The organism is Rhizobium sp. WSM409, assembly GCF_057653825.1.
On record NZ_JBYGKP010000002.1, the window covers coordinates 736,090 to 793,760 of the forward strand.

Genomic DNA, 57,671 nt, shown 5'->3' on the forward strand with positions numbered 1-57,671 from the left:
AGGAGCGCCTCAACGACGGCGAATTGTGGGACGATACGCTGTTCATGGCCTGCCTGTTTCTTGCCCGCGCCGGCGTTCTCTGCGAGCGCAGCGAGTGGATCGACGAGGCCGTCTATCAGTTCGTGATCCACACCCGCTATCTCTCCGATCCGGTCAGCGGGCTCTGGTATCACGGCTGGACCTTCAACGGACGGCACAATTTTGCCAATGCCTTCTGGGCGCGCGGCAATGCCTGGATCACCGTCGCCATCCCCGAGCTCTTCGACCTCGTTCCGACGCTCGGCGAGAAGGACCGGCGTTTTCTGTCGAACGTCCTCGTCAGCCAGGTGCGCTCCTTGAAAGCATACCAGCGGCCGGACGGCATGTTCACGACGCTTCTCGACGATCCGTCGTCGCCGCTGGAAACCTCGGCCACGGCGGGCATTGCCTACGGCATATTGCGCGCTATCGATGCCGGCATTCTCGACAAGGACGACAGGGCCTATGCGGAGCGCGCGCTTGCGGCGGTGCTGGCGCAGATCGATGAAGAAGGCGTCGTCCACGGCGTCTCGGACGGCACGCCGATGGGTCATGACCTCGATTTCTACAGGCGCATCCCCAACGTGCCGACGCCTTATGGCCAGGCGCTGACCATGCTGCTGCTGACGGAAGTCTTTCTCGAGAACGGCCAGCGCCAATGAGCCCCGTGTCTCTTGTCGCGATCGAGCCGGCGCAGAGCGACGATACGGTCCGTCTGCAGGCGGCCATCGACGGCCTGTCGGCTTCAGGTGGCGGACGCGTTGAGCTCATGGCCGGCATCCATGTCTGCCGCGGGCTCCAGCTCAGATCCGGCGTCGACCTTCATCTGGCCGCCGGTGCGATCCTGCGTCCCGTTCCGGATTACGCGGCCTATGCGCAGACGACCGTTTCGGTGATCGCCGAAAAATCCGACCGCGGCATGATCGTCGCCAAGGATGCGCGGCGAATCAGCCTGACGGGGGCGGGGCGCATCGAAGCCGGTTGTGACAGCTTCATCGTGGGAGACGACGAGACGGTGGGGACCTTCATCCCGGCCGAATTTCGTCCCCGCGTCGTCGTCTTCGAGGGCTGCGACGAGGTCGAGATCAGCTCCGTCCATATTTGCCGCTCGCCGATGTGGACGCTGCACTTCGTCAACTGCACCGATGTTGCGGTCAGGAACGTGATCATCGACAACGACCGCCGCCTTCCCAACACGGACGGGATCGTGCTGGATGCCTGCCGCGGCGCCGTTATCGAGGATTGCCGGATATCGACGGCCGACGACGGCATATGCCTGAAGACGAGCATCGGTCCTGACCGTGTCGCCATCGGGCGTTGCGAAAACATTCTCGTCCGCAGATGCTCGGTTCAGAGCCTTAGCTGCGCGCTGAAGATCGGCACGGAAACGCATGGCGATGTCACCAATGTCGTGTTCGAGGATTGCAGCGTCTCATCTTCCAACAGGGCCCTCGGCGTATTCTCCCGCGACGGCGGCCGGATATCGAACGTGAGGTTCTCACGAATTGCGGTGGAGTGCCGCGAGACGCCCGATGGTTTCTGGGGTTCGGGGGAGGCGCTGACCGTCAATGTCGTCGACCGTGTTACGGAACGCGCGGCAGGCGCCATCGAAAATCTCATCGTCGAGGACATCACCGGCCGGATGGAGGGGGCGATCACCGTCATTTCGACCTCGCCGGCCGGCATCCGCAACGCATCGCTGGCACGCATCGCCATCGATCAGCAGCCGGGGCAGCTCGGCACTGCGCGATCCTACGACCTGCGTCCAACGAACGCCGACCTCTCCCCGAAAGCCGATGCCGGCGGCCGCGCCAATGCCTGGACCCGCGGGTCGGACGGGCGAGTGATCGGTCTTGAGCACTATCCGGGAGGAATGCCGGCCGTCTACGTGGCTGATGTCACCGGGATCTTGATGAACGAGGTGCGGATCACAAGGCCGACACCGCTGCCGCAAGGCTGGAACAAAAACGACGCCGTCTTCGAAACGGCGGCACCTGATGGGAGTGGGGCATGGCAGAACTGAAACTTTCCAACGTCAACAAATCGTATGGCTCGGTCAAAGTCCTGCATGACGTCGAACTCGATATCACGGACGGCGAGTTCGTCGTCTTCGTCGGGCCGTCGGGATGTGGCAAGTCAACTCTGCTGCGTGTCATTGCCGGCCTCGAAGAGGTGACGGAGGGCGCAATCGCGATCGGGGGCCGCGATGTCAGCGCGCTCTCGCCGGCCGAGCGCAAGATCGCAATGGTCTTCCAGTCCTACGCGCTCTATCCGCATATGAGCGTTCGCAAAAACCTCGCTTTCGGCCTGGAGAACCTGAAGTTCAAGCGTGCCGAGATCGAGGCGCGGATTGCCGAGGCCGCCAGGATGCTGGCGATCGAGCCCTACCTGGACCGACGCCCGAAGCAGCTTTCGGGCGGCCAGCGCCAGCGCGTGGCGATCGGCCGGGCTATCGTGCGCGAACCGGACATTTTTCTCTTCGACGAGCCGCTGTCGAATCTCGACGCGGCGCTGCGCGTTCAGACCCGCGCCGAGATCACCAAGCTCCACCGCGAGATCAAGACGACGATGATTTATGTCACGCATGACCAGGTCGAGGCGATGACGATGGCCGACAAGATCGTCGTGCTGCGCGCCGGGCGGGTCGAGCAGGTCGGCGCGCCGCTGGACCTGTTCGATAGCCCACGCAATCTCTTCGTCGCCGGCTTCCTCGGCTCGCCGCGCATGAACATCATCAAGGGCAAGGTCGCTGGCATCGAGGAAGGCGGCGTCGTCATCGATGTCGGCAATGGTGGCAAGGTCGTCAGCGATGTCGATCCCGCCGGAATTGCGGTCGGACAGGCTGTTCTCGCCGGCATCCGGCCCGCGCATTTTTCACGCTCCAGCGAGCAGGGCCTGCCGTTCATCGTCCAGTATCACGAGGGCCTCGGTACGGAGACCTATGTCTATGGCAATCTTGCAGGCCATGACGAGCAGATCATCATTCACGAGGCCGGCCATTTCGCGCCGGCGCCTGGTGATCGCATCCTGATCGATGCCGCCCCGGGGCGGGTTCATCTGTTCGATCCCGAAAGCGGCCTGGCTTTTGCCCGGCGGCCCGGACAGGGGAGGCGCTGAACATGGCGGCGCTCAAGGCAGGTGCATTGCTGTCCCAGGCAGGGGAAACGGCGATGAGAGTGGTCGAAGCCCCGATAAATGTGATCGAGCGCATCTTCGGCCGCAAGCGTATGCCATGGCTGTTCCTGGCGCCGAACCTCGTTCTGTTCGCCATCTTCACGTTCCTTCCGATCGCGATCGCGGTCGGTTACGCCTTCACCGGCGGCACCAATCTATTCGTGTCGGAGCGGCCTTTCGTCGGCCTGGACAATTTCCGCACGCTGCTTTCCTGCGGCAATTATCTGCAGCCGGGAACCTGCCAGGAATCGCTGTTCTGGACGGCTGTGTGGAATACGCTCTGGTTCGTGGCCTTCAATGTCGTCGCCACATTGCTCGTGGCGCTGATCACGGCGCTGATCCTCAATCGGGCGATCGTGGCGCGCGGCTTCTTCAGGGCGATGTTCTTCTATCCTGTCTTGCTGTCGCCCGTCGTCATCGGCCTGATCTGGAAATGGTTCCTCGATCGCAACGGGCTGCTGAACGCCTTCTTCCAGATGATCGGCGTTCCCCCTGAGATCTTCCTGCTCGACGTCGGCTGGTCGCGCTTCTTCGTCGTCGTGGTGTCGGTCTGGTTCCACATGGGCTTTTACACGCTCATCCTCTTGGCCGGCCTCCAGGCCATCCCGAAGGAGCTCTACGAGGCTGCCTCCATCGATGCCGCCTCGCCGCGCCGCACGCTGTTCAGGATCACACTGCCCCTGCTGGCCCCGAACCTCTTAGTCGTGTTCATTCTTCTGATGATCAAATCCGTCCAGATCTTCGACGAGGCCTGGGTTCTGACCAATGGCGGCGGTCCGGGCACGGCCAACAGCTTCATCGTCCAATATATCTACCAGATGGCATTCGGCAGCGATCTTCGCCTCTTCGGACTGGCTTCCGCCGCATCGGTTCTCATGGGGCTGGTGCTTCTGGTTCTCACCCTCATACAGCTGCGTATCGGCAAGCGAATGGAGTCCTGAGATGAACCCGATCAGCTTTTTCAAGCGCACACGCCGGGCCGGACGCATCGATATCACCGACATATTGTCGTGGGTCTGGCTGATCGGCGGAACCTTCGTCGTGCTCGTTCCCGTCATCTGGGCCGGCCTCTCCTCGCTGAAGCCGGCCGCCGAGATCACCCGATTTCCGCCAACGCTGCTTCCTCGGGCCGCCGTCGAGCAGACCGTACCCGGCTTCGACAAACCGCTCAGCCTCTGGAAGGTCACCATCGACGGTCAGATGCGCGAAATGGCCATGGTCCGCCGCATCGGCCTCAAGGCCCAGATGGTTGATCCCGCAAATCCGGGACAGCCCGTCAGCGTCGACGTCAAGGGGCTGACGCCGGTGCAGAAGCTGACGATCGCCACGCAGAATTACACCGATCCGCTGACGCGCTTCAACTTCCTGACCTTCCTCAAGAATTCGGTGTTCGTCACCTTCGTCGCAACGCTGCTGACGCTGATCGTCAACGCCATGGCGGCATTTGCCCTGTCGAAATACAAATTTGCAGGGGATACGACGGTCTTCGTCATCATCATTTCAACGCTGATGATTCCGCTCGCCGTCGTCATGGTGCCGGCCTATCTCGTCATCGTCGGGGTCGGGCTTGCCGATAACCTCTGGGGCGTCATCCTGCCGACGGTCGCCTCTCCGACCGCCGTCTTCCTGCTGCGGCAATATATGCTGACCATACCCGACGAGCTGATAGAGGCGGCGCGCGTCGATGCGGCGAGCGAATTCTGCATCTTCTGGCGCATCATCCTGCCGCTGACGGCGCCGGCTCTCGCGGTGCTGGCGATATTTTCCGTGCTCTGGCGATGGAACGACTTCCTCTGGCCGCTCATCGTCCTCAACAGCCGCGAGAATTTCACCCTGCAGGTCGGTCTGAATGCGTTCCAGGGCGAGTTCTCGGTGCAGTGGCACTATATCCTGGCGATGACGTTCCTCAGCCTGCTGCCTGTCACCATCGTTTTCCTGTTCCTGCAGAAGTACATCACCACGGGCATCGCCGGAACAGGCATGAAGTGAACGGCAAGGCGTGGAGATAGAGATCTCCTCGCAATCGCCGAACGACCCATACCACGCCTACCTCCCGGCTGAAGCGCGTCGCAATGAACCTGGTTCATGCGGCGCGTTTCGGTCGTTGTCTTTGTGCGTGACTCCCAAGGCCGTTGCTCATACTGAGGGAGGTTCGCCGCGGCAAGCGTAGCGCTTGCCACCGAGGCCAGCCGCCCCGGCGACCTGGTAGGCCGCCGTTTTTGGGCTATGCTGACATCGATTTCAAAGTGCGACGGCGTCCTGCACACGTCACAAAACGGTTTCGAAGAGCGGGATCAAGGCCGCGCCGATTGCGCCGGGGGCATCGATTATCTGCGCCACGGCAAGCCTGGGGACGTCGCGTAAAACGCCATGCCGAGGCAGATTGTTGAATTCGGTCCGTTCGATCAGCATTCTCGCGAGTGAGTGCGGAAGCTCGCCGCCGAGGACGATCAATGCCGGGTCGAATATTGCGCAGATCGCATTGATGGCTCGATTGTGGGCCGGCGTGACGCGGTCGACCCACTCGCCAACGCCATCCCAGTCCATCAGGTCCTCGTTCTTCAGGTCCCTCAGGGTCAAGTTCATGCGCCCTTTGGCACGAAGATGTTCAAGCAGGACGCCGAGTGCAGGGCGTTCCTCGTAGTCCTGACGCCCGAAGAGAACGGAAAATTCGCCGGCGTTGCCGAAATTGCCGCGAAACGGCATGCCTCCGGAAACCAGGCCGCCGCCATAGCCATGAAGATGGGCGATGTAGGCGAAATCTGCGACATCGCGGCCAACGCCGAAAATGGCTTCCGCCAAGGCTGCGGTCCTGGCGACATTGTCTGCCCAGACCGGCAGGCCAAGTTGCTTTCCAAGCAAAGGTGCCAGGTCGATCAACGACCAATGAGCGAGCGGCAAGGGGCAATTGAAGGCCGTCTCCAGCATGCGGTGGCCGGCGACGGCCAGACCGACGCCGAGGACATCACGCCGTTTGGCGCCCCGGCGGGCAAGAATGTCTTCGACCGCCGCTTCGATCCGCTCCATTTCATCGGATAGCGAGGAGCCCGCCTGTGGAATTTCCATGTTTTCCATTGGTTCGCCGAAACCCATGAGGCAAAGGCCGATCGAACCGACATTCACGGAGATGCCCAGGGTTAAACACCAGTCTTTGCGAAGGGTCAGCTCCGGGCTGGGCGGTCCCGGCCGCCGGGTTTCCGAATGGGAAAAGACGAGCATTCCTCGCTCATGAAGCCGCGCGACGATCCTGTGCAACGATTGCTGGGTGAGATCGAGCGGCTCTGTCAGGTCGGAGCGTTCGATCCCCGGAGACTTCCAGATCAGCCGCAACAGGTCGCGCTCGTTGCGGGAAGCCACGCGCATCGGTTGTGTGTCTCGCAAAAAATGCGCGGCAACATGGTCTAGCGGATCATACTTCATTTTCGGTTCATTTTGATTTACACTGTGAGTGTGAACCATATTGGGAGGGCATTCTGCTTCTGTCAAACAAGGAATTCGATCCCCGCTTTGCCGGCCCTGCTTACCTCATCGAGATTGGCCAAGCCAGTCAGGCCGACGGCCTTTCAAAGGGGATCGTGTCCGAGCGTTTGGAAGGCCACGATATCGGCGTTGCGGCGGTCTCGAACGAAATGGAGCGCCTGATCAGCGGTTAGCGGGGCGGGGTGTGGAGAGGGAAAGAACCAAGTTGCATGATATCGTGGAGATCCGAAAATACGGCGCGTGCGCCCGAGCCTGAGGCATCCGAGTTTGCGCCAACGCATGAAGGCACTGACTTCGAGTCGATGGTTCGAGCCTATTCGGCGGGCTACGGGGTGTTTGGCGCCAAGCCGCTGAGCAACGATCGGGCCTTTGCCTGGGCCGCGGACTTGCGAACAAGTGAGGCATTTACGGTGCTTCATTCGGTTTATCAGAGTTCCTGGACAAGTCGGACGCTCGATGAGACGCCGCAACACCTTGCGTTTTACATTCCGCACTCGGGATCCTTCCGGCTGTCCATTGGAAAGACCGTGGTTGAAAGTGGGCCTGGTCGTCTCCTCATGGCCAACAACCACGAGGCTGGCGATCGTCTCATCCTAGGCGGCCCGCACTGCTCGGACGCCCTCTTTCTGGACTGGAAAGTTGTGAGGCGAATGCTCGTTTCACTGGTGGAAATGCCGATCCTCGACTCGCTTGACCTTGAGCCGGTTGTGGATCTCGCAACGCCGTCGGGCCAGCTTATCGGCAGCCTGGTGCAGACGATCGTGCAGGGCATGCGCAATGGCGGTCCACTTCTGTCTTCACCTCTGGCCTTGGCGGCGATGAGCGAAACGCTTGCTAACCTCGTGATCCGTTTTGGCCGCCACCGTCTTTCCGACCATTTGGAAAAACAGAAAGTTTGTTTGATCGCGCCGTGGCATGTCCGGCGTGCTATTGACTATATGCACGCCAACATCGCAGAGCCCCTCACCATGACGATGGTTGCCGATGGTGTCGGTGTTTCACTTCGCGCGCTGCAAACGGGTTTCAGGGCCTTCCGGGGAACTTCACCGGGCGGTTACTTGCGCACGATCAGGCTGCAAGCAGCCCGCGACCAATTGCGGGATCCAATGAATCAGCGATCCGTCCGCGAAATCTGCGCGACGTGGGGTTTTTCTCATGCCGGCAGGTTCTCGATCGTCTACCGCAGCGCCTTTGGAGAAAGCCCGCGCGATACGCGCCTGCAGGCTGAGCGCTTGCGATGAGCAAGGACGCCGAAAAGTGCGAACGGTTTTCGGACAACATCATGCTCTAGGAGCGCGGTGCCGCGATACTGCCGCGCAGGACGAGATGGCATCCGAGTTCCAGGCGATGGGCCGGCCGCTGCGGATCGTTGGCGATCAGCCTTTGTTCAATGAGCGCGAGCGCGGCGGCGCCGAGCTTGTCTGTGGGAACGCTGACCGTCGAAAGCGGCGGGCGGCTGAATTCGCCGGGGACGATGTCGTCGAACCCCAGCACTGATATCGCTTCCGGCACGCGTATGTCGCGATCGGCCAATGCCTTCAGGCAGCCGAGCGCCAGATTGTCGGCCGCGCAGAAGACGGCGGTCGCGCCTTTCATCGTGGGATCGCGGTCGAGCAGCGCGTTGATGGCTGCCTCGCCGTGCCTCGGCTCATATCCCTCGGCCTCGACGATCATGCCATCCGGCACCGGAAGCTGCGCGGCGAAATAAGCATCGGAGAAGCCGTCATATCGGCGCTGGATCGTCGTGCGGCCCTTCCATGTCAGGTGCAGGATACGGCGATGCCCAAGCGCCAGCAGGTGCTCGATGCCGAGCCGCGCCCCGAAGCGGTTTTCCGGGGTGACCGTATCGACCAGCATGGCAGGGTCTTCGCCGTTGACGATGACAACAGGCATATCAGGCGAGGCGAGGCTTCGAATCAGTTCCGGCTGATCGTCGTTCAGAACCACGATGCCGTCGGCACGTTCCAAGAGCGCGATCTGCCTGACCTGAGCGCCGTCAATGCGCCGGCCGGTGCTGACGAAGGGTACGATCCTGATGCCGCGGCGTTCGCACTCCCTGCGAAGACCGTTGAGGATCGTCCAGCTCACCAGATTGAGGTCGCTCTCGGGCGCGGCATCGTCGGGAATGGCGAGAAGCAGGACGCGCAAGGTCGCGATCGTCGCCTTCTTCCTTCGGCGGTCGAGGTAGCCCAGGCGTTTGGCCGAATCCAGAACCCTTTCGCGCACCTCGATCGTCAGCGGCGCGGTTCCGTTGAGCGCGTGCGAGGCCGTGCTCAGCGACACGTCCGCGTCCCGCGCGACATCCTTGAGATTGACTTTGCGTTCCACTGTTTCCGTCGCGAATTGAGGGCGTGCCTTCGAAGGCATAGCTAACTCAATGTTTTTACATAAAAACTTGAGAAAAGCTACGTGCCTGGCGCGGTATTTTTCGCCATTCCGCGATCAGTGAGGTTTGGCCAGCAGGCCATTGAGCAGCAGGTCGAAATAAGCCTGCAGGAAGGCCTCCTTGTTGGGAGTGGGCACGCGGCGGTCGTCGAATATCAGCCGCAGAACTGTCGTCGTCAGGATGGGCGCGACCACGATTTCGGAGAATTCCACCGGAATTTCGCGAAACTCCCCCGACGCCACACCCTCCAGAATGAGAGCGTCGACCTTGGCGATGATCGGCTCAATGAATTGATCGTGGTGGCGGTCGATCAGGTCGGGGAACCGGTGTCCTTCGGCAATGACCAGCCGCGTTAACTCGCGGGTCGTGCGATCCTCGGCGATTTGTTCGTAGAGCAGGCCGAGAATGGAAATCAGCCGGTCGGTGACGCTGCCGCTGAGGCCCTCCGTGATCCCCAGCAGTTCCTGAAACGGCACGGAGAAGTGGTTGATCATGGCTTCGAAAAGCTTCTCCTTCGTCTCGAAGTAGACATACACCGTACCCTTGGTGACGCCGACCCTGTCGGCGATGTCTTCGACTCTCGTGCCTGTGAAACCGCATCTGACGAATTCCTCGAAGGCGGCATCGAGAATCTGGATGGGCCGCAGCGCCTTTTGTTCAGAGCGTGTGAGCTTCTTCTGGGCTGTCATTTTCTGATCCTCCAACCTGTTGCGTGCGCTCTCTCCCTGCGACGCAAAGTTTCATTGACTAATCGGTCAGTCAATTATATAGCAGCTGCCGTTGAGAGCAAGAGGTCAACTATGAGAACCATTCTGGTCGCCGCAGCGATCATATGCGCCATCGGTCTCGGATCATGCAGCGATGCGGGCGGGCCGACTGAGCCAACCCCACGGGAGGTCGGCACCGTCGTCGCCAAGTCTGAGCCGTTGGTTCAGGGCGGCGCAATCACCGGAGAAGTGCGGGCGCGCGTTCAGACCGATCTGTCCTTCCGCGTCAGCGGCAAGATCATCGAGCGGCTGGTGGAAGTCGGACAATCCGTGAAGGCGGGGCAGCTCCTCGCGCGGATCGATCCGGAAGAGCAGAAGGCCGACCTGGGTGTGGCGGCCGCCAATCTTCAGTCGGCTGAGGCACAGCAGACCCAGGCGCAGCTCGCTTACGATCGCCAGCAGAGCCTGTTTCGAACCCAGGTAACGACGCGTGCGGCACTCGACCAGGCGCAGGAGGCGCTTCTGACCGCGCAGGCATCGACGAAGTCGGCGCAGGCGCTGTTGGAAACCGCTCAGGACACCTTGTCTTACACGGAGCTGAAGGCGGACGCCGACGGTGTGATCACTGCCCGCAATGCCGAGGTCGGGCAGGTGGCGCAGGCCGCCCAGGTCGTCTTCACGCTTGCCCATGACGGCGACAGGGATGCCGTCTTTGAGGTGGTCGAAAGCGCGTTCCTGCGCCCGATCGACGGTGACGGGACCGTGACCCTTCTGTCGGACCCGACGCAGAAGATCGCGGCGAAGGTTCGCGAAATTTCGCCGACGATCGATTCCTCCACCGGAACCATCAAGGTCAAGGTCGCGATATCGAGCGACGCTCCGATCCCTCTCGGCGCACCCGTCGTCGGAAGATTCAATTACGTCTCGCAGGACGTCATCCAGCTTCCCTGGTCGGCCATGACGTCCAAGGGCGGCAATCCGGCCGTCTGGATCGTCGATCCCGCATCGTCTGCGGTTTCGGCAAGGGCGGTGGATGTCGCCGGCTATGAGACCGGCAGCTTCATCGTGAAGTCAGGCGTGTCTGAACGAGACATCGTGGTGACGGACGGGACCAAGTTCCTCAGGCCGGGTGAAATCGTGTCTTATGTCAAGGAAGCTTCCAAGTGAGTATTCGTCTCAAAATAGTCGCTCTGATGATGGGTACGGCCCTGATCTCCTCCTGCGCGCCGCAGGAGGAAAACAAGGAGGAAGCGCCCCGTCCCGTGCTGTCGATGACAGTCAAGCCGACGTCGGCCTCGAGCTTGAGCCTGACCGGTACGATCGAGCCGACGATCGAGACCGAACTCGGCTTCCGGATTCTCGGGCGGATGATCGCCCGCAACGTCAATGTCGGCGATCTCGTCAAGAAGAATGACGTCGTTGCCGCCATCGATCCGCTGGCGTTGGAGCTTGCCGTGCGCAACGCGCAGTCTGATGTCGAGAACAGCGACGCCCAGCTCAGGAACGCGGTGACCACGGAGCAGCGCCAGCGCGCGCTGCTGGAGTCGCGCTCCGGCACCGAAGCCTCGCTCGAAGAGGCCGAGCAGGCAAGGCGGACGGCGGCGGCCGCCGTCGCCAAGGCGCAAGCCAATCTCGACAAGGCCAAAGAGCAACTCGGTTACGCGCAGCTTCGGGCGGAGTTCGACGGGGTGGTGACGGCGACCTCGGCTGAGGTCGGACAGGTGGTGTCGGCCGGCCAGACGGTCGTGACCATCGCACGGCCGGACAAGCGCGACGCCGTGGTTGACGTGCCCCAGGCCGCCGCCCAGAAACTGAAGATCGGCGCACCCTTCGAAGTGACGCTGCAGCTTGACCCGACCATCCGCACGTCGGGGACCGTGCGCGAGATCGCCCCGGAGGCAGAGACCGCCACCCGCACCAGCCGGACCAAGATCGAGCTGAGCGATCCGCCCGAAGCCTTCAGGCTCGGCTCGGTCATCACGGCCTCGGCAACCATTGCCGCCGATCCGCAGATCGTTCTGCCGTCCTCGGCAATCCTTATCGGCAGCGACGGCCCGAGTGTCTGGATCGTCGATGCGCCGGCCGCCAAGGTATCGCTTCGCCGCGTGCAGATCGACGGCGACGTCGAAGACGGCGGCAGCGTTCGCGTCACCGAGGGGCTCGCCCCCGGAGAAAGGGTGATCGTGGCAGGCGTGCATAAACTTGAAGATGGCCAGGCCATCCGGATCGACCAGGAGATCAGCCAGTGAAGTCCTTCAACCTTTCCGACTGGGCGCTCGAACACCGTTCGCTCGTCTGGTACTTCATGATCGTCTTCATTCTCGCAGGCGCCTTCTCCTACGTGAAGCTCGGCCGTGAGGAAGACCCGAACTTCACGATCAAGACGATGGTGATCACCGCCCAGTGGCCCGGCGCGTCCGCCGAAGAGGTGACGCGGCAGGTCACCGACAGGATCGAGAAGAAGCTCCAGGAACTGGAATCGCTTGATTACACCAAGAGCGAGACCGTTGCCGGCCAGACAACCGTCTTCGTCGAGCTGCTGCCGACGACCAAGGCAAAGGATGTCGCTCCCACCTGGCTGCGCATCCGCAACATGATCGCCGACATCAAGGGCGATTTCCCGACCGGCGTCGTCGGTCCCTTCTTCAACGATCGCTTCGGCGACGTCTTCGGAAACATCTACGCCTTCACCAGCGACGGCCTTACCCAGCGGCAGCTTCGCGATCTCGTGGAAAACGCCCGCTCCGAGGTCCTGACCGTGCCCAACGTCGGCAAGGTCGATGTGGTCGGTGCCCAGGATGAGGCGATCTATCTCGAATTCTCCACACGCCAGATCGCAGCTCTCGGGATCGACCAGCAGGCGGTCATCCAGACCCTGCAGGCGCAGAATGCCGTCACGCAGTCCGGCTTCGTCGACGCCGGGCCGGAGCGCATCGCATTGAGGGTGAGTGGACAGTTCACCTCCGAGGCCAGTCTGAGATCGATCAATCTTCGGATAAACGACCGCTTCTTTCCGCTGACCGACGTCGCCACGATCAAACGCGGCTACGTGGATCCGCCGTCGGCGCTGTTCCGGTTCAACGGCGAGCCTGCGATCGGGCTTGCGATCGGCATGAAGCAGGGCGCCAATCTTCTGGAGTTCGGCGAGGGGCTCGACGCGCAGATGAAACGCGTCGTCGCCGATCTCCCGATCGGCGTGGACGTCCACCGTGTCTCCGATCAGCCGGCCGTCGTCGACGAAGCGGTGTCCGGATTTACCCGCGCGCTCTTCGAAGCGATTGCCATCGTCCTCATCATCAGCTTCATCAGTCTCGGTCTTCGCGCCGGCATGGTGGTGGCGATCTCAATTCCTCTCGTCCTGGCGATCACCTTCGTGGTGATGGAATATTCCGGCATTTCGCTTCAGCGCATCTCGCTCGGCGCGCTGATCATCGCGCTCGGCCTGCTTGTCGACGATGCCATGATCGCCGTCGAGATGATGGTGGCCCGCCTGGAGGCGGGCGACGATATCAGGAGGGCGGCCACCCATGTTTACACGTCGACCGCCTTTCCGATGCTGACGGGGACGCTCGTCACCGTGGCGGGCTTCATTCCGATCGGTCTTAACGACAGCGCGGCGGGCGAATTCACCTTCACGCTTTTCGTCGTCATCGCGGTTTCGCTGATCGTTTCCTGGGTAGTGGCGGTGCTGTTTACGCCGCTTCTCGGCGTCACGATCCTGCCGAAGACCATGAAATCGCATTATGAGAAGAAGGGCCGCTTTGCCTCCATCTTCTCCTGGCTTCTGGGGCTTGCGATGCGCTGGCGCTGGGTCACCATCATTCTGACGGTCGGCGTTTTCGGGCTTTCGATTGGCGGCATGGGGCTGGTGCAGCAGCAGTTCTTTCCCAATTCGGACAGGCCGGAGCTCATCATCGACTGGAACCTCCCCCACAACAGTTCGATCGCCGAAACCAACAGGCAGATGGCGAGATTCGAAAAAGAGATGCTGGCCGACAACAAGGATATCGATCATTGGACGACCTATGTCGGCCAAGGGGCGCCGCGCTTCATCCTGTCCTTCGACGTGCAGACGCCCAACGTGTCGTTCGGGCAGACGATCATCGTCACCAAGGGGCTCGACGTGCGTGACAAGGTGCGGGCGGAACTGCAGGGCTATCTGACGAAAACCTTCGCCGGCACCGACGCCTTCGTGAAGCTTCTCGACATCGGTCCGCCGGTCGGCAAGCCGGTCCAGTACCGGATCAGCGGCCCCGATATTCAAAAGGTCCGCGATCTCTCCCAGCAATTTGCCGGCGTCATGGGATCACACCCGCTTCTGACGAACATGGTGCTGGACTGGAACGAGCCCTCTCGCGTGGTGAAGATCGATGTGCTCCAGGACAAGGCGCGCCAGCTCGGCGTATCCTCAGAAGACATTGCTACCGCCCTCAACGGCATCGTCGAAGGCTCGACGGCCACCCAGGTTCGAGACGGCATCTACCTGGTCAACGTTATCGGTCGCGCCAGGGCATCCGAGCGCGATTCCATCCAGACGCTGCAGAACCTGCAGCTCTCCACCTCCAACGGCAAGGTCGTGCCGCTCTCCGCCGTAGCCAATTTCCGCTACGAGCTCGAGCAGCCGACAATCTGGCGTCGCGACCGGCAACCTACAATAACGGTCAAGGCTGCCGTCGTCGGTCCGACGCAACCGGCCACGATCGTCGACCAGCTCACACCGAAGGTCGAAGACTTCCAGAAAGGCCTTCCGGTGGGATACAAGGTGGAAGTGGGCGGCGCGGTCGAATCCAGTGCCGATGCCCAGGGGCCGATCGCGGCTGTGGCTCCGCTGATGCTGTTTGCGATGGCGACGATCCTGATGATCCAGCTGCAAAGCTTCAGCCGGCTTTTCCTCGTGTTCGCGGTTGCGCCGACCGCCCTGATCGGCGTCGTCGCGGCGCTGCTTCTCAGCAACGCCCCCATGGGCTTCGTCGCGATCCTGGGCGTGCTCGCGCTCATCGGCATCCTGATCCGCAACTCCGTCATCCTGGTCGTCCAGATCGAGCATTTGCGCAGCGAAGGAATGGCGCCTTGGCAGGCGGTTGTCGAAGCCACCGAACACCGCATGCGGCCGATCATGCTGACGGCCGCTGCAGCCACGCTGGCGCTGATCCCGATCTCGCGCGAGATCTTCTGGGGACCGATGGCCTACGCCATGATGGGCGGCATCGTCGTCGGAACCGCGCTCACCCTGTTGTTCCTGCCTGCGCTCTACGTCGCGTGGTTCCGGATCCCGAGGGATGAGCGTGTTCAGGCCGAAGCCGCGGCAAAGGCATGAGCATGGGCTTTGATGTCCATCGCATGCGGCCGCGTCGGCGGCCGCTGCACGTACTGGCTTCCAAGGGGAGAACTCGATGACGGAACAGCGTTTGAAAGAGTCTCCGATGGGAGCCAAGGCGATGCTGGTCGCGATCGGCCTGGCGATGCTCGCTGGTTGCGCCACGAGACCATCGCCTGATGTGTTGAACCCGGTCCGTCTGCCGGTTCATCTCCCAGGTCATCTGAATGCATCGCTTCATTCCGATGAAGCCGCTGCGAACCACGTAAACGTGCTCGCTGCGACAAACAGGAGCCCCGACACTGCGCGCGGTGGGTTCGGGAGCGCGTGGGCTGACAATCTCACCTACGAGCAATATGCGTTTTCGGTCCCTCCCAACCGGAAGGACACCGCGATCACATATCCGACCGCGAGACCGGATCCCGAACGGCAATTTGCCGTCATCGGGCGCAAGCAGCTTGCAAAGGCGGCCTTCGTGCAGGCAGCGCTGGGCTCCGTTCAGTCCGACGGCACTGTCGGCATCTTCGTCCATGGCTATAACTATAGCTATCAGGAGGCGCTGTTTCGCACCGCGCAGATCGCTGCGGACGCCAATATTCCGGGCTCTCCGATTCTGTTTTCGTGGCCTTCGGCCGCTGCCGTCGCCGGCTATGTCGCCGACCGCGATGCGGCGCTGTCCTCGCGTAGCGACCTCGATTCGCTTATCACCTCGCTCTCGGCTTCAGGAAAGGTGAAACGCATCATCCTTTTCGGACACAGCATGGGCGGATTCCTGGTCATGGAGACAGTGCGTGAGCTCAAACTGCAGCATCGCGATGACGTCATCGGTAAACTGGCGGTGATCCTCGCCGCCCCTGACATCGACGTCGATGTTTTCCGGTCGCAGTTGAAGGATATCGGGCGGATGCCGATCCCAATATCCCTTCTCGTTTCGAAGGACGACAGGGCGCTGGTGGCCTCGAGCTTCATAGCCGGAGAGCGGGCGCGGGTCGGACGCCTTAATATCGACGATCGCGTCATCAGGGAGGCTGCCTTGAAGGAAAGGCTTCGGGTCATCGACATCACGTCGATCCAGGCGTCCGACGGGATGGGGCACGACCGCTACGCATCGCTCGCCAAGTTCGGCGCGCAGCTTGCCTCCTTCGAAAGTGGGAAGCGTTCGACCGCCGGCGAGGTTGGCGCCTATGTCTTCGATGCCGCCGGCGCCGCGGTCGCAAGTCCATTTCGTCTGGCCGGACGTGTCGTCGGCTCGCAATGAACAGACCGAGGTAAGAGCCGCGCCTCTGGCTAATCCTGAGGCATCGTCAAGAGATGTGCATAATGTGACTATTAAATTGTCAGCTGCACAAATGAAGAGCAGACTTCCGCCTGTGGTCGATTTGGCCTCAAGGATATGGGAGGGCATTCATGAGCGTACGAAATCCGTCTCCCTCGTTATACAACGAGGATCTTGCACCCGCCGAGGAGCGTAAATGGGGTGCATTCAGCATCTTTAACGTCTGGACATCAGACGTCCATAGCCTATGGGGCTACTATCTGGCGGCGAGCCTGTTCCTGCTGTGCGGCAGCTTCGTCAATTTCGTCATCGCCATCGGTCTCGGATCTCTGGTCATCTTCTGCCTGATGAGCCTGGTCGGCAATGCCGGCGTGCGCACCGGCGTCCCCTTTCCGGTTCTGGCGCGCGCCTCCTTCGGCACATTCGGGGCGAATGTTCCGGCATTGGTCCGGGCGGTGGTCGCCTGCTTCTGGTATGGGGCGCAGACTGCCGCCGCATCCGGCGCCATCGTTGCCTTGCTGATCCGTAACGAGAGCCTGCTCGCCTTTCACCAGAACAGCCACCTGCTCGGCCACTCGACGCTTGAGGTCATTTGCTACGTCATCGTCTGGAGTCTTCAGTTGCTGATCATTCAGCGTGGGATGGAAACGGTTCGCAAGTTCCAGGATTGGGCCGGTCCGGCCGTCTGGATCATGATGTTGATGCTCGCGGTCTATCTGGTCGTCAAGTCAGGCACTTTCTCCTTCGGGTCCGAAATCCCGCGCGATGTGCTGATCGAAAAGACCAAGGATGCGGGCGTGCCAGGCGAGCCTGGTTCGATTGCAGCCCTTGCTGCCGTAGCCGCCACCTGGATCACTTATTTCGCAGCGCTCTACCTGAATTTCTGCGATTTTTCGCGCTACGCAACGAGCGAAAAGGCGCTCAAAAAGGGCAATCTTTGGGGGCTTCCGATCAACCTCCTGGCGTTCTGCCTCGTCGCAGGCGTGACGACCACCGCCGCCTTCACCGTCTACGGAGAGGTGCTGCTGCATCCGGAACAGATATCGGCGAAATTCGACAGCTGGTTCCTGGCGCTGCTGGCCGCGCTGACATTCGCGATCGCAACGCTCGGCATCAACGTCGTGGCGAATTTCGTGTCGCCGGCCTTCGACTTTTCCAATGTCTTCCCACGCCAGATCAACTTCAAACGCGGGGGATATATCGCCGCCCTGATCGCCCTCGTGTTGTACCCGTTTGCTCCATGGGAGACGGGTGCTGCGCATTTCGTCAATTTCATCGGATCGACGATGGGGCCGATCTTCGGCATCATGATGGTGGATTACTATCTCATCCGGAGAAGCCAGCTGAACGTCGAGGCGCTCTATCACGAGAATGGCGAGTTCCGGTTCCAGAGCGGATGGCACGGCAATGCCTTCATCGCATTTGCGGTGGGCGTGCTGTTCTCCTCGATCCTGCCGACCTTCACCACCATCCTTCCGGACTGGTGGGGAACCTACGGTTGGTTCTTCGGCGTCGCCATCGGCGGAGCGATCTACTTCGTGTTGAGAATGGGCGCGCGGCGTAATCCGGCCTTCGCGTCCTGACAGAATGAAAGGCGCCCGGCAATTGCCGGGCGCCTTTCATGTCGGATTTCCTGCTGCGGCCTGTTTCAGCGCCGAGCGGCAACCGCATGCATGGCCGGACGGGCCGCGGGCTGCGCCATCGTTCTCGCCGTCGAACGAAGGGCCGAGGACTGACTGACCGCATCGTCGAGCCTGAACTGGGCGATGAGTTCGCGAAGCTTCTGGGCTTCCTGCGCGAGCGAATCGGATGCCGCAGTCGACTGTTGCACCATGGTGGCGTTCTGCTGCGTGGTCTGGTCCATCCGGTTGACCGCGACGTTGACTTCGCTGAGTCCGATGGACTGCTCTTTCGCAGAGGTGGCGATCGAATCCATATGGTGATTGATCTGGGTGATGAAGCCGCCGATGGTCTTCAAGGCCTGGCCGGTATCGCGCACCAGCTTGACCCCGCCTTCCACCTCCTTCGAGGAGTTCTGGATCAGGCCCTTGATTTCCTTGGCAGCACTTGCCGAACGCTGGGCAAGTTCGCGCACTTCCTGTGCGACGACGGCGAAGCCCTTGCCGGCCTCGCCGGCTCTTGCCGCTTCCACGCCGGCATTCAACGCAAGAAGGTTGGTCTGGAACGCGATTTCGTCGATGACGCTGATGATGTTGGAAATCTGCTGTGACGAGGTTTCGATGCGTTCCATCGCCTCTTCGGCGTGGGAAACGACCTCCGCGGAGACCCCGGCGCTGCGATTTGCCTCCGTGGCCACCGTGCGCGTCTCTTCGGTTCGCTTGCTGGAGTTTGACACGTTCGCCGTGATCTCCTCCAGTGCGGCGGCCGTTTCTTCGAGCGAAGCCGCCTGTTGCTCCGTGCGATTTGCAAGATCGCTTGCCCCGGAGGAAATTTCCCGCGTGCCTGCGTCGATCGTGCCGATGCTGTCGGAAATTGCTCTCAGAGTCGCGCCGAGCTGGGTGACGGACTGGTTGAAATCATGGCGAAGCGCCTCGAAGTCGGGCGCGAAGGTCTCGTTGAGCTGGAAGGCGAGATCGCCTCCTGCAAGCCGTTTCAAACCGGCGGCAAGACCCGAGGTAGCGATGCGTAGCCGCTCCGAGGCGTTAGCTTCCGCCTGCTGCTGGGCGGCAAGACGATCGGCCTCCGCCCTGTTGCGGTTTTCGTCGGCTTCGATTGCCATCCGCTTGTTGGTGATCGCGGCCTGGCGGAAGATTTCCACTGCTCCCGCCATCGATCCGATTTCGTCGGCGCGGTCGGCATACGGAATCACCGATCCGGTATCTCCCTCGGCCAGCCGCCGCATCGCGGCGGTGATGCCGGTAACCGGATTGGCAATGCCGGCCAGCACGAAGACGACGGCGCCGAGAACGAGCAATCCGGCAAAGCCGATCGCGGCAAACAGTTCGAATTCTATCGAGGCGAAGGCCTCCTTGCTGAGTTCGGCGGCCTTGTTGCTGCCGCTGACGTTCAGTTCGACCAGGGCTGCCGTGGCTTCCTTGAGCTTATCCGAATAGGAGCGCATCTCGCCCCCCAGATATTGCCCGGCTTCTTCGGTCTTGTTGGCCCGGGAAAGGACGAGCAGTTGCGAGCTGCTGGTGATATAGCCACCAACGCTCTCCTTTATCGTCTTGATCAATTCGCGCTCGTGGTCGGATGACGCCAGCGAAAGATAGGCGTCTACCGATTTGCCAACCGAATCTTCGGCGACTTTGATGGCGTCTTCGCGCGTTTTCTTTTCTGCATCCGACTGCGCGATGATGTGATCGCGGTAGGCGAGGCGCAAATTCGTCATGGCGAGATTGATCGCCTGCGACGCCTGCACGCTCGGTAGCCAGTTGGTCGCAATTTCTTCGGTGGAGCCGTTCGTCTTTTGAAGACCGTCGACTGCGAGATAGGCGACAAGCCCGAAAAGAAGAGCTATGCCGGTGAAAATCAACAGCAAACTCGATTTTATGTTTGGACGACGCATTGAAAGTCCCCATCGAACGTCCGGCTTCGTACCGGATTGGCCCAAGGACTTTTGTATCGAAAAAAATTTAACGATTTGTTCCGTATGTAAAAACGTCGTTTACCAGTTTTCCGGAAAGCCGCTGTCGCCTTCGATTGCGAACACGCTGCGTGAACTGGGGACGGACGGACTGATGCGCCGTGCCAAGCTGCGCCCGCACAAAGAGCTGCTCGACGCTGCCGACCTCATTTACCGCTACGATAGGGCAGCAACGCCACTACGCCCTCAACTGGCTGATTGGTTACATGGACCAGGATTGGGACGATATTTCCACAGACACGTGATGCCGCCTCGCGGCATGTTAACCCGATTAGACCCCCGCGCCGACGCGGTGATGCATGTTTTACGAAATAGCATTATGATCGGTCGAGCGCCTGACCGGCGGAGGGGCTGGCTGCGGATATGTGATCCGCGCGGAATGGAGGACGGCAGGATTTGGAACGGCTGAAGGATCTGGATAGTGCTCTCGCGCGAGAAGGTGGCGGTTCCACATCGCCTCCGTATGAACGGCCCGGCGTCGTGGCTGCCGCCGTTTACCAGCATGGGCAACGCATTCGCGACATCAGGATAGAAGAGGCCGGCGAGTGGCGAAGCCGGGAGAATGCCATCGTCTGGATCGGCCTGCACGAGCCGGATGAAGTGCTGCTGCATCAGGTCCAGGCCGAGTTTAATCTCCATGCCTTGGCGATCGAGGACGCGGCACAGCCGCACCAGCGCCCGAAGCTGGAGATTTACGGGGACGCGATGTTCATCGTCGCCCGGACCGCCCATATGAAGGATGACGAAATCATCTTCGGCGAAACGCATTTGTTTGTCGGTCGCGGTTATGTCGTCTCCGTTCGCCACGGGGATTCGTCTTCCTATCTGGCGGTGCGGCAGCGGTGCGAGGCCACGCCGGCAGCACTGGCCCACGGCGAGAATTATATTCTCTATTCCATCCTCGATTTCATCGTCGACAACTACATGCCTGTCATCGAGGTTGTGCAGGAGGAGGTCGAGAAGCTCGAGGATCTGGTGCTGCGCGAACAGCTGGAAAAGTCCGACATCGAGCGGCTTTACCTGCTGCGGCGCAAGCTGCTGCGGCTGCGCAATGCCGTGGTGCCGCTCGTGGACGTCTGCCGGCGGTACGAGCACATCGATCTACCCGGCATGGACCCGACGCTGCAGTCGCTGTTTCGCGATGTGACCGATCACGTGCGCCGGGTTCAGGAAGATATCGATGCGTTGCGCGAGGTCCTTGCCTTCGCCTTCGAGGCCAGCGTGATGATCGGCCAGACGGAGCAGACGGCGATCGCCCGCAAGCTCGCCGCCTGGGCGGCAATCCTCGCCGTTCCCACCGCGATCGCCGGTATCTACGGGATGAACTTCAGCGATATGCCGGAACTGAAAACCCAGTACGGCTATTTCGTCGTACTCGGCGTCATCGTCACCTTGTGCCTGGGCCTCTTCGGTTTCTTCCGTCGGAAGAAGTGGCTCTAAAGCGCGTCGCGACCTTTCATATTCGCTCTTCGCGCTTTAGGTCTTTGTTATTGCGCATGTCGTTATCGCAAAACCGCCGCACATTGCGCGACATCCTCTAGATATGTGACGCAGGGGGCGGGTATGCGGCAGACGTGACATCCTGCTTGGCAAAGGCGCGTCAGCACAGGGCGTTTAGCAGTCGATCCCGATGCCTTCTGATATAGTCGATATCGCTCAAATACAGCCGGGCGTCTCCTGCAGCCGCGTCCTCCACGAATGTCTCATCTCCGGCCACGGGATTTACCAGCATGAAATCGACGAGCGCCTGAAGCCGCCGGCAGATCATCTCGGGGAGCTGGAGCCGGTCTTCCCCTGTCGCCCCATATACCGTGCAGAAGATTTCCGCCCGGCGCAACTGATCGTCGAGGCCGAAGGTCACGTGCGGATTGGCGGGATCGGAAAGCGGCGCCCAGCGGTAAACCGAATAGGCCAGATCCCATAAGCGCGGCGCCGGATGGGCTGTATCGAAATCGATGATCCCGACAGCCTCATCGTCTGCCGTAGCAATGTTGTAGGGCGCATAATCTCCATGGCATACGATCTCGCACGGTTCCCGCGGCGGCAGCATCCATGTCTGGATCTCGCGGTCCGATTCGAGAAACCCTTGAGATGCCGAATGAAAATCGCGCAGGAGCTTGGCTGCGGAAAGCAGCATGCGCTCCGATCCGACAAACCGGTCGCCCAAATCTTCGCAGACGCGCCCGCTGACAAAACTGACGACTTCCCGGTTCCCGGCTATCTCCACAGGATCCGGCGCTCCCAGAAAGCCTCTGCTCCTGAGATGGCGCAAAAACCGGTGCACCGTCGGCGTCCATGCGCCGGAAGGCCTGATCACGGTGTTGTCGTCACGCCAGATCTGCCCGGCTCGTCCGCCCTCCAATGGTTCCATTTTTGGTCTCCTGAAGTCTCTCTAGGCGAATTTCAGTTTTTCGAGATGGGCCTGAACCGTCGCGCCAAGGTTTGTCTCATGGCACTGCCGATAGAATGCCGCCGTGTCGGAAGCCATTCCGTCGGGGATGAGGACGAAGTCTTCCAACCGCAGGCCGCTTGAACTGCCGAGTTGCGGGTCCGCCAGCTGGCTCTCGCTCATACTGCCGACCCGATCGGCCAAGGCTTGGAAATAGGCGAGGTTGTCATCCACCGCCGAAGGGGAGTGCGTCCGGCCGTGCGCAGGGATGACCAGTCTTGCATTGAGGTCACGGATCCGCTCGAGCGAGGAACGGATCAAGCGAAGGTCGCCTGCATTTTTGCTCCAGACTTCGGGGATCGGGTATTCCACTGCGTCGACGGCCAGGCAGACGCGAAGTTCCGGAATCCATACGGCGATATGGTCGGGCGTGTGTCCCGCTGTATGAATGAGCTCCAGCGTCAGATCGCCGCCGTTGAGGGTCATAGAGGCGGAGAAGGTGATATCGGGACCGATAAGGTCGAGGTTCCGAAACCTCGACTCCTGGCTCGCCTTGTCCCTCAGGACCTCGCGTGCGGAAGGGGCGCGCAAACGGTCGAGCGCGGCGGCATGCGCGATAATGGGCGCGCGCCCGGCAATGGCGGCATTTCCCCAGAAATGATCCCAATCCATGTGCGAATTGACGACGATCAGCGGACGAGCGTTCGTCTGTGCCTCGAGCAGGTTCAGTGCCGCCATGCAGAGTTCGGGCGTTCCGAGCGTATCGATCAGCACATTGAACCTCTCGGTCCGGACGAACACGGCATCAACTTCGTCCCCCGCCCTGACGATCACGATACGATCATCGAGTTCGGGATATGAACACAACTCCACCGATGGATTCATGTCTGGTCGCCTCTATTGCAATCGCAGTGATTTCATTCGGATACATCAAGTCCCGTTCGGGCGCCTGCTCTTTCAGAGGGTGCCGAGCTTCCCGCCTGAATTGGCTTCCGCTCTACCGGAACATGGACATTCCAACGTCTCATCACGGTGTTCGGCACCGCGGCAGTGCATGTGACCATCACGCTCAATTTCGAGCGGCCATTACTCTTCGGCGTCCACCGTGTTTCGAGCGGGACTGCACGTCGGGGAACCAGCGTCTTCAGGTTCGGCTCCAGCACGTCCCATTGCGGATGCCCCTTGGCGTTCTCGTGCGCAATGAAGCGCTTGGCCTCCTCGCGGATTTCGAACAGGCCATGGGTGTGCTCAGTGGAGCGATCGGTCTCGATGCTCCAGGAAGCGAGGCACAGCGCGCAAGCCGACAGGGCGGCGCTAAGGAGTGTCGATCGAAGCAATGGTGTGCCGTGAGCCGCCATGGCTCACCCTTCCGGGAAGCGGAAGACTATCCAAAGACGGCACGAAACTTCAAGGCCCATCTGCGGAAGCGGCGCCTTTGTTGCGCGAATGGAGCGCGTCCCATCGATCCTGCGCGAGTGCAGCCGGCGATGTCTGGTGCATCGTCACTGGAACTTTCGGTGGAACAACCTCCGGCAACAGAAGTTTGCCTTCAAAGCAAACTCGAGCGGCGGCCGATGTCATTCTCTCCAAACCAGGGTGTGTTGAGCACCCCACCCCGGATCTATTATGTCAATCCACTCCTTCTTCAGGGTATCGATGCATGGCGCGAGGTTTTCGACCATGCGGCGGATACCGGTTTTGACCGCGTACTGACGGCACCTCTCTTCGACCGGGGCGGGGAGCGCAGCATCTTTGCCTCCCAGGATCTGAAGCGCCTTGATCCGCAACTGTCGCTCGGAAGCGCGGTCGAAAATGGGGTGGGACGCCTAGCGGAGGCCGCCCGTAAGAGCGGCGTCGCCTTGATGATGGACCTGATGCTCGACGGCAAGGCCCGGGATCTCAAGGTGGGCTTTCACCCTGTCGATCCGAGACGCTCGCCATTGGATCCGGCAGAGCCGATGACTGCGATGGAGGCGGAGTCTCAATCCCGGCTGTTGGAAGAATGGACAGAACGGCTGCGGGGGCTGGCCGGTCTTGGCCTCTCCGGCTATCGGGCCCTGGGGATCGATCGCATTGGGCCGGCGGTTTTCAAATCGCTGATTTCGGCGGTGCGCGAGAAGACGGACGCGCAATTCCTTGCCTGGACGCCCGGCACTGATTTCGGCGTGAGGGACGCGGTCAAGAATACAGGCTTCGATGGATGTTTTTCATCGATGGCCTGGTGGGATTTTGACGAGAGATGGTTCATCGAAGAACACCGGGTCCAGAAGCCGCTCGGCTGGCAGATCGCTTTTCCGGAACCGCCCTTCGGCAGGCGTATCGCCCACGGAACCGAGAGCCGCGAAATCCTCGAACGGCGCGCCGTTAGGGCGCTACGCCTTGCCGCCTCGCTCGGCGGCGGCCTGATGGTTCCGATGGGCTTCGAATATGGCGCAGCCACGCCGCTCGATCCGACCCATGGGAATGGAACGGGTTTGCGGGGACTGCGCCATGATCTGGCTTTCGATATCTCCTCCGAAATTCGCCTTGCGAACACCGAGATCAGCAAGGAACCCCATGCACTTGCCTCATCGCTTCGGCTCATCCGCAACGCCAACGGACCGGTCTCGGCGCTGCTGCAATCGGCGGCGGAAGACCCTCGCAGCGCCGAAAATGTGCGGTTCATCCTGCTCAACAGGGACCTTCGCAAAAGTGCGCCCGCTCCGGTAACAGCACTGCGCGAAGCGGGCTCCGGTTTCCTTCCCGTCGCAGCCGACGGCACGGTTCTGCGGCTGCGGGCAGGGGAGACCCTTGTCGTCGAAGGCAAGGCGCCGGCGCCGATCACATCGCGGCCAATCCTCGACGTCGCGCAGGCGATAGCTTCACCCCGGCTCGCCATCGAAAATATCCTGCCGCGGGTCGACGACGGGCGCTTTCCTGTCAAACGGGTGGTCGGCGACATCCTCACCGTCGAGGCCGACATATTCGCCGACGGCCACGACCCGATCGCCGTGGTCCTGCTCTGGCGGCCGCTCGATGCGGCGGACTGGAACGAGACGGAGATGCAGCTGGTCGAAAACGACCGCTGGCGCGCCGAATTCCTGCTGGAGCGCATCGGACGCTATGAGTTTGCCGTCGAGGCATGGAAGAACCCGTTTGCGATCTTTCGCTACGAGTTGACAAAGAAGAACGATGCCAGGCTGGACCTGAAGCTCGAACTCCAGGAGGGATTGAACCTCATCCGCTCGGCTGAGGTGCATGCCGGCGCAACGCTCAATGCCGAGTTGAAGGCCCTTGGTGATAGTCTCGAAGGGGCGTCCGATACCGAGCGCACGGCGATACTGCTCGATGCCGGAACATCCGAATTGATGAACAAGGCGGACAACAGGCCGTTTCGGCTTCGCTCGACGGCAAGCGCCGTCGATGCCGAACGCAAGGAGGCCGCCTTTGCCAGCTGGTACCAGATCTTCCCGCGCTCGCAAAGCGGCGATCCGGACCGGCACGGCACCTTCGACGACGTCATCCCGCGACTGCCCGCCATCCGCGACATGGGCTTCGACGTGCTTTATTTCCCACCGATTCATCCGATCGGCTCGACCAACCGGAAAGGTCGCAACAACACCCTGAAAGCTGCGCCGGGCGACCCCGGAAGTCCCTATGCCATCGGCTCCGAGGACGGCGGCCATGACGCCATCCATCCCGAGCTCGGCGAGTTCGAGGATTTCCGCCGGCTGGTCGAGGAAGCCGGCCGGCATGGCCTGGAGATTGCTCTCGACCTCGCGATCCAGGCGTCGCCGGATCACCCCTGGCTGAAGGAGCATCCCGGCTGGTTCGACTGGCGCCCCGACGGCACGATCAAATATGCTGAAAACCCGCCCAAGAAATACGAGGACATCGTCAACGTCGATTTCTACACGAAAGACGCGCTGCCTTCATTATGGGTGGAGCTCAGGGATGTCGTCCAGCTTTGGGTGGACCAGGGCGTCAAGCTGTTTCGCGTCGACAATCCGCACACAAAGCCATTTCCGTTCTGGGAATGGCTGATCGGCGATATCAGGGGCCGTCATCCCGACGTCGTCTTCCTGTCGGAAGCCTTCACCAAGCCGAAGGTGATGTACCGCCTGGCAAAGATCGGCTTCTCCCAATCCTATACCTACTTCACCTGGCGCAATGCCAAGTGGGAGCTCGAGCAATATATGCGGGAGCTGACCGAGACGGCGCCGAAGGAATTCTTCCGCCCGCATTTCTTCGTCAACACGCATGATATCAATCCGGATTTCCTGCAGAACGCGCCGCGCCCGGCCTTTCTGATCCGCGCAGCACTTGCCGCTACCCTGTCGGGATTGTGGGGCGTTTATAACGGTTTCGAACTTTGCGAGGGGCGTCCCGATGCCAAGCGCAAGGAGTATGCCGACAGCGAGAAATACGAAATCCGCGCCTGGGACTACGATCGGCCGGGCAATATCATCGCCGAAATCAGGACGCTCAATCGCATCCGCAACGAAAACACCGCGCTGCATTCGCATCTCGGGCTGACGCTGCTGAATGCGCGAAATGACAATATCCTGTTTTTCGAGAAGGCGAGCCGTGCCCGCGACAATGTCCTGCTGATCGCCATCAGCCTCGATCCCCACAATTTCCAGCAGAGCGACGTCGAGCTGCCGCTCTGGCAGTGGTCGCTGGGCGACGGCGGCACGCTGGATGTCGAAGATCTGATCGGCGGGCATCGTTTCAAGTGGACCGGCAAATGGCAGAGCATCAGTCTCAATCCTGAGGTCCTGCCCTATGCGATCTGGCGTATTCGCTCAACGGAGGCATGAATGGACACGATGAATGCAGATAGCGCGTCGCAGCCGCTCTGGTACAAGGATGCAATCATCTACCAGCTGCACATCAAGTCGTTCTACGACGCCAATGGTGACGGGGTCGGCGACTTTGCCGGCTTGCACCAGAAGCTCGATCACATCGCAGCCCTCGGCGTCAATGCCATCTGGCTTTTGCCTTTCTTTCCCTCTCCGCGTCGAGACGACGGCTACGACATCGCCGACTATGGCAGCGTCAGCCCCGATTACGGGACGGTGGAGGATTTCCGGGCTTTCGTCGACGCCGCCCACCAGCGCAATATCCGCGTCATCATCGAGCTCGTCATCAACCACACTTCCGATCAGCATCCCTGGTTCCAGCGCGCCCGCCAGGCGCCGGCAGGCTCGCCCGAGCGCGACTTCTATGTCTGGTCCGATACCGATCAGAAATTTCCGGAAACGCGCATTATTTTCATCGATACGGAAAAATCCAACTGGACATGGGACGCGGTCGCCGGCGCCTACTACTGGCACCGCTTCTATTCCCATCAACCCGACCTCAATTTCGACAGCCCTCTCGTCATGGAGGAATTGCTGAGGGTGATGCGTTTCTGGCTGGAAACCGGCATCGACGGGTTTCGTCTCGACGCTATACCTTACCTCGTCGAGCGCGAGGGGACGATCAACGAAAATCTGCCGGAAACCCACGCGATCCTCAAACGCATACGCGCCGCGCTCGATGCCACCCATCCCGGCGTGATGCTGCTTGCCGAGGCCAATCAATGGCCGGAGGACACGCGCGAATATTTCGGAGACGGCGACGAATGCCACATGGCCTTCCACTTTCCGCTGATGCCGCGCATGTATATGGCGATCGCCAAGGAGGACCGGTTTCCGATCACCGATATCCTGCGCCAGACGCCGGAGATTCCCGACAACTGCCAATGGGCGATCTTCCTTCGCAACCACGACGAGCTGACGCTTGAAATGGTGACCGACGCCGAGCGGGATTATCTCTGGGAGACCTATGCATCCGACAAACGTGCCCGCATCAATCTCGGCATAAGGCGGCGCCTAGCGCCGTTGATGGAGCGCGACCGCCGGCGGATCGAGCTGATGAACGCGCTTCTTCTGTCGATGCCGGGAACGCCAGTGATCTATTATGGCGACGAGATCGGCATGGGCGACAATATCTATCTCGGCGACCGGGATGGGGTGAGGACGCCGATGCAATGGTCTCCGGACCGCAATGGAGGTTTCTCCAGGGCAGATCCGGCGCGTCTCGTCCTCCCGCCCGTCGCTGACCCGCTCTACGGTTTCGAGGCCGTCAACGTCGAGGCGCAGAGCACGGACGCGCATTCGCTGCTCAATTGGACGCGCAGAATGTTGGCGTTGCGCGGCAGGCATCCGGCCTTCGGACGTGGCACGCTGCGGTTTCTTTCACCGGAAAATCGCAAGATCCTTGCCTATCTCAGGGAGTATGAAGGCGAGGTATTGCTTTGTGTTGCAAGTCTCTCGCGCCTGCCCCAGGCCGTCGAACTCGACTTGTCGAGCTTCGAGGGGCGCGTGCCCATTGAACTGACCGGCATGTCGCCGTTTCCGCCGATCGGCCAGTTGACCTATCTTTTGACCCTGCCGCCCTACGGTTTCTTCTGGTTCCAGCTGACGGCTGATGCCGACCCGCCGGCGTGGCGCACCGCCCCGCCCGAACAGCTTCCTGATCTGTTGACGATGGTCATCCGGCGTAGCCTGCTCGACCTCGTGGACGAACCGGGCCATGCACGCATCCTGAGCGGCGAAATCTTGCCCGCCTATCTCTCCAGGCGGCGATGGTTCGGGGCAAAGGACCAGCCGCTTCAGGCCGCCCGACTGGTCTCCGCGACACCAATCCCATTCGCCGACGGCGTCGTCCTCGGCGAGCTGGAGGTCGTGCTGCCGAACCACAGCGAATCCTACCAACTGCCGCTCACGGTCGCCTGGGACGATGCCCACCCTTCCGCGCTTGCCCAGCAGCTTGCGCTTGGGAGGATTCGCCAAGGTAGACGCGTCGGTTTCCTCACAGATGGATTTGCCGTGGAGGCAATGGCGCGCGGCATTCTGCACGGACTTCGCGACCGCTCGCGCACCACCGGCCGGACCGGCACGCTCGAATTCCTTGGGACAGAACAGCTCGACAGTCTCGATATTTCGGACGAGCTGCCGGTGCATTGGCTATCGGCTGAACAATCCAACAGCTCGCTGCTCGTCGGCGACGTAGCGATGATCAAACTGATCAGGCACATCTTCCCGGGCATCCATCCGGAAGTGGAGATGACGCGCTATCTCACCCGCGCCGGCTATGACCACACAGCGCCCCTGCTCGGCGAGGTCGCGCATACCGATTCCAGCGGACGCCGTTCGACCTTGATCATCGTCCAGGGCGCGATCCGCAATCAGGGCGACGCCTGGAACTGGATGCTGAACAATCTGCGCCGCGGGGCCGACGAACTGGTGCTGAACGATCCGGCGGTCCAACCAGACGACGACGTTTTCCAGTCGCTGATCAGCTTCGTCGCGATGGTCGGCCTCAGGCTCGGTGAGCTGCATGTCGTGCTCGCTGCGAAGACCGGGGACGAGGCCTTCAGCCCGGTGGTATCAGGCGACAAAGAGGTCGAGGCGATGAAGAAGGCCGTTTCCGGCGAGGTAGCCTATGCCATGTCGAAGCTTGACGAACGCGAGCAGAATGCCGACCCTGCAATCGACCTGCTGGCGGCCCCGCTTCTCGAGCGCCGCTCCGAACTCGCAGAGCTCGCCGGGACGCTGGCGGAAAGCTGCCGCCATACGCTGATGACACGCACGCATGGCGACTTCCATCTTGGCCAGATCCTTGTCAGCGAGGGTGATGCCGTCATCATCGACTTCGAGGGCGAGCCTGCGAAAAATCTGACCGAGCGCCGCGCCAAGACAAACCCGCTGCGCGATGTCGCCGGGCTTTTGAGGTCGCTGAGCTACCTCGTGGCCACCGCGCAGCTCGATAATGACGCGGTCATCGAACACGACAACGAGGTCCGCCGCGAGGCGATCGCCCGCTTCGGGCGCAATGCCGAGGGGGCCTTTCTGGATGCCTACTGGCAGGCGGTCTCCGTATCGAAGGAGCTTGACATGCCACCCGATCAAAGACGCAGGGTTCTCGATGCCTTTCTTCTCGAAAAGGCCGCCTACGAGATCGCCTATGAGGCTCGCAACAGGCCGAAATGGCTGCCGATCCCGCTATCTGGCCTTACCGAAATCGTATCGCGTCTGGCGGGGGTCACGGCATGAATGTTGAGCGCTCGGAACTTCTGGCGGGCATCGGCCAGGATGCGCTATGGGCCTTGATCGACGGGCGCCATGGCGATCCTTTTTCGATCCTCGGTCCCCACCAAACCGGCGGCATGACGATCGTGCGGGCCTATCTGCCCGGAGCGGAAGCTGTCGATCTCATCGAGGCAGCGACCGGTCGGGTGGTGACGCCGTTCAGCATCGCCCATCCGTCCGGCCTGTTCGCGGCAGCAGCCGCGTCGAGGACGGGATACCGGCTGCGGATCACATGGCCGGATGCCGTGCAGATCACCGAGGATCCCTACAGTTTCGGCCTGCTGCTCGGAGAGCTCGACCTTCATCTGATATCGGAGGGCACCCATTATAGTCTGAGCCGGACGCTTGGCGCGGTTGATATGTCGATCGACGGGATATCGGGTGTTCGTTTCGCCGTCTGGGCACCGAATGCGCGCCGCGTCTCGGTGGTCGGCGACTTCAATGCCTGGGATGGGCGGCGAAATCCGATGCGGCTGAGACCGTCGGCGGGCGTCTGGGAGCTGTTTATTCCGCGCCTCGCCCCCGGCGAAAGATACAAGTTCGAGATCGTCGATGCACAAGGGACTTGCCTGCCGCAGAAGGCCGATCCGGTGGCCAGGGCGAGCGAGGCCGCCCCTTCGACCGCTTCCATTGTCGCATCGTCGACGCCGTTTCGATGGACCGATGACGGTTGGATGAAGGGACGGTCCCGGCAAGACAGACTGGAGGGCGCCTTCTCCGTCTATGAAGTGCACGTCGGCTCCTGGCTTCGCGACCAAAAGGATGGCAACAGGTCGCTCGACTGGGTGGAACTCAGCCAGCGGCTGGTTCCCTATGTCAGCGACATGGGCTTTACCCATATCGAGATGCTTCCGATCATGGAGCATCCGTTCGGCGGTTCCTGGGGATATCAGCCGCTTGGCCTGTTCGCTCCGACCGGCCGATATGGGACGCCTGAGGATTTCGCCTATTTCATCGACCGGTGCCATGGCGCCGGGCTCGGCGTCATCCTCGACTGGGTGCCGGCCCATTTTCCTACAGACGTCTGGGGGCTTGCCCGCTTTGACGGCAGCGCGCTCTACGAGCACGAAGACCCGCGCGAAGGCTTTCACCGCGACTGGAACACGCTGATCTACAATCTCGGCCGCAAAGAGGTGAAAGGATTCCTGATTGCCAGCGCGCTGGAATGGCTGGAGCGCTACCATATCGACGGTTTGCGGGTCGATGCCGTGGCTTCGATGCTTTACCGCGACTATAGCCGCAACGAGGGCGAATGGATCCCCAACCAATATGGTGGTCGCGAGAATCTGGAAGCGGTCGAATTCTTCAAACACCTGAACAGCATCATTCACGAGCGCTGCCCGCACGCGATGACGATCGCCGAGGAATCGACGGCCTGGCCCGGGGTGACAAAGCCGCCGGAGCAGGGGGGGCTGGGCTTCGACATCAAATGGAACATGGGCTGGATGCATGACAGCCTGAGCTACATCGAGAAGGATCCGATTTACCGCAGTTACGCCCATGGCACGATGACCTTCGGCATGATCTATGCCTATTCCGAACACTTCATTCTGCCGATTTCACATGACGAGGTCGTCTACGGAAAGGGCTCGCTGCTGGCGAAAATGCCGGGCGACGAATGGCAGAAGTTCGCCAATCTGCGCAGCTATCTCGCCTTCATGTGGGGTCATCCCGGCAAAAAGCTCTTGTTCATGGGGAGCGAAATCGCCCAGCCTGGCGAGTGGAACCATGATGGGTCGGTGACCTGGGATGTGCTGGACCGGCCTCAGCATGTCGGCATTCAGCGGCTGGTGAAGGATCTAAACGGCCTTTACGCGGACGAGCCGGCATTGCAGTTCGGTGACTTTCATCCCGAGGGTTTCGAATGGGCGGCAGCCGACGACGCCGTCAATTCCGTCCTCGGCATGCTGCGGTATGCGCCCGATCGCGCTTCACCGGTGCTGGTCATGTCGAATTTCACGCCGGTGCCACGTTACGGCTACAGGATCGGCGTGCCCAGCGACGGTGTCTGGATCGAGAAGATGACGACGGATGCGCGGGAATATGGCGGCTCGGGCCTGGTCAATGGCGCGGTGTCGACTGAGCCCGTACCCGCCCACGGCAGGCCCGTCTCCCTGTCGCTGACGCTGCCGCCGCTATCGACGATTTTTCTGCAGGGGCCGTCGCCTTGACGGCGCGGCCGCGGAACTGTCATTTCGGTGACGGTTTCACCGTCACCTGAGATAATGGATATGCGGGCGCGCATGATAGGGAGAGGCCTCGATGCGCGCCTCGACGGAGAAGACGTCACGCAGAAGGTCTTCGCTCAATACATCCTGCGGTGCGCCGGAGGCAACGATCCTGCCTTGCTGCATGATGATCAGTTGGTCGCAAAACATGGCGGCATGGTTGAGATCGTGAAGGGCGACGATGCTGGTGATCGGCAGGCCGGAGACGAGCCGCATCAGGCCAATCTGGTGCTGAATATCGAGATGGTTCGTCGGCTCGTCGAGGATCAGCTCCTCGGGCGATTGGGCGAGCGCCCTTGCGATATGGGTCCGCTGTTTTTCGCCGCCCGACAGGCTCTGCCAGCGATCGTCGCGCTTCTGCGCCATGCCGGCGCGCGCCAGCGCCTCTTCGACTGCTTCCTCGTCGGTCTTCGTCCAGCCCGAAAACATCGACCGGTGCGGGAACCTTCCGAGCTTGACGACGTCCACCACCTTCAGATTGGCATTTGTCGTGGCGTGCTGCTCGACGAAGGCGATGCGCCTGGCGATCGAGCGGCGGCTGATCGTGCCGATGTCGCTCCGGTCGAGCGTGACACGACCGGAATGCGGCCGCTTCAGGCCGGCCAGAAGCCGCAGCAATGAGGTCTTGCCCGAGCCGTTCGGGCCGAGCAAACCAAGCATCCGGCCGGGCTGCGCCTCCATGGAAACGCCATCGAGAATGGTCTTCTTACCAATTTTCCAGATGAGGTTGTCGGCTTTGATGCTCATGATGCGCGCTGGAACCGGTAGAGGATGATAGAGAAGAAGGGGACGCCCACCAGGGCCGTGACGACGCCGATCGGCAAGATCTGATTGGGAATGAGGGCGCGCGCGGCAATGTCGGCGAGCACCATGAAGATCGCTCCTGCTATGGCGCAGGCTGGCAGCAGGCGCACATGCAGCGGCCCGACGACAAAGCGGGCGACATGCGGGACGACGAGGCCGACGAAGCCGATCGACCCCACCATGCTGACGATCGTCGCCGTCATCATCGCCGTCAGCGCGAAGAGCACCATGCGCGCGCGGCCGACATTGACGCCGAGCGAGGAAGCCGCCTCGTCGCCGAAAGCGAAGGCGTCGAGCACGCGGGCGTAAAACAGGCAGCCGATGAGGCCGATGCCGACGACAATCGAGACCAGCGCGAATTCCGGCCAGCGCACACCGCCGAAGCTGCCGAGCAGCCAGAACATGACATCGCGGGCCTGCTGCGCATTGGCTGAGGTGGTGACGATATAGGACGTGGTGGCGTTGAAAAGCTGCGAAGCGGCGACACCGGCAAGGATGGTGCGATCCGCGCCGCCGCGCGTGCCGTTCGAGAGCAGCGCCACGAAGAAGAAGGCCGCGAAGGCGCCTGCAAAGGCGCCGGCCGAAAGCGAGACCGCGCCGGCGCCGATCCCGAGAATGACAATTGCGACGGCGCCAGTCGAGGCGCCGGCGGAGATGCCGAGAACATAGGGCTCGGCAAGCGGGTTGCGCAGCAGCGACTGCATGATCGCGCCCGACAGCGCAAGGCCCGCGCCGCAGAAGGCGGCAACGAGCGCCCGGCTGAGACGATAATCCCAGATGACGGTCTCGTGGATGCGGTTCAGTTCGACCGCGGTCCATCCCAGCCGGTTGGTGACGGCCGAAAACGTGGTTGCAAGCGGGATCGGCAGGTCGCCGATCCCGACGCTGACGCCAATGGCGATAGCGATGAGGCAGAAAGAGGCGAGGAGCAGTGCGAGGACGGCTCCCAGCTGCCGGAAGATACGGCCCGCTTCCGTCACTTCAACAGACCGAGAGCCTTCAACTGGCCGGCCACCTGTTCAGCGCCGTAGACCGTGCGGACGGTCGGGTTCATCGCCTGGCCGTCCATGATCACGATCGCCTTGTTCTTGACGGCAGGGATCTGGCTGACGGCCGGATCGGTGTTCAGGAAATTGATCTTGGCCTCCGGCTTGTCGAGCTCCCAGCGGTTGCGGTCGAGACTGGCGACGACGATGATGTCGGGATCGGAGGCGATGATGCCTTCCCAGCCGAGTGTCGGCCATTCCGCTTCCGCTGATATCGCATTGTGTCCGCCGAGCAGGTCGGCGATGAAGCCGGACGCGCTGTTCTTGCCGCCGAGATAGGCATCGGCCGACGGGCTGGGGCTGGAGAACCAGAAGACGTAGGAAAGGTTCTTGCCGTCCTTCGAAACGCTGGAGCGAAGCTTGGCTTCGCGCGCCTTGAAGTCGGCGATCAGTGCCTGGCCGCGATCGGCGACGTCGAAGATCTGCGAGAGTTCATCGATTTCCTTGTAGAGAAGATCCATGTTCCACAGCTCGGCGCGGCTGCCGTACTGGTCCTTGACGTCCTTGGTGCTGAGGCAGGTGCTGGGCGAGAGATAGGTCGCGACGCCCACCTTGTCGAAATCTTCGCGCTTGGCGATCTTGCTGTTCGGCCCGACCAGGCTCGGCAAGGCCACCGCCACGAAGTCGGGATTTTCGGCGAGCATCGATTCGAAGGTCGGCATCTCGACGGTCAGAAGCTTGACCTTGGCATTGGCTTCGGCGAGCTGCGGCAGGACCTTGCTCGGCCAGAAGGCCGTGCCGGCCATCTTGTCCTGAAGGCCGAGCAGCAGCAGGATTTCAGCGCTGTTCTGGCCAAGGCCGATCGCCCGTTCGGGTGCCTTCTGGAAAGTCACCTGCGCGCCGCAGTTTCCCAGGCTCAGCGGATAGGTCGTCGAACCGGCCAAAGACGGATTTGCGGCAAGGCCGATCATGGCGGAAAGGCCGCAGGCGGCCAGAAGCGATTTGAGGCTGGTCACGAAGTTTCCCCGGTGAGTGAGTACATCCGGCCGCCGTATAGCCTCAGAAACGGGCGGAAAACAAGACCACAAAAATCAACTTATCTCAAAATTGACAGCGCTTTTGCTGCCGGGCTACGTGCCATCACCCGCTAAACTGCAGCGATGCTCGTCATTGCGAGCCAGTGCCGGAACCAGCGGATCGAGATCGTTTATCGCCGCGCCCACCATGTCCGAGCGGCTGAGAAGCTGCGCCAACGATCCAGCGTCCGTCGTGGCTGAAAGCGTCTCGGCCAGCTCATTTGCCGGGACATTCGTAGAAATGCGCTCCAGCGCCGACGTCGCGCGTCGCAGAAACGCACTCCTGATGGAGTTCGGTTCTTCCTGCACAGTGAAGGGACCGGATACGTGATTGTCCACTGAGTGGCTCCTTGGTTGACAAGGTATTTTTGTGGCTCATGATCATATCAAGTCAACCATGTAACGAAGCCGGCGCTCATCAGTGAGCTCCAAAAAACTCCCTCATCGCCCGGGAGAGCGCATATGGATTTTCCTCGGCCACGTGGTGGCCGCTCTCTATGCCGAAACCTCGCACATCATCCGCCCAGCTTCGCCAGATGGCGACAGGATCGCCATAGATCTTTTCCAGGTCGTCCCTGAGCGACCAAAGGCACAGCATGGGGCAGGTCACTTTCCTGCCGGCGTCGCGGTCCGCGCTGTCGTGCAGATGATCGATGCTGAGGCCGGCACGATAATCCTCGATCATGCCATGGATCACAACGGGATCACGGATGACGTCGAGCAGGTCATCATAGGCCTCCGAACCCATCAGCCTGGGTGACAGCTTGTCGTACCAAGCTAGCGGATCGGCTGAAATTGCGCGTTCGGGTTTTTCCGGCTGGGCAAAGAAAAACCAGTGATACCAGTCTCTGGCAAAGGTCCAGTCGGCGCGCTCCAGATGCTCGATAACAGGAATGGCGTCCACGATGACGAGCTTGCGCACGCAGGCGGGATGATCCATCGCCATGCGGAACGCCGTTAAGCTTCCACGGTCGTGTCCCGCTACGAAGAAGCTTTCGTGTCCCAATCGTTTCATCAGCTCGACGAGGGCTTGAGCCTTGGCGCGCTTAGAGGAATTGCTGCTATCCGGAGCGTCGCCCGGCTGATAGGAGCGGCCGAAGCCAGGAAGATCGGGACAGACGACGTGGTAGCCCGATGACAAGAAATCTGCAGCTTTGCCCCAGGTCATATGGGTCCTTGGGTGGCCGTGGAGAAGAAGAACGGCTGGCCCCGATCCTCCGTGACGGACACGAAGCGAGCCTGCTGCGGTGTCGATCGCATCCAGGGTGAAGCCATCGAACATCTTCAGCTCAGCTTTCCCACGAGCTTGGCATAGTCCGAAAATGTCAGCCGTTCGCCTTTCCTGCCTGCCTCCTCGGCGAGCTGCAGCACACGGATGGGAAACAGGATCGCGGCGCGGTTGGCACCGGACAGTTCATGGTCGTCATCGTCTTCGATTGCCTTCTTGGCTTTCGAGAGCGCGGCATTGAGTTCTTGGCTGGTGAGCAATTCTTTCTCGACGATCGCATCACAAATCGACGCCATGGCCATGATCAGGCCCTTGAGCTGGAGGTTGGCCGTATTCATGAGAACTCCGAGGAAACGATGGATGGGACGATAGCGCTCCGGCTCATCGCCGATTGCGCCGCGGCATTGCTACATCAGTCCGGTTGAACCGGCCGGATCGTATCGACGGCGACGGCGCCCTCGAGGATCCCGCGCGTAATATCGCGCCTGTTCCGGTCGATCTCGATGACGGTGTAAAGCTTGTCGTCCCGAAAGGCGCTGGCATTGACCGTGGTGACATCCTCGGCGGGAGCCGCATCCACTTCCATGAAGTCGAGCTCACGAGACGCGGCGACGATCCTGGCGTCACCGGGCGTTCTGGCGGCAACGACGACAGTGCCGTGTCCGGGGGAATTGTCCCATCTCGGATCGTCGGGTGCGGCGATCGGCTCCAACCGGTAGATGTTGAGCATCTCGCCGCCTATGTCGGACGACGCTTGCGCAGCATCCTCGATTTGCGCCTGGCTCTCGACCGACTTTCCGAAAGTCGTCGGGCTGGTCGCGTTATTGATTTCTTCCTTGCCTGTCCTTGAGACGTTCGACATGTCGCTCTCCATTGTCAGAACGGTAACGACAGCCGGCAGCAAAGTGTTCCGCGCACGAAAAACCACAAATTTGACTGGAGCGGTTTCGGGCGAGCATTTCCGATATTTGCAACTATCAGGCTCATTTTGGGTGGTGAATCATGTTAGGATGAACGCGGGACGGCCCATACCATTTTCTGAGTTGAGCACTAAATTACCAGTCGTCGAATAGGGGGATTTTCGTGAGCAACCAAACTAGCGAATTCGCGCGCGACAGCGTTGCGGTAGATAGCCTCAATGGGCATGACCACAAAACGATGGCGTTCGACGACGCCAGCGCGCTTCTGGAAGTCCTTGTCGCGGTTAGGCGCGGCGACTTTTCCGTACGGATGCGGTCCGACCTGACAGGTCTCACCGGCAAAGTCGCCGATGCCCTCAACGACATCATTGCCGCCAATCAGCGCATGGCCCAGCAGCTCGAGCATGTCGGGCAGGTGGTCGGTCGGGACGGGCGAACGAGCACGCGCGTACGCTTCGGCCTGTCGGACGGCTCCTGGTCTGAAATGGAGGGATCGATCAATGGTCTGATCGACGATCTCCTGTGGCCGACGACAGCTGTTACGCGCACGATTACGGCTGTCGCCAAGGGAGATCTCTTGCGGACCGTGCCGCTCGACGTCGACGGGCGGCCGCTCAAAGGTGAATTCCTGCGCTCGGCCGATATCGTCAATACCATGATCAAGCAGTTGAGCGTCTTCACCTCGGAAGTAACCCGCGTCGCGCGCGAGGTCGGCACGGACGGAAAACTCGGCGGCCAGGCGCAGGTGCCGGAGGTGACCGGCGTCTGGAAGGACCTCACCGAAAGCGTGAACTCGATGGCGTCGAACCTGACGGCGCAGGTGCGCAACATCGCCGAAGTGACGATCGCCGTTGCCAATGGCGATCTTTCCAAGAAGATTACCGTCGACGTGCGCGGCGAGATCCTGCAGCTGAAGGAGGCGATCAACACCATGGTCGACCAGCTCAGATCCTTCGCCTCGGAAGTGACGCGCGTCGCCCGCGAGGTCGGCACCGAAGGCAAGCTCGGCGGACAGGCGCTGGTGCCGGGTGTCGCCGGAACCTGGAAGGACCTGACCGACAGCGTCAATGCCATGTGCGGCAACCTGACGGCTCAGGTGCGCAACATTGCCCAGGTGACCACGGCCGTGGCGCGCGGCGACCTGTCGCGCAAGATCACCGTCGACGTCTCGGGAGAAATCCTGGAGCTGAAGGAAACCATCAACACGATGGTCGATCAGCTCAACGGCTTTGCCGGCGAGGTGACGCGTGTGGCGCGTGAAGTCGGCACAGAGGGCCGCCTCGGCGGTCAGGCGCAGGTGCCAGGCGTCGCCGGCACCTGGAAGGACTTGACCGATAACGTCAATTCCATGGCCTCGAACCTCACCGCGCAGGTGCGCAACATCGCCGAGGTCTCGACTGCGATCGCCAACGGCGACCTCTCGAAGAAGATCACCGTTACGGTGTCTGGGGAAATCCTCGAGCTGAAGGAAACGATCAACACGATGGTCGATCAGTTGAACGCCTTTGCGTCGGAAGTGACCCGCGTGGCCCGCGAAGTCGGCACCGAAGGCCGGCTCGGCGGCCAGGCCAACGTGCGCGGCGTCGCCGGCACCTGGAAGGATCTAACTGAGAACGTCAACTCGATGGGCGGCAACCTGACGGCGCAGGTGCGCAATATCGCGGAAGTCTCGACTGCCATCGCCAATGGCGATTTGTCGAAGAAGATCACCGTCGACGTGAAGGGGGAGATCCTCGAATTGAAGGAGACCATCAATACGATGGTCGATCAGTTGAACGCCTTTGCCTCGGAAGTGACCCGCGTCGCCCGCGAAGTGGGCACGGAGGGCCGGCTCGGCGGCCAGGCGAATGTGCGCGGCGTTGCCGGCACCTGGAAGGACCTGACAGACAGCGTCAATTCCATGGCTTCCAACTTGACCGGGCAGGTGCGCAACATCGCCGAAGTCGCGACCGCCGTCGCCCAGGGAGACCTGTCCAAGAAGATCACCGTGACGGTGTCGGGCGAAATCCTCGAACTGAAAGAGACCATCAACACGATGGTCGATCAGCTCAACGGCTTTGCCGGCGAGGTGACGCGTGTGGCGCGCGAGGTCGGCACGGAAGGGCGGCTCGGCGGCCAGGCGAACGTGCTCGGCGTCGCCGGCACCTGGAAGGACCTGACCGACAGCGTCAACTCAATGGCAGGCAATCTGACGGCGCAGGTGCGCAACATCGCCGAAGTCTCGACTGCGATTGCCAATGGCGACCTGTCGAAGAAGATCACGGTGTCGGTCTCGGGTGAAATCCTCGAGCTCAAGGAAACGCTGAACACCATGGTCGATCAGCTGAACCGCTTTGCTTCCGAAGTCACCCGCGTTGCCCGCGAGGTCGGCACCGAGGGCAAGCTCGGCGGCCAGGCGCAGGTGCCAGGTGTCGCCGGCACCTGGAAGGATCTTACCGAAAACGTCAACTCCATGGCCTCCAACCTGACCGGCCAGGTGCGAAACATCGCCGAAGTGACGACGGCGGTGGCCCGCGGCGACCTGTCGCGCAAGATCACCGTCGACGTGAAGGGGGAAATCCTCGAACTGAAAAACACCATCAACACGATGGTGGACCAGCTCAACGCCTTTGCCGGCGAAGTGACGCGCGTCGCCCGCGAAGTCGGCACCGAAGGCAAGCTCGGCGGCCAGGCGCAGGTCTCCGGTGTTGCCGGCACCTGGAAGGACCTGACCGACAGCGTCAACTCCATGGCCGGCAACTTGACGGCGCAGGTGCGCAACATCGCCGAGGTGGCTACCGCTATCGCCAACGGCGACCTGTCGCGCAAGATCACGGTCGACGTGCGCGGCGAAATCCTGCTCTTGAAGGATACGCTGAATACCATGGTCGATCAGCTTCGCTCCTTTGCCGGCGAAGTGACACGTGTTGCCCGCGAAGTCGGCACCGATGGCAGGCTCGGCGGTCAGGCCGTCGTTCCCGGCGTCGCCGGCACCTGGAAGGATCTAACCGATAACGTCAACCTGCTCGCCGCCAATCTGACGACCCAGGTCCGCAACATCGCCGAAGTGACGACGGCCGTGGCGCGCGGCGACTTGTCGCGCAAGATCACCGTCGACGTGAAGGGGGAAATCCTCGAACTGAAGAACACCATCAATACGATGGTGGACCAGCTCAACGCCTTCGCCGGAGAAGTGACGCGTGTTGCCCGCGAAGTCGGCACCGAAGGCAAGCTCGGCGGCCAGGCGCAGGTGCCGGGCGTTGCCGGAACCTGGAAAGACCTGACCGACACCGTCAACGTCATGGCCGCCAACCTGACCGAGCAGGTGCGCGGCATCGTCAAGGTGGTGACGGCGGTGGCGAACGGCGACCTCAAGCAAAATCTCACCGTCGCATCGAAGGGCGAGGTGGCAGCCCTTGCCGAGACCATCAACAACATGACCAACACGCTCGCGACCTTTGCCGATCAGGTGACCACGGTTGCGCGTGAGGTGGGCGTGGAAGGCCGCCTCGGCGGTCAGGCGAATGTTCCAGGTACTGCGGGAACCTGGAAGGACTTGACCGGTAACGTCAACCTGCTGGCAGCCAACCTGACGACGCAGGTGCGCGCCATCGCCGAGGTGGCGACCGCCGTCACCAAGGGTGACCTGACGCGCTCGATCAAGGTCGACGCGCGCGGCGAAGTGGCCGAGCTCAAGGACAACATCAACACGATGATCGATAACCTCAGGCTGACCACCGAGCGCAACACCGAGCAGGACTGGCTGAAGACCAACCTGGCGCGCTTCACCAACATGCTGCAGGGGCAGCGCGACCTGACGCTGGTCGGCAAGATGCTGCTGTCGGAGCTGGCGCCTCTGGTCGGTGCCCATCAGGGGGTCATCTACCAGGTGGATTCCGACGAGCGGCAGCCGATCTTGTCGCTGCTCTCTGTCTACGCGAAAGGGGGCGAGGCGGCGCACCCGGCGCGGCTCGAATTCGGCCAGGGACTTGTCGGCCAGTGCGCCAGCGACGCCCGCCGCATCCTGGTCACCGACCTTCCCGACAATGTCGTTCCGATAAGCTCCGGCGTGTTCACGACCTTGCCGAGGAGCGCCATCGTGCTGCCTGTGCATTTCGAGGGGCAGGTGAAAGCAGTGATTGAGCTGGCCTCCGTCGGCGAATTCACCGAGTTGCAGCTGTCCTTCCTCGATCAGCTGACGACATCGATCGGCATCGTCCTCAACTCGATCGAAGCGACGATGCAGACCGAAGGCCTGCTCAAGCAGTCCCAGCAGCTTGCCGCCGAGCTTCAGACGCAGCAGCGCGAGCTGCAGCAGACCAACGAGCAGCTCGGACAAAAGGCGCAGCAACTGGAGGAGCGCAACGTCGAAGTCGAGGCGAAGAACCAGGAAATCGAGCAGGCCCGGCGCGCGCTCGAGGAAAAGGCAACCGAGCTGGCGCTGACATCGAAGTACAAATCCGAATTCCTCGCCAACATGTCGCATGAGCTGCGCACGCCCTTGAATTCGATCCTCATCCTCGGCCAGCAGCTGGGAGAAAATCCGGATGGCAACCTCTCGGGCAAACAGGTCGAGTTCGCAAAGACGATTCACGGCGCGGGAACCGATTTGTTGAACCTGATCAGCGACATCCTCGACCTGTCGAAGATCGAGTCCGGAACAGTCTCGGTCGATGCCGAGGAGATTTTTGTCAGCAACCTGCTCGAGATGATGGCGCGGCCATTCCGGCACGAGGCCGAAAACCGGGACCTGTCGTTCTCGGTCGATGTCGGCGCCGATGTTGCAAAGAGCCTCATCACGGATTCGAAGCGACTGCAGCAGATCCTCAAAAACCTGCTGTCGAATGCCTTCAAGTTCACCGCGCAGGGCGGCGTGACACTTCGCGTCGCGTCGGCAACGAGCGGCTGGTCGTCCGATCATCCCTCCCTCAAGCACGCGCCTTCGGTCATTGCCTTCGAAGTCGTCGATACCGGCATCGGCATACCGCCTGAAAAACAGCGCATCATTTTCGAGGCGTTCCAGCAGGCGGACGCTTCGACGAGCCGCAAATACGGCGGCACCGGCCTCGGCTTGGCGATCAGTCGCGAACTGGCGAACCTGCTCGGCGGCGAAATCCAGCTGCGCAGCACCCCCGGTATCGGCAGCACCTTCGTCCTCTATCTGCCGCTCACCTATGTCGGCGCCGGCGCGGCTGCCCCCAAGACCGTTCCGTCGGCAAATGTCGTAGAATTCGCCGAGGCGGCAGCAAACCGCCGCGCCGAAAAGCCGATCGAACATGTTGAAGACGATCGCCATCAGATAGAGGCCGGCGACTCCGTGCTGCTCGTCGTCGAGGACGATGCGCATTACGCCCGCGTGCTGGTGGATCTCGCCCGCGACAATGGATTCAAGGTTCTGGTGGCGATGCGTGGCAGCGATGCGCTCGCACTCGCGCAGGACTACAGGCCGGCGGCGATCTCGCTCGACATCTTTCTGCCCGATATGCTCGGCTGGACGGTGCTGAGCCAGCTCAAGCAGAATCCGCAGACGCGGCATATTCCGGTCCAGATCATCAGCCTCGACGAGGATCGCCAACATGGGCTGACCCGCGGCGCCTTCGCCTTCATGAGCAAGCCGACGACACCAGAAGGCCTTGGCAAGGCACTGTCGCGATTGAAGGCCTATGCACAACCGCGCCGCAAGCATCTGCTGCTGGTGGAAGACAACGAGGCCGAGCGTCTGAGCGTCACCGCCCTTCTCGGACATGACGACATCGATATCACCAGCGTCGGCTCCGGATCGGAGGCTCTCGCAGCCCTTCGGCAGAATGCCGCCGACTGCGTGGTGCTCGACCTTTCCCTTCCCGACATGTCCGGCTTCGACGTGCTGGAGCAGATACGCGACGACGCCGAGATCGGCGAGGTGCCGGTGGTCGTCTTCACCGGCCGGGAGCTTTCCGCCGAGGAAGACGCGGCACTGCACAGCATGGCCCGCAGCGTCGTGGTCAAGGGGGTCGAGTCGCCCGAACGTCTCCTGGATGAGACGGCCTTGTTCCTGCACCGGGTGGTCGCCGACCTGCCGGCCGCAAAACAGGCGACGCTGCAGGAACTGCACAGCTCGGATGAGGATCTTGTCGGCGAGACCGTGCTGCTCGTCGACGACGATGCCCGCAACATCTTCGCGCTGAGCAGCGTCCTCGAACGCCGGGGAATGAAGGTCCTGACCGCGACGACCGGCAGCGAAGCCATCGATGTCATCAACAACGAACCCTCTGTCGCGATCGTGCTGATGGACATCATGATGCCTGGAATGGACGGCTACGAGACGATGCAGCTCATCCGTTCGGAGCCCCGGTTCCGGCGGCTGCCGATCGTGGCGCTGACGGCCAAGGCGATGAAGGGCGACCGCGAGAAATGCCTGGAAGCGGGCGCATCCGACTATCTGGCGAAGCCGGTCAATACCGAACAGCTTCTGTCGGCTCTTCGCATGTGGCTGCATCGCTGAGGACCTCGCCATGAACCCCGTCAACATCCTCCTCGTCGACGACCAACCGGCAAAGCTCCTGAGTTACGAGGTCATTCTCGAAGAGCTCGAGGAAAACCTCATCAAGGCGCAATCCGCTCGCGAAGCCTTCGAGCACCTGTTACGCACTGAAATCGCGGTGATCCTCGTTGATGTCTGCATGCCCGAACAGGATGGGTTCGAGCTCGTCAGCATGATCCGGCAGCATCCGCGCTATCAGAACACGCCGATCATCTTTGTTTCCGCCGTGATGCTGGCGGAACCCGACCGGCTGCGCGGCTATGCTGTGGGCGCGGTCGACTACGTCTCTGTTCCGATCGTCCCCGAGGTGCTGAGAGCCAAGGTGCGGGTCTTTGCCGAGCTCTACAGGAAGACGAGGGAACTCGAACGCCTGAACGTCGAGCTGGAGGCCCGCGTTCACCAGCGCACCGCCGAGCTCGAGGCTTCTGCAGCGCAGTTGCGTGAGCTCAACGAGGAACTCGAGCACCGGATCGATCAACGGACGCGGGAGCGCGAAGAGGCGCTCGCACAGCTGTTCGAGGCGCAGAAGCTCGACACGATTGGCCACCTGACGGGTGGCGTGGCCCACGACTTCAATAACCTCCTGATGGCAGTTCTCGGCAGCCTGAATCTTCTCAAGAAGCGGCTTCCGGCCGATGAACGCAGTGAACGCCTGGTGACGAACGCGATCCAGGCGGCCGAACGCGGCACGGCGCTCACCCAGCGCCTGCTTGCTTTCGCACGCCGCCAGGAGCTTAAGCCGCAGGCGGTCGACTTCTTCAGGCTGTTCGAAAACGTCGAGGATCTTCTCGCCAAGGCGGTGGGGCCGCGCATCGAAATCCGCAAAAGCATCCCGGCGGATCTGGCACCCCTCCTGGTCGACAGCAACCAGTTGGAACTGGCGTTGCTCAACCTGTTCGTCAATGCGCGGGATGCGCTCGAAAGCGGCGGAGCCGTGACGGTTGCCGCGGCGGCAGCCGAAGAAGCCCGGCCGGCCAGCCTTGCAGGCGGAAATTACATCAGGATATCGGTGTCGGACGATGGCGAGGGGATGGACGAGGCAACGGTCTCGCGTGCCGCCGAACCGTTTTTCACCACCAAGGGGGTCGGCAAGGGCACCGGTCTCGGCCTGTCGATGGTGCATGGCCTGGCGGCGCAATCCGGTGGCTCGATCCAGATATCAAGCGTTAGGGGCAAAGGCACGACGGTTTCGCTGTGGCTGCCCGTTGCCGAAACCTTCGTCAAGGTGCAGCCGGCTGTCGAGCCTCCGGCCCCGGAGCCCTTGAAAATCGCGTCGCGGCCGCTTGCCATTCTCGTTGTCGACGACGACGCCCTTGTGAGGACGGGAACCGTGGCGATGCTGGAGGATCTCGGGCACCTGCCACAGGAAGCGTCTTCCGCTTCCCAGGCCTTGGAATTCTTTGCCCACGGGCAGGATTGCGATCTCGTCATCACCGATCATGCCATGCCGGGCATGACGGGCGCCGAGCTTGCGCGTCACCTTCGCTCCTCCTTTCCAGGCCTGCCCATCATCCTTGCCTCAGGCTATGCCGAAATTTCCGAGGACCATGGCCTCGGCCGGATGCTGCGGATGAAGAAGCCATTCACACAGGAACAGCTTCAGGCGGCGATGGATCAGGCGCTCTCGGGCAAAGTCGCGGCGGCCTGAGGGTCGAAGTGGGCCCTAATTTCTGTTCGCAGCTAATGATCGACGGCATTCTCGCGTTCCTGCAAAGCCCGCAGTCCCTCGCGTGTGACTTCGCTCTCCGAGGCGTAATCACCGTTGAACCTGTTTAACGCGCTTCGCCATTTCCACGGGCAACGTGATGCTCATTTGTTGCGTCGAACGCATCATTACACTCCTATTTTTTGCAGGTTTACAGAAATCGATAGGATGGAATCATACTCTTTGGGTCTCTTCCGGAGGGCACCTCGCGACGGAGGCCGCTTTGCGCTCTTCGTGCGTGCGAAACTTTTTGCCCTGACAAAAGTTACCCAGATCCCATCCCAATTTCATCGAAGGCTTTCCTTTGACCCAAATGACGTTCGGACCGGCATCCACTGAAGAGGGCATTCTATTCCGCCTCTGGGCTCCCTTGCATGAAAGCGTGTTGTTGAAGATCGAAGGCGCTGATCCGCGGCCAATGCAGGCGGTCGGGGACGGCTGGCACCACTCTACAGTCGCGGATGCCAGTGTCGGTACGAGCTACCGCTTCATCCTGCCGGACGGTCTCGAAATACCCGACCCCGCCTCGCGGTTTCAGCCGCAGGATGTGCACGGACCGAGCGAAGTGGTCGACCTTTCCTTCTATCGCTGGAAGACGAGCGACTGGACGGGACGGCCCTGGGAAGAGATGGTGATCTATGAGATGCATATCGGCTGCTTCACGCCGGAGGGTACTTTCAAGGCCGCGATCGAGCGGCTCGACCATCTGCGAGCTTTGGGCGTCACGGCGCTGCAGATCATGCCGCTGAGTGAATTTCCCGGCCGTTACAGCTGGGGTTATGACGGGGTGCTTCCCTATGCTCCGGACAGCAGCTACGGCCGGCCGGAAGATTTCATGGCGTTGGTGGACGCAGCGCACCAGCACGGCATCTCGGTTTTCCTGGACGTGGTCTACAATCACTTCGGGCCGGACGGCAATTACATCCCGGCCTATGCACCGCTCTTTACCGATCATCACAAGACGCCCTGGGGCAACGGTATCAATTACGACGGCGACGGGTCGGAGATGATCCGCGAATTCATCATCGAGAACGCCATCTATTGGATCACCGAGTTCAGGCTCGACGGTTTCCGCTTCGATGCCGTGCATGCCATCAAGGACGATAGCTCCGAGCATCTGCTTCACGCGCTTGCCCGCCGCGTCAGGGCCGCGGCCGGCGACCGGCATGTTCATCTGATCGTCGAAAACGAGGAGAACGACAGCGACCTATTGCAGCGTGACGAAAACGGGGAAGTGAAGCTGTTCACCGCCCAGTGGAACGACGACGTGCACCATGTGTTGCATATCACCGCCACCGGCGAAACCTTCGGCTATTACGCCGATTACGCTGGTGACGCCGGCAAGCTCGGCCGGGCGCTGGCGGAAGGTTTCGTGTTTCAGGGGGAACACATGCCTTATCGCGGCGGAAGCCGTGGCAAGCCGAGCGGCCATCTGCCGCCCACCGCTTTTATCTCCTTCATCCAGAACCATGACCAGATCGGCAACAGGGCGCTGGGGGATAGGGTTCTGGCTTCGAGCCCGGCTGATGTCGTCAAGGCGGTCGCCGCCATCTACCTGCTGGCGCCTGAGATCCCGATGCTGTTCATGGGGGAGGAATGGGGCGCCACAGAACCTTTCCCCTTCTTCTGCGATTTCGACGAGGATCTGAACGAGAAGGTCAGGAAAGGCCGTCGCGAGGAGCTTTCCCGTCTCCCGGGCTTCGACGCTGACGACCTTCTAGACCCGACGGCGCCATCGACCTTTGCCGCCGCCAAGCTGGACTGGTCGAAACTCGCCTCTTCCGAGTTAATCGGTTTTTACAGGATGCTTCTCGACCTCCGGCACCGCAGGATCGTGCCTTTGCTGAAAGGCGCTGGCGCCGGAACCGCGGTCTATCGCTCGGCGGAAAGCGCGCTCGCGGTGGATTGGACCCTGGCGCAGAACCGGCGTCTTCATCTGCAGGCCAACCTCGGCGCCGAGGCGGTGCCGCTCGTCTCGCCGCAGGACGACGGCGAGACGATCTTCGGTCTCGGCGGCAGCGACGGCGGCGATCTCGCACCCTGGACGGTGATTTGGAAAATCAGCGAGGCGTAACGGCGTGCTGACAGGAAGGCGATTAAAAGATGAAACCTGCTGAGCTCGACAAGCTCGCCCGCCGGCACGGCATCAGCCTGACCAGGCCCAGTCCGGACAATCGGGAGGTGGCGATATCAGCCAAGACCAAGCGCAAGATCCTCTCGGCACTGAAGATCGACGTGCCGGGAACGGCCGATCCCGAGACCGGCGCGCCGCGGCGGGAGCCCAAGCCGGCGGCTAAGAAGATCGCCAGGTCATTTCTGCCCGATTTCCTTTCCGGCACGCGTGTCTGGGGCTTGAGCCTGCAGCTTTACGAGCTCCGTTCGGCGCGCAACTGGGGCATAGGAGACTTCGAGGATCTGTCGGATATGGCGGATCTCGCAGGATCGTTGGGCGCCGATTTCATCGGCCTCACCCCGCTTCACGCGCCGTTTCTCGCCGATCCAGACCGTTGCAGTCCCTACGAGCCGTCGAGCCGCCAGCATCTCAACCCGCTCTATATCGCGGTCGACCGATTGCCGGGTTTTGCCTGCGGTCCCGAACTCGAACGGCATTTGGAAAGCCTTCGCCAAACCGATCTCGTCGACTACGTCGGCGTCGCACGGATCAAGCTGAGGGTCCTGCGCGATCTTTGGCCGGCCTGGCGACAGAGCAGCGTGATCGACGATGCCTATGATCCGGCCGATTTCGACGCCTTCATCACGCAAGGTGCTAACAGCCTGCGGCTGCATGCGCTTTTCGAATCCCTCTCGTTTTCCATGGTCGAGCGCGGGACAGGCGCCGGCTGGCAAAGTTGGCCGGCCGATTTCCAGCGCTTCGAAAGCGCCGCCGTTGCCGAATTCGAGCGCGAACACGCGGACGACGTCCTTTTCCACATGTGGCTGCAATGGCTCGCCCACCGGCAGCTGATGCAGGCGGCGGACCGGGCGCGGAAGGCAGGCCTGCGGATCGGGCTCTATCTCGATCTTGCCGTCGGGGAGGCGGTCGACGGTTCCGCGACGTGGAGCGAGCCGGATACCTATGTCTCGAAGGCCACCATCGGCAGCCCACCCGATCCATTCGCCGTGGACGGGCAGGACTGGCACCTTGCCGGATATCTGCCTTCCGCGATCGCGGCAGGAGAAATGTCGCCTTTCCGGCGCATGCTGAGCGCTGCCATGCGATATGCGGGCGCCATCCGCATCGACCACGCCGCAGCACTTCGCCGCCTCTTCCTGGTGCCATTGGGCAGCAGGCCGGACGGCGGAGCCTATGTCCGCTATCCCCAGGACCGGCTTCTGCAGATCCTCGCCGAAGTGTCCGCCGAGCATCGGTGCCTCGTTATCGGAGAAGACCTGGGCCTGATCCCCAAGGGATTGCAGGACGATCTGGCGGCGGCCCACATTCTCTCCTACCGCATCCTTTCCTATGAACAGGACGAGAAGGGCTTCAAGCCGGCGGACGTCTATCCCGCCATGGCTTTGGCCTGCATTTCGACGCATGACCACCAAACCCTTGCCGGCTGGTGGCGCGGCGCCGACATTCAGGCCCGGTGCGACCACGGCATCGTGCCGCCCGATCTCACCAAGAAGCACCTCGAAGACCGCAAGCGCGAGCGGAGGAACCTGAAAGCGGCGCTGAAGGCTGCCGGCCTCGAACTGCCGGCCAGGCTTTTCCAAGCGCGGGCAAGCGAGGAGACGCTAAGGGAATTGACCGTCAGCGCTTATCGCTTCATCGCCAGGACGCCCTCGCTTCTCGCCGCGGTCCGTCTCGCCGATCTCACCGACGAAAAAAGGCCAACCAACGTGCCAGGCACCAGCGACAGCTATCCGAACTGGAAGCCGAAGCTATCGGTTTTGCTCGCCGATCTGATGTCGAGCCCGCTGCTGAAGAGCGTGACGGCGGCAATGCGGGAGGAACGTCCGCGGGAGTGATCAAGGCCGGGCGAGCCGTTCGCTTCATCATTGTCGTTTGATAGGGCCTGGCGCGCATATGGAAATCGCTTCGCGCAGGGAACCAATAGGAAGCCGGTGAATTTCAACGGAATAAGGCATTGCCGAGACGAGGACCCGTCCGCCGCGTCGAATGCGGCGACTATATTGATGGAAAAAAGACCATGACGAGCGCATTCATCCTTATCGCGTTGGCTCTGATCATCATCTACGTCGGTCCGATATTGCTGTTCATCTGCGTCGGATATGCCGATTATATGCTGGAGCGGCGAAGGCATATGGTGGCGTTGAAGCACGCCGTGAAGCGTCGCAGCGACGAATTTTAGAGCCTTTCGCGGTAAAACCGCTTCGCACTTCTCCTGGAATGGCTCGAGGTGGCGGACGCCTTTCGTCGGCTTGTTACTATGATTTCCCAGAAAAGGGATGCAGAGGCAGGTTTGCAAAACCCGCCTCCGGCAGAGGCGTTGTGAAACGCCTTTGCGAATAGCTAGTCGTTCGCCGTGACCTTGACGCCAAGCAGCGAAGAAATGGTGTTCGGTGCGCCCTTGGCCGCGCCGATGTCCATCGGGACGGGAACCGGCTTTTCCGGCGGCGCTGATCGTCAGGCATTTCGGTCCGTCGAGATAAGTGTTGACGGCAGCCGCCACCTGGTTTTGCAACTCGTCATATTGAGCTGCGCCATCATCATCGGCGCGACGCCTTTCAGCGATTGCGCCAGCAGGTCGCCCGTGACGGCAGCAATTCAAGGCGCGACAGCGTCTTTTGCGCGTCAGAAAACACGCGCGGCACTGCAGGATTCTATTGCGCATTTCCGACACCTCTCCGCGAAACAAATAGGCGAGCGCAAAGATTACCAGGAAGGGGTAGACAAGCACGATCATCGGTAAGCCGGCAGCCAGCGCATCGTCCTGCACATAGATGTTGAGGATACCGGCTCCGAGCACAAAGGGATACAGCGGCGCAAATCTGTCGAACCACATCCTGAAAGGCCCCGCCAGGAGAAGAACGAGCGCTGGCAGAATGAAAGTGCCGAGATTTCTTGCGACATTCATGAGCTCGGGACCGAACGGTTCGGTGGAGGAATAAAGTCGGCCGATCTGGCAGGCCGCCCACAGAGCAGCGATCGCGGGCCCGGGCATACCCGGCTGGTCTTGCTAACATCGCCGTCATCATATCCGCGCATATTCTCGGATTTACCACTCGGTCTACGAAAAGTTCAACGCCAACGTGAGGGGATAGGCGACTGCATGGGCTTCGACAGAACGACGCGATGCCGCGGTCGTTCCGGTTTCGAGCGAATTCTCGCCTGCTCTGATGTATCCGGCCAAATTCTGGAACAATGTCTGTCGTCCCCTGTTACATTGACGATAAAAGCGCGTGCCGCGTGAAGACAAGGCAGCTGGAGGGATCGATGAAGCGGAGCATAGGATTTGGGCTGGTTTTTGCGGTTGTGCTGACAGGCTGTACGACCGGAGCAGGCAGTTATTCGTCGGCAGGACTGGCACCCATTCCCGGCAGCATCACGTATAATGGCCAGCCTCGCACCAAGTTGACGAAATCGCCGGTGGGCTCTTCCTTCCCCCACACCTTCACAGATCAATGGGGGCGCCAGGTCGAGGAGATCTACATCATCCGGCCCGACCGGAGCTTGCTGATCGCCGAGCGCCACTACCGGCCGGTCTTCTCGCTCGACGACGACTAGACGGGAAAATTTTAGGTCCCTTTGACCTGTATCTGAATCCTGTCTCCGAAAGCCGCTCACACTTTTCGGCATCATGTTCCAGGAAGGAGAAATGATCATGCCGCGCCGCAAGAGCACTGAGACGACGACCCTCGACACCAAGGGAGCCAAGATCGGCGAGCCCGTTCCGAAAGCCGTCATCGATACGAATACCGCATCGGTCGGCGTTCCCCGACAGTCTGATCATGACCTGGCCGAAGAGCTCGGCGCGTTGCGAAAGCAGATCGGCACGCTCCAGCAACAGGTCCTCGATGCCGCCCGATCGGTAAAGGGGAGTGCCGGGAAAGCAATGAGTCAGACGGAAGCGGCGGTGAAGCTCTACCCGGCCTCAACGCTGCTGATCGTCGCGGCGGTCGCCGGCGCACTTGCCTTGGCTGGGCGTCGCGCCGCCCTGCCGCGCCATCGGCCTCAACCCGCACTGCGGGAGTTGCGGGATCTCTACGACACGATCCGCGAGCGCATCTGACAAGATTTCAGGATTGTCAGCATCACGATTCTGGCCGACCCTTCATTATCGAAGCGAGGGGACGGCATGTTCGACATCATCATACGCAGCGCGCTGGATATCGTTGGGCGAACTGAGCGCCTTATCGAGGCAATGAGGCGAATGCTCCAGAATGACGACCTCGACGAAGTCGAGGTCTACGAGCTCGATCATGAGATCGAGCGGCTCGGGGACGTGGTTTTCAACGTGGACGAAGCCGTTCGATCGTTGGCACGCACGGTCGAATGGCCGCAGGCCGCTCTCGCACACGGGATCCGACGGACATTGCATTGACGGTTGATGGCCGCTTTGGCAGCTGACGCGTCACCAATTCCGCTTTGAGTTAGCAGTGCCGATCCTGCGTGTCACGCCGATGTCACGCGACCGTCGCAGCAATATGTGCTTGATGGACACCGTTAGGCTCAGACCAGGCGCGGTGGGGCTAAAATTGCTTTTTTCGTTGGGGCATCGCAATGACCTTGAAATCCTCGGGGGAGAAATCTCAACCCCATGAATTCATCTTTCCGGTTCACACCCGGACGATCGCAGAGATCAGGTACAATAGTCTCAGCCGCATCATGACGGTGGTCTATCACGACGGCCATTCCTGCACGACTTCCGGCATACAAGGACCCGCAATGCTGAGGATCCTCGCCCAGCGTCCGTTGGAGCGCTCTCCGTTTCTGTTGCAGACGGTCATCTGAGGGGAAAACACGTGGCGGGCCTTTTCCGGCACGGCGCTGCTGGGCATCGGTTTGTTTAATCAGCACGGTCGTGCATCTATTTCCCCCGGGCTGCGTTCACTCCGAAGAGCCGGACCTATTGGAGAGAACGCCCATGACCTTTCCACGACCTAAAACCGAATCTCCCGCGGAGCGCTTCGAAGAGGCGACCGCAGCCGCGCGCGACGCTTTGGAAAGGCTGATTGCAGCCGCCAATGAAGCCGGATGGGGCACTGAGGAGATAACCGCAGCACTGCTTAAGGCCGCCCAGTCTTTAAGCGATGCCAACAAGAGAGATCCCGATCCGGCAGACGACCCCTCAATCAGCGACGCAGCCACCAGGCAGGACCAGATCGGCCACGGCGAACTCTATGATTAGTGGGCGTAGCACTGGTTTTTCCCCGCGATGGGACGAGAGTTGCCGGAATTCATGTTCGAGTGTTGCATGTCTTTGCTCTCGGCACCCGTTCGCAATATGCGAAGGCTGGCTAGCCATGCGGGCGGTAGGGACGAGTTGCAAGATTATCGTCAGCGCATGAGCAGCGCGACCAAACCAACCCGGGAGTTTACCCCGAGCTTGGAATAGATGTTTCTGAGGTGGGTTCTGACCGTTTCGTAGCTGATGTGATCGGCTATGGCCACCTCTTTTGGAGAATGGCCCGAGGCTATGCTTGATGCGATCCGAATCTCCGTCGCAGTCAGTTTGTAGGCTTCCATTAGGAAGTCTCGCCGCGCATTGAGCGGCGTGGCCACCATCGGCTCGACAATGACGGCCACGGTCGGCCCCTCCAAGATCTCAGTGAATGCATCGGACTGGAGCCGGAGGAGTGTGATGCGATAACTTGCCTTGTCCTTCCCCTTTGCAATCGCCGTATGCGGCCTTGTTTGCACACCTTTTCTGGAGGTCAGGAAATCGAGAACAGCGGTCGACCTCTCGCATTGAAGTTCGAGCTTGCCGCCTGGGGCGACATGCATAGGAAAGCCAGTCGCCATTAAGGCTTCCGCGCTCTTATTCCATTGGCGTGCTCGCCCTTGCTCCGAAACGTAGATCAGTCCGACGCCGATGCTATCAAACAGGGTTTGCGTTGTCTGTCTTTCCGGGGCGAGTAAATCGCGCTTCCGGATGAAGTCGAAAGCTCTTTTCAAATGGGGAGCGAGTATCGTGTACCGCCCGGCTGCCTCCTTGTTGAAACCGGGATCCGCTGACGACGTGCAGGTCGATAGGACGAAGGTGCGGGTTTCCTCCCGAATGATGGAGACACCAATGCTCGTCTCGCATTGGGCCTGCCCCTTCAGCCAATCATTGTAGAATTCCGATTTGAGCAAGTCCTCGCGTGGAAAGATCTCGTCTCCGCAGACACCCTGACCGACGGGCACTGAGCTCAATCTCGGAATCCAGGGGTTCACTGCGGCAAAGTGGCTGCTGAACTGGTCGACCTCATTCCTCGAAAACCCCGATACGTAGGGAACATGGGCCACAGGCGAGGCTAGATCGTGGTAATGGAGGGCAGCCTTTCCATTCGGCGAGGTTTGCGCAACGCGATCTAGAAAATCCTGCCAGTTGCACTCACCGAATAGACTTCCATAGATTAAATCTATCAGCTCAGATGAAGCGTCTTTTGACTGGAGCATGATCTTTCTGAAAATCCCATAGCGAGTATTTTCGGTATTAAATAACGTTGGTCAGGTAAAGACAACAGCAACCCCATGTAATATCAAATCGGCGACCATGGACATCAGTTGCACATCGCAGTGCGGCACTGCTCGCTGCTTCAAGCGAGCGGGTACGGCCAAATCAATAGGTCTCACCGGCCGATCGGGGCGACGGAGCCGCGCAGGACGAGGCTCGTGCGGACGCGCAGACGTTCGACGGCAAGAGGGGTGCGTTCGATACGGGCGATGAGCCGCTCGCCGGCGAGCTTGCCCATCTCGTAGACGCGCTGGTCTACGATGGTGATCGGCGGAACGGTGACGCTGGTCCAGTCGGCGTCGAGAAACGAAATCATCGACACGTCCTTGGGGATCGACAGGCCGAGCGATTGTAGCGACTTGAAGATGCGCAAGCCGACGAGGCTGTCCGATGCCAGCAGCGCCGTCGGCGCGGCACTGTCGGCGAGCAGGCTTTTGATCACGCCGTCTGTCTGGCGCTGGTCCGTGGCTCCGAGCCTGACATAATGAAGAGGGTTTGGCAAACCCGCCTCGGTCAGGACGCTGACAAAACCTTCTACGCGTTCGCGCACGGCGGAATTCGAGATCCGCCCGATATCTGTGGCCCCGCCGCCCTCGGCATCCATAGCAGAGACGTAGGCGAGGCGGCGATGTCCTTGCTCGATCAGATACCGGGTCGCCGCGATGGCCGCATCCCGGTCGTCGCCGGTCACGGCGTCGACATCGAGTTCCGGGATCGCCCGGTCGAACAGGACGAGCGGCACGCCGGCGCGGCGGACGTGGTGGAGATGATCGATGCTGTCGCAGCGGGCCGGAGTGACGATCAGGCCATCGACGCGTTTGCCGATCAGGAGGTCGACGGCCGATATTTCCGCATCGAGCTCTTCGCCCGAATTCGCGATGATGACGTTGAATCCCGCGAGGCGGGCCGCATCGCTGATGCCGCGCACCGCCAGGCTGAAGAAAGCGTTCTCGATATCGCCGACCACGACCCCGATGATACCGGATCTTCCGGTGCTCATGCTCCGGGCGAGTTCGTTCGGGCGGTATTCGAGGGCGGCGGCGGCCGCCATGACCTGATCTGTGATCTTGGCGCTGACCACGCCGTAGCCGCCGAGAACGCGGGCGGCCGTCGCCTTCGAGACCTTTGCGGCCTTCGCGACGTCGGCGACCGTGACTGCACGTTTCGGATGAGCGGAATCTTCCATGGGCCGAGGACTACAAGAGTTGTTGACGGCAGGTCAATTGACGGATATCAAATATGTCTTGAGACCGGTCTCTTTATATCAGAGACCGGTATCTTGTCCACAAATCTCTGTCGCGATGCGCGGCAGCGTGGGACGACAATGCCGACAAGAGCATTCCTTTCAGAGCGGAGAACGACGATGAAGCCTTTTCTATTTTTTCCGGCCATCATGGCCCCGTTGCGGGCCGGCCTTGTCACATGCCTTCTTGCGATGGGGGCAGGTTCTGCGGCCGCAGCCGACAATCCCTATAACCTGATCGAGCCAGGGACTATCAGCGTCGGCACGATGGGCGATTCCAAGCCCTATACGTTTGCCACGGCGGACGGCCAGTTTACCGGTTTCGATATCGAGTTGTTTCTCAACGTCGTCTCCCGCCTCGGCTTTCAAAAAGACAAGGTGACGTTTACGGGCCAGGAATTTTCAGCACTCCTGCCGTCGGTCGCAAACGAAAGGTTCGACGTTGCCGTTGCGGCGATCGGAACCACCGAAGCCCGCAAGAAGACCATCGACTTTTCCGACGGCTATCTTGCCGGTTATCTCTCCGTGCTGACCCCGGATGCCGGTATCAAGGATGCCGATGGCCTCAAGGGCAAGCGTCTCGGGGTCGTGCAGGGGACCTTGCAGGAAGTCTATGCGGCCAAGAATTTCGGGGGAACCGATCTGGTGAAATTCCCCGACAACAATTCTGCCGTGGCTGCCCTCAACAACGGAACGGTCGATGCGCATTTTCTCGACTACGAGGCCGCCAAGCAATATGGCGAGCGCTATCCCGCGCTGAAGGTTGCCGTGAATATCCCCTCCTTCGATGCGCCTGCTGGCTTCGTGGTCCGAAAAGGAAATGACGCCTTTCGCACGGCGCTCAACGGCGCGCTTCACGATGCGATGCAGGACGGCACCTGGAAGACCCTTTACGAAAAGTGGTTCCCCGGCTCGCCGATGCCGGAACAGTATCTTCCCAAGAAGTGACGCCGCAAGCCGCCCGCTCATGGCGGGCGGCTTACCAAGGCTCTGCCGGACGGCGGCGTCCGCGCCGGGCAAGAATTCATGGGGATCTGAATGAACTGGCTTGAAAATCTGCGCCGCAGCTTCCTGGACTGGGACGCCATGGCGGAAGTTCTGCCGAGCATGATCAGCGTCGGCCTGAAGAATACGCTGATCCTGGCCGCTGCCTCGACCGTGCTCGGCGTCATCATCGGTATGGCGCTTGCCGTGATGGGCATCTCGCAATCCCGCTGGCTGCGGCTGCCGGCGCGCATCTACACCGATGTTTTCCGCGGGCTTCCGGCGATCGTCACGATCCTGATCATCGGCCAGGGGTTTGCCCGGATCGGGCGCGAGATCTTCGGTCCGTCTCCATTTCCGCTCGGCATCCTGGCGCTCAGCCTGATTGCCGGAGCCTATATCGGCGAAATTTTCCGGTCCGGCATTCAAAGCGTCGAGCGCGGCCAGATGGAAGCCTGCCGGGCTCTCAGCATGAGCCATGGGCAGGGCATGCGCCTGATCGTCATCCCACAAGGCATCAGGCGGGTTCTGCCGGCGCTGGTCAATCAATTCATCGGAAACGTCAAGGATTCCAGCCTTGTCTACTTCCTCGGATTGCTCGCTTCCGAGCGGGAGATCTTCCGGGTCGGCCAGGATCAGGCCGTCGTCACCGGCAATCTGTCACCGCTGCTGCTGGCGGGCGTCTTCTATCTCGTCATCACCGTTCCGCTGACCCACTTCGTCAACTATATCGATGCGAGACTGCGGCTCGGAAAACAAGGCCGCGGCTCGGGTGTTGCGAGCGGATTGGTCGAGGTAAGCGAGTTGCGGGCCGCTGGCCCCCATCCCACGGGCACGGCCGAGGAGAGTACGCCGCGCTTCAAAGGCGGCGCCCTGAACATCCGAGACCTCGCCATGGCC

41 protein-coding genes and 4 pseudogenes (2 of these 45 only partly in view) are annotated in these 57,671 nt (G+C 61.2%); 27 read left to right on the top strand and 18 right to left on the bottom strand.

From position 1 onward, the window contains the following. The 5 genes in view from bglB to AC25BC_RS27070 are tightly spaced (at most 2 nt apart) and all read left to right on the top strand, a layout consistent with a single transcriptional unit that may run on beyond the window. A protein-coding gene (gene bglB / locus AC25BC_RS27050) for a beta-galactosidase BglB (protein WP_012755439.1) crosses the window boundary here: on the top strand, positions 1-680 show its 3' portion. The gene continues 415 nt to the left of window position 1, outside the view; only the last 680 of its 1,095 coding nucleotides appear in the window; the start codon falls outside the window, past its left edge; it ends in the stop codon at positions 678-680. Further along, positions 677-2,041: a polygalacturonase PglB gene (gene pglB / locus AC25BC_RS27055; protein WP_128439701.1), complete on the top strand. Its 1,365-nt coding sequence runs from the start codon at positions 677-679 to the stop codon at positions 2,039-2,041. Before bglB ends, pglB begins: the two co-directional genes overlap by 4 nt. After that, positions 2,029-3,135, top strand: a complete 1,107-nt coding sequence (locus tag AC25BC_RS27060; protein ID WP_017996347.1) for an ABC transporter ATP-binding protein — start codon at positions 2,029-2,031, stop codon at positions 3,133-3,135. Before pglB ends, AC25BC_RS27060 begins: the two co-directional genes overlap by 13 nt. 2 nt (positions 3,136-3,137) lie before the next feature. Beyond that, positions 3,138-4,133 carry a carbohydrate ABC transporter permease gene (locus AC25BC_RS27065; protein ID WP_128406876.1) on the top strand — a complete coding sequence of 332 codons (996 nt, stop codon included), beginning with the start codon at positions 3,138-3,140 and terminating at the stop codon, positions 4,131-4,133. 1 nt (position 4,134) lies between these two features. Continuing rightward, a complete protein-coding gene (locus AC25BC_RS27070; protein ID WP_012755443.1) occupies positions 4,135-5,181 on the top strand; it encodes a carbohydrate ABC transporter permease in 1,047 nt (348 codons plus the stop codon). Positions 5,182-5,460: 279 nt separating this feature from the next. Here AC25BC_RS27070 and AC25BC_RS27075 read toward each other — a convergent pair whose 3' ends face one another. Next, positions 5,461-6,612 carry an ROK family transcriptional regulator gene (locus AC25BC_RS27075; protein WP_128439702.1) on the bottom strand — a complete coding sequence of 384 codons (1,152 nt, stop codon included), beginning with the start codon at positions 6,610-6,612 and terminating at the stop codon, positions 5,461-5,463. Between the two features lie 269 nt (positions 6,613-6,881). Here AC25BC_RS27075 and AC25BC_RS27080 point away from each other — a divergent pair, with 269 nt between their 5' ends. Beyond that, positions 6,882-7,913, top strand: a complete 1,032-nt coding sequence (locus AC25BC_RS27080) for a helix-turn-helix transcriptional regulator (RefSeq protein ID WP_128406878.1) — start codon at positions 6,882-6,884, stop codon at positions 7,911-7,913. 46 nt (positions 7,914-7,959) lie between these two features. Here AC25BC_RS27080 and AC25BC_RS27085 read toward each other — a convergent pair whose 3' ends face one another. Continuing rightward, on the bottom strand, positions 7,960-9,039 hold the full coding sequence (locus AC25BC_RS27085; RefSeq protein ID WP_012755446.1) for a LacI family DNA-binding transcriptional regulator: 1,080 nt from the start codon (positions 9,037-9,039) through the stop codon (positions 7,960-7,962). Positions 9,040-9,114: 75 nt separating this feature from the next. Then, positions 9,115-9,747, bottom strand: coding sequence for a TetR/AcrR family transcriptional regulator (locus AC25BC_RS27090; protein ID WP_012755447.1), 633 nt, complete (start codon positions 9,745-9,747; stop codon positions 9,115-9,117). A 111-nt stretch (positions 9,748-9,858) separates the two neighbouring features. Between AC25BC_RS27090 and AC25BC_RS27095 the strand changes: the two genes are divergently transcribed. From AC25BC_RS27095 to AC25BC_RS27115, 5 genes are all read left to right on the top strand, one after another. Next, positions 9,859-10,932 (top strand): efflux RND transporter periplasmic adaptor subunit, encoded by a 1,074-nt coding sequence (locus AC25BC_RS27095; RefSeq protein WP_128439703.1) that lies wholly within the window; start codon positions 9,859-9,861, stop codon positions 10,930-10,932. Further along, complete coding sequence (locus AC25BC_RS27100) at positions 10,929-12,014, top strand: efflux RND transporter periplasmic adaptor subunit (RefSeq protein ID WP_128439704.1); 1,086 nt, start codon at positions 10,929-10,931, stop codon at positions 12,012-12,014. Before AC25BC_RS27095 ends, AC25BC_RS27100 begins: the two co-directional genes overlap by 4 nt. Further along, positions 12,011-15,082: an efflux RND transporter permease subunit gene (locus tag AC25BC_RS27105; RefSeq protein WP_128439705.1), complete on the top strand. Its 3,072-nt coding sequence runs from the start codon at positions 12,011-12,013 to the stop codon at positions 15,080-15,082. The genes AC25BC_RS27100 and AC25BC_RS27105 overlap by 4 nt, the downstream gene beginning before the upstream one ends. A 76-nt stretch (positions 15,083-15,158) precedes the next feature. Further along, positions 15,159-16,340: an alpha/beta hydrolase gene (locus AC25BC_RS27110; protein WP_128439706.1), complete on the top strand. Its 1,182-nt coding sequence runs from the start codon at positions 15,159-15,161 to the stop codon at positions 16,338-16,340. Positions 16,341-16,489: 149 nt separating this feature from the next. Beyond that, a complete protein-coding gene (locus AC25BC_RS27115; protein WP_012755452.1) occupies positions 16,490-17,941 on the top strand; it encodes an NCS1 family nucleobase:cation symporter-1 in 1,452 nt (483 codons plus the stop codon). A gap of 65 nt (positions 17,942-18,006) precedes the next feature. Here AC25BC_RS27115 and AC25BC_RS27120 read toward each other — a convergent pair whose 3' ends face one another. Then, the gene (locus AC25BC_RS27120) at positions 18,007-19,887 is read right to left on the bottom strand and encodes a HAMP domain-containing methyl-accepting chemotaxis protein (protein ID WP_128439707.1); all 1,881 of its coding nucleotides are present in this window, start codon (positions 19,885-19,887) and stop codon (positions 18,007-18,009) included. A gap of 127 nt (positions 19,888-20,014) precedes the next feature. Here AC25BC_RS27120 and AC25BC_RS27125 point away from each other — a divergent pair. Both AC25BC_RS27125 and AC25BC_RS27130 read left to right on the top strand, forming a co-directional pair. After that, positions 20,015-20,210 (top strand): annotated as a pseudogene (locus tag AC25BC_RS27125) (DUF4272 domain-containing protein); the annotation flags it as partial. Positions 20,211-20,361: 151 nt separating this feature from the next. Next, positions 20,362-21,405, top strand: coding sequence for a magnesium and cobalt transport protein CorA (locus AC25BC_RS27130; protein WP_003562777.1), 1,044 nt, complete (start codon positions 20,362-20,364; stop codon positions 21,403-21,405). 160 nt (positions 21,406-21,565) lie between these two features. Here the strand turns inward: AC25BC_RS27130 and AC25BC_RS27135 are convergent, their stop codons facing one another. Genes AC25BC_RS27135 through AC25BC_RS27145 form a run of 3 tightly spaced genes read right to left on the bottom strand, consistent with a single transcriptional unit; the run spans position 21,566 to position 23,712 of the window. Beyond that, positions 21,566-22,336 carry a phosphotransferase gene (locus AC25BC_RS27135; RefSeq protein ID WP_128439708.1) on the bottom strand — a complete coding sequence of 257 codons (771 nt, stop codon included), beginning with the start codon at positions 22,334-22,336 and terminating at the stop codon, positions 21,566-21,568. Positions 22,337-22,357: 21 nt separating this feature from the next. Further along, positions 22,358-23,239 carry an MBL fold metallo-hydrolase gene (locus tag AC25BC_RS27140; protein WP_128439709.1) on the bottom strand — a complete coding sequence of 294 codons (882 nt, stop codon included), beginning with the start codon at positions 23,237-23,239 and terminating at the stop codon, positions 22,358-22,360. A 32-nt stretch (positions 23,240-23,271) separates the two neighbouring features. After that, complete coding sequence (locus AC25BC_RS27145) at positions 23,272-23,712, bottom strand: hypothetical protein (protein WP_128439710.1); 441 nt, start codon at positions 23,710-23,712, stop codon at positions 23,272-23,274. Positions 23,713-23,928: 216 nt separating this feature from the next. Between AC25BC_RS27145 and AC25BC_RS27150 the strand changes: the two genes are divergently transcribed. The 3 genes from AC25BC_RS27150 to glgB are packed head-to-tail and all read left to right on the top strand — an operon-like array spanning position 23,929 to position 32,642. Beyond that, complete coding sequence (locus AC25BC_RS27150) at positions 23,929-27,153, top strand: alpha-1,4-glucan--maltose-1-phosphate maltosyltransferase (RefSeq protein ID WP_128439711.1); 3,225 nt, start codon at positions 23,929-23,931, stop codon at positions 27,151-27,153. Continuing rightward, positions 27,154-30,435: a maltose alpha-D-glucosyltransferase gene (treS, locus tag AC25BC_RS27155; protein WP_128439712.1), complete on the top strand. Its 3,282-nt coding sequence runs from the start codon at positions 27,154-27,156 to the stop codon at positions 30,433-30,435. Further along, positions 30,432-32,642 carry a 1,4-alpha-glucan branching protein GlgB gene (gene glgB / locus AC25BC_RS27160; protein WP_017996333.1) on the top strand — a complete coding sequence of 737 codons (2,211 nt, stop codon included), beginning with the start codon at positions 30,432-30,434 and terminating at the stop codon, positions 32,640-32,642. Before treS ends, glgB begins: the two co-directional genes overlap by 4 nt. A gap of 42 nt (positions 32,643-32,684) precedes the next feature. Here glgB and AC25BC_RS27165 read toward each other — a convergent pair whose 3' ends face one another. The 7 genes and pseudogenes from AC25BC_RS27165 to AC25BC_RS27195 form a co-directional block, all read right to left on the bottom strand. Next, entirely contained in the window at positions 32,685-33,446 is a 762-nt protein-coding gene (locus AC25BC_RS27165; protein ID WP_128406888.1) for an ABC transporter ATP-binding protein, read from the bottom strand. Next, entirely contained in the window at positions 33,443-34,483 is a 1,041-nt protein-coding gene (locus AC25BC_RS27170) for a FecCD family ABC transporter permease (RefSeq protein WP_128439713.1), read from the bottom strand. The genes AC25BC_RS27165 and AC25BC_RS27170 overlap by 4 nt, the downstream gene beginning before the upstream one ends. Next, entirely contained in the window at positions 34,480-35,505 is a 1,026-nt protein-coding gene (locus tag AC25BC_RS27175) for an ABC transporter substrate-binding protein (protein ID WP_003562760.1), read from the bottom strand. The genes AC25BC_RS27170 and AC25BC_RS27175 overlap by 4 nt, the downstream gene beginning before the upstream one ends. A gap of 132 nt (positions 35,506-35,637) precedes the next feature. Further along, positions 35,638-35,904, bottom strand: a pseudogene (locus tag AC25BC_RS27180) (DNA-binding protein); the annotation flags it as partial. A 79-nt stretch (positions 35,905-35,983) separates the two neighbouring features. Further along, positions 35,984-36,847 (bottom strand): alpha/beta fold hydrolase, encoded by an 864-nt coding sequence (locus AC25BC_RS27185; RefSeq protein WP_128439714.1) that lies wholly within the window; start codon positions 36,845-36,847, stop codon positions 35,984-35,986. Positions 36,848-36,849: 2 nt separating this feature from the next. Further along, positions 36,850-37,131, bottom strand: a complete 282-nt coding sequence (locus AC25BC_RS27190; protein WP_003562757.1) for a hypothetical protein — start codon at positions 37,129-37,131, stop codon at positions 36,850-36,852. Between the two features lie 74 nt (positions 37,132-37,205). Continuing rightward, positions 37,206-37,667, bottom strand: coding sequence for a hypothetical protein (locus tag AC25BC_RS27195; protein ID WP_017996328.1), 462 nt, complete (start codon positions 37,665-37,667; stop codon positions 37,206-37,208). A gap of 209 nt (positions 37,668-37,876) precedes the next feature. On the opposite strand from AC25BC_RS27195, the gene AC25BC_RS27200 reads away from it, so the two are divergent. Together AC25BC_RS27200 and AC25BC_RS27205 are read left to right on the top strand one after the other, a co-directional pair. Further along, a complete protein-coding gene (locus tag AC25BC_RS27200; protein ID WP_003562755.1) occupies positions 37,877-44,176 on the top strand; it encodes a HAMP domain-containing protein in 6,300 nt (2,099 codons plus the stop codon). 10 nt (positions 44,177-44,186) lie between these two features. After that, entirely contained in the window at positions 44,187-45,863 is a 1,677-nt protein-coding gene (locus tag AC25BC_RS27205; RefSeq protein ID WP_003562753.1) for a response regulator, read from the top strand. A 35-nt stretch (positions 45,864-45,898) separates the two neighbouring features. On the opposite strand, the pseudogene AC25BC_RS27210 reads toward AC25BC_RS27205, so the two are convergent. Beyond that, positions 45,899-46,046, bottom strand: a pseudogene (locus tag AC25BC_RS27210) (ribbon-helix-helix domain-containing protein); the annotation flags it as partial. A gap of 187 nt (positions 46,047-46,233) precedes the next feature. Between AC25BC_RS27210 and treZ the strand changes: the two are divergent. Together treZ and malQ are read left to right on the top strand one after the other, a co-directional pair. Continuing rightward, the gene (treZ, locus tag AC25BC_RS27215; RefSeq protein WP_432431585.1) at positions 46,234-47,994 is read left to right on the top strand and encodes a malto-oligosyltrehalose trehalohydrolase; all 1,761 of its coding nucleotides are present in this window, start codon (positions 46,234-46,236) and stop codon (positions 47,992-47,994) included. Positions 47,995-48,023: 29 nt separating this feature from the next. Beyond that, positions 48,024-49,889: a 4-alpha-glucanotransferase gene (malQ, locus tag AC25BC_RS27220; RefSeq protein WP_128439716.1), complete on the top strand. Its 1,866-nt coding sequence runs from the start codon at positions 48,024-48,026 to the stop codon at positions 49,887-49,889. 505 nt (positions 49,890-50,394) lie between these two features. Here malQ and AC25BC_RS27225 read toward each other — a convergent pair. Further along, positions 50,395-50,640 (bottom strand): annotated as a pseudogene (locus AC25BC_RS27225) (hypothetical protein); the annotation flags it as partial. 678 nt (positions 50,641-51,318) lie between these two features. On the opposite strand from AC25BC_RS27225, the gene AC25BC_RS27230 reads away from it, so the two are divergent. From AC25BC_RS27230 to AC25BC_RS27250, 5 genes are all read left to right on the top strand, one after another. Then, complete coding sequence (locus AC25BC_RS27230; RefSeq protein WP_012755474.1) at positions 51,319-51,609, top strand: hypothetical protein; 291 nt, start codon at positions 51,319-51,321, stop codon at positions 51,607-51,609. Between the two features lie 97 nt (positions 51,610-51,706). Beyond that, on the top strand, positions 51,707-52,114 hold the full coding sequence (locus AC25BC_RS27235) for a hypothetical protein (RefSeq protein WP_026157594.1): 408 nt from the start codon (positions 51,707-51,709) through the stop codon (positions 52,112-52,114). A gap of 66 nt (positions 52,115-52,180) precedes the next feature. Continuing rightward, positions 52,181-52,426: a hypothetical protein gene (locus tag AC25BC_RS27240; RefSeq protein ID WP_003562742.1), complete on the top strand. Its 246-nt coding sequence runs from the start codon at positions 52,181-52,183 to the stop codon at positions 52,424-52,426. Between the two features lie 179 nt (positions 52,427-52,605). Next, on the top strand, positions 52,606-52,836 hold the full coding sequence (locus AC25BC_RS27245) for a hypothetical protein (protein WP_003562740.1): 231 nt from the start codon (positions 52,606-52,608) through the stop codon (positions 52,834-52,836). A gap of 133 nt (positions 52,837-52,969) precedes the next feature. After that, complete coding sequence (locus AC25BC_RS27250; RefSeq protein ID WP_003562738.1) at positions 52,970-53,233, top strand: hypothetical protein; 264 nt, start codon at positions 52,970-52,972, stop codon at positions 53,231-53,233. A gap of 149 nt (positions 53,234-53,382) precedes the next feature. On the opposite strand, the gene AC25BC_RS27255 is transcribed toward AC25BC_RS27250, so the two are convergent. After that, positions 53,383-54,486 (bottom strand): LuxR C-terminal-related transcriptional regulator, encoded by a 1,104-nt coding sequence (locus tag AC25BC_RS27255; protein ID WP_128439717.1) that lies wholly within the window; start codon positions 54,484-54,486, stop codon positions 53,383-53,385. A gap of 173 nt (positions 54,487-54,659) precedes the next feature. Next, positions 54,660-55,730 carry a LacI family DNA-binding transcriptional regulator gene (locus tag AC25BC_RS27260; protein WP_128439718.1) on the bottom strand — a complete coding sequence of 357 codons (1,071 nt, stop codon included), beginning with the start codon at positions 55,728-55,730 and terminating at the stop codon, positions 54,660-54,662. Between the two features lie 177 nt (positions 55,731-55,907). Between AC25BC_RS27260 and AC25BC_RS27265 the strand changes: the two genes are divergently transcribed. Next, the gene (locus tag AC25BC_RS27265; RefSeq protein WP_003562731.1) at positions 55,908-56,735 is read left to right on the top strand and encodes an ABC transporter substrate-binding protein; all 828 of its coding nucleotides are present in this window, start codon (positions 55,908-55,910) and stop codon (positions 56,733-56,735) included. Positions 56,736-56,825: 90 nt separating this feature from the next. After that, positions 56,826-57,671, top strand: the 5' portion of a protein-coding gene (locus AC25BC_RS27270; RefSeq protein WP_003562728.1) for an amino acid ABC transporter permease/ATP-binding protein. 687 nt of this gene lie beyond the right edge of the window; 846 of the gene's 1,533 nt are visible here — the first part of the coding sequence; it begins with the start codon at positions 56,826-56,828; its stop codon lies off the right edge, out of view.

Coding starts and splice junctions, on each gene's coding strand:
- pglB (WP_128439701.1), top strand. CDS start 677: ATGAGCCCCGTGTCTCTTGTCGCGATCGAGCCGGCGCAGAGCGACGAT.
- AC25BC_RS27060 (WP_017996347.1), top strand. CDS start 2,029: ATGGCAGAACTGAAACTTTCCAACGTCAACAAATCGTATGGCTCGGTC.
- AC25BC_RS27065 (WP_128406876.1), top strand. CDS start 3,138: ATGGCGGCGCTCAAGGCAGGTGCATTGCTGTCCCAGGCAGGGGAAACG.
- AC25BC_RS27070 (WP_012755443.1), top strand. CDS start 4,135: ATGAACCCGATCAGCTTTTTCAAGCGCACACGCCGGGCCGGACGCATC.
- AC25BC_RS27075 (WP_128439702.1), bottom strand. CDS start 6,612: ATGAAGTATGATCCGCTAGACCATGTTGCCGCGCATTTTTTGCGAGAC.
- AC25BC_RS27080 (WP_128406878.1), top strand. CDS start 6,882: ATGATATCGTGGAGATCCGAAAATACGGCGCGTGCGCCCGAGCCTGAG.
- AC25BC_RS27085 (WP_012755446.1), bottom strand. CDS start 9,039: ATGCCTTCGAAGGCACGCCCTCAATTCGCGACGGAAACAGTGGAACGC.
- AC25BC_RS27090 (WP_012755447.1), bottom strand. CDS start 9,747: ATGACAGCCCAGAAGAAGCTCACACGCTCTGAACAAAAGGCGCTGCGG.
- AC25BC_RS27095 (WP_128439703.1), top strand. CDS start 9,859: ATGAGAACCATTCTGGTCGCCGCAGCGATCATATGCGCCATCGGTCTC.
- AC25BC_RS27110 (WP_128439706.1), top strand. CDS start 15,159: ATGACGGAACAGCGTTTGAAAGAGTCTCCGATGGGAGCCAAGGCGATG.
- AC25BC_RS27115 (WP_012755452.1), top strand. CDS start 16,490: ATGAGCGTACGAAATCCGTCTCCCTCGTTATACAACGAGGATCTTGCA.
- AC25BC_RS27120 (WP_128439707.1), bottom strand. CDS start 19,887: ATGCGTCGTCCAAACATAAAATCGAGTTTGCTGTTGATTTTCACCGGC.
- AC25BC_RS27135 (WP_128439708.1), bottom strand. CDS start 22,336: ATGGAACCATTGGAGGGCGGACGAGCCGGGCAGATCTGGCGTGACGAC.
- AC25BC_RS27140 (WP_128439709.1), bottom strand. CDS start 23,239: ATGAATCCATCGGTGGAGTTGTGTTCATATCCCGAACTCGATGATCGT.
- AC25BC_RS27145 (WP_128439710.1), bottom strand. CDS start 23,712: ATGGCGGCTCACGGCACACCATTGCTTCGATCGACACTCCTTAGCGCC.
- AC25BC_RS27150 (WP_128439711.1), top strand. CDS start 23,929: ATGTCATTCTCTCCAAACCAGGGTGTGTTGAGCACCCCACCCCGGATC.
- treS (WP_128439712.1), top strand. CDS start 27,154: ATGGACACGATGAATGCAGATAGCGCGTCGCAGCCGCTCTGGTACAAG.
- glgB (WP_017996333.1), top strand. CDS start 30,432: ATGAATGTTGAGCGCTCGGAACTTCTGGCGGGCATCGGCCAGGATGCG.
- AC25BC_RS27165 (WP_128406888.1), bottom strand. CDS start 33,446: ATGAGCATCAAAGCCGACAACCTCATCTGGAAAATTGGTAAGAAGACC.
- AC25BC_RS27185 (WP_128439714.1), bottom strand. CDS start 36,847: ATGTTCGATGGCTTCACCCTGGATGCGATCGACACCGCAGCAGGCTCG.
- AC25BC_RS27190 (WP_003562757.1), bottom strand. CDS start 37,131: ATGAATACGGCCAACCTCCAGCTCAAGGGCCTGATCATGGCCATGGCG.
- AC25BC_RS27195 (WP_017996328.1), bottom strand. CDS start 37,667: ATGGAGAGCGACATGTCGAACGTCTCAAGGACAGGCAAGGAAGAAATC.
- AC25BC_RS27205 (WP_003562753.1), top strand. CDS start 44,187: ATGAACCCCGTCAACATCCTCCTCGTCGACGACCAACCGGCAAAGCTC.
- treZ (WP_432431585.1), top strand. CDS start 46,234: ATGACGTTCGGACCGGCATCCACTGAAGAGGGCATTCTATTCCGCCTC.
- malQ (WP_128439716.1), top strand. CDS start 48,024: ATGAAACCTGCTGAGCTCGACAAGCTCGCCCGCCGGCACGGCATCAGC.
- AC25BC_RS27230 (WP_012755474.1), top strand. CDS start 51,319: ATGAAGCGGAGCATAGGATTTGGGCTGGTTTTTGCGGTTGTGCTGACA.
- AC25BC_RS27235 (WP_026157594.1), top strand. CDS start 51,707: ATGCCGCGCCGCAAGAGCACTGAGACGACGACCCTCGACACCAAGGGA.
- AC25BC_RS27240 (WP_003562742.1), top strand. CDS start 52,181: ATGTTCGACATCATCATACGCAGCGCGCTGGATATCGTTGGGCGAACT.
- AC25BC_RS27245 (WP_003562740.1), top strand. CDS start 52,606: ATGACCTTGAAATCCTCGGGGGAGAAATCTCAACCCCATGAATTCATC.
- AC25BC_RS27250 (WP_003562738.1), top strand. CDS start 52,970: ATGACCTTTCCACGACCTAAAACCGAATCTCCCGCGGAGCGCTTCGAA.
- AC25BC_RS27255 (WP_128439717.1), bottom strand. CDS start 54,486: ATGCTCCAGTCAAAAGACGCTTCATCTGAGCTGATAGATTTAATCTAT.
- AC25BC_RS27260 (WP_128439718.1), bottom strand. CDS start 55,730: ATGGAAGATTCCGCTCATCCGAAACGTGCAGTCACGGTCGCCGACGTC.
- AC25BC_RS27265 (WP_003562731.1), top strand. CDS start 55,908: ATGAAGCCTTTTCTATTTTTTCCGGCCATCATGGCCCCGTTGCGGGCC.